The 57671-nt window shown below is 38.3% G+C and carries 53 protein-coding genes (2 of these 53 running past the window's edge); 37 read left to right on the plus strand and 16 right to left on the minus strand.

All coding sequences use genetic code 11. The features are described 5' to 3' along the window. A protein-coding gene (locus AC27E9_RS05465) for a sodium ion-translocating decarboxylase subunit beta (RefSeq protein ID WP_487127997.1) crosses the window boundary here: on the plus strand, positions 1-700 show its 3' portion. 428 nt of this gene lie to the left of the window's left edge; the window shows 700 of its 1128 coding nt (coding positions 429-1128); the start codon falls outside the window, past its left edge; it ends in the stop codon at positions 698-700. A 68-nt stretch (positions 701-768) separates the two neighbouring features. Here AC27E9_RS05465 and pdxH read toward each other — a convergent pair whose 3' ends face one another. Continuing rightward, positions 769-1422, minus strand: coding sequence for a pyridoxamine 5'-phosphate oxidase (gene pdxH / locus AC27E9_RS05470; protein WP_487127999.1), 654 nt, complete (start codon positions 1420-1422; stop codon positions 769-771). A 144-nt stretch (positions 1423-1566) separates the two neighbouring features. Continuing rightward, the gene (locus AC27E9_RS05475) at positions 1567-1746 is read right to left on the minus strand and encodes a PA3496 family putative envelope integrity protein (RefSeq protein WP_487128001.1); all 180 of its coding nucleotides are present in this window, start codon (positions 1744-1746) and stop codon (positions 1567-1569) included. A gap of 323 nt (positions 1747-2069) precedes the next feature. On the opposite strand from AC27E9_RS05475, the gene AC27E9_RS05480 reads away from it, so the two are divergent. Further along, positions 2070-4232 (plus strand): tRNA(Met) cytidine acetyltransferase TmcA, encoded by a 2163-nt coding sequence (locus tag AC27E9_RS05480; protein WP_487128003.1) that lies wholly within the window; start codon positions 2070-2072, stop codon positions 4230-4232. Positions 4233-4256: 24 nt separating this feature from the next. Here AC27E9_RS05480 and AC27E9_RS05485 read toward each other — a convergent pair whose 3' ends face one another. Continuing rightward, positions 4257-4478: a hypothetical protein gene (locus AC27E9_RS05485; protein WP_487128005.1), complete on the minus strand. Its 222-nt coding sequence runs from the start codon at positions 4476-4478 to the stop codon at positions 4257-4259. A 5-nt stretch (positions 4479-4483) separates the two neighbouring features. After that, on the minus strand, positions 4484-4675 hold the full coding sequence (locus tag AC27E9_RS05490; RefSeq protein ID WP_487128007.1) for a hypothetical protein: 192 nt from the start codon (positions 4673-4675) through the stop codon (positions 4484-4486). Positions 4676-4830: 155 nt separating this feature from the next. Here AC27E9_RS05490 and AC27E9_RS05495 point away from each other — a divergent pair, with 155 nt between their 5' ends. Both AC27E9_RS05495 and AC27E9_RS05500 read left to right on the plus strand, forming a co-directional pair. Continuing rightward, a complete protein-coding gene (locus AC27E9_RS05495; RefSeq protein WP_487128009.1) occupies positions 4831-5712 on the plus strand; it encodes an ABC transporter ATP-binding protein in 882 nt (293 codons plus the stop codon). A 1-nt stretch (position 5713) separates the two neighbouring features. Continuing rightward, complete coding sequence (locus AC27E9_RS05500) at positions 5714-6721, plus strand: ABC transporter permease (RefSeq protein WP_487128011.1); 1008 nt, start codon at positions 5714-5716, stop codon at positions 6719-6721. Here AC27E9_RS05500 and AC27E9_RS05505 read toward each other — a convergent pair. After that, positions 6718-8826, minus strand: a complete 2109-nt coding sequence (locus AC27E9_RS05505; RefSeq protein WP_487128013.1) for a winged helix-turn-helix domain-containing protein — start codon at positions 8824-8826, stop codon at positions 6718-6720. The two genes, AC27E9_RS05500 and AC27E9_RS05505, sit on opposite strands and share 4 nt — an antisense overlap. Before the next feature lie 417 nt (positions 8827-9243). Between AC27E9_RS05505 and AC27E9_RS05510 the strand changes: the two genes are divergently transcribed. From AC27E9_RS05510 to AC27E9_RS05520, 3 genes are all read left to right on the plus strand, one after another. Then, on the plus strand, positions 9244-12300 hold the full coding sequence (locus tag AC27E9_RS05510) for a TonB-dependent receptor plug domain-containing protein (protein WP_487128015.1): 3057 nt from the start codon (positions 9244-9246) through the stop codon (positions 12298-12300). 70 nt (positions 12301-12370) lie between these two features. Continuing rightward, positions 12371-13492: a metallophosphoesterase gene (locus AC27E9_RS05515; RefSeq protein WP_487128017.1), complete on the plus strand. Its 1122-nt coding sequence runs from the start codon at positions 12371-12373 to the stop codon at positions 13490-13492. Positions 13493-13566: 74 nt separating this feature from the next. Beyond that, a complete protein-coding gene (locus AC27E9_RS05520; RefSeq protein WP_487128019.1) occupies positions 13567-13974 on the plus strand; it encodes a YbaN family protein in 408 nt (135 codons plus the stop codon). Here the strand turns inward: AC27E9_RS05520 and AC27E9_RS05525 are convergent. Beyond that, positions 13971-14549, minus strand: coding sequence for a DUF4202 domain-containing protein (locus tag AC27E9_RS05525; RefSeq protein ID WP_487128021.1), 579 nt, complete (start codon positions 14547-14549; stop codon positions 13971-13973). The genes AC27E9_RS05520 and AC27E9_RS05525 overlap by 4 nt on opposite strands. 243 nt (positions 14550-14792) lie before the next feature. Between AC27E9_RS05525 and pyrG the strand changes: the two genes are divergently transcribed. Next, a complete protein-coding gene (gene pyrG / locus AC27E9_RS05530; RefSeq protein WP_487128023.1) occupies positions 14793-16430 on the plus strand; it encodes a CTP synthase in 1638 nt (545 codons plus the stop codon). 146 nt (positions 16431-16576) lie between these two features. Then, positions 16577-17875 (plus strand): phosphopyruvate hydratase, encoded by a 1299-nt coding sequence (eno, locus tag AC27E9_RS05535; RefSeq protein ID WP_487128025.1) that lies wholly within the window; start codon positions 16577-16579, stop codon positions 17873-17875. 196 nt (positions 17876-18071) lie between these two features. Here eno and AC27E9_RS05540 read toward each other — a convergent pair whose 3' ends face one another. Beyond that, entirely contained in the window at positions 18072-18851 is a 780-nt protein-coding gene (locus AC27E9_RS05540; protein ID WP_487128027.1) for a PEP-CTERM sorting domain-containing protein, read from the minus strand. 342 nt (positions 18852-19193) lie between these two features. On the opposite strand from AC27E9_RS05540, the gene AC27E9_RS05545 reads away from it, so the two are divergent. Next, on the plus strand, positions 19194-19544 hold the full coding sequence (locus AC27E9_RS05545; RefSeq protein WP_487128029.1) for a DUF5329 family protein: 351 nt from the start codon (positions 19194-19196) through the stop codon (positions 19542-19544). 41 nt (positions 19545-19585) lie between these two features. After that, complete coding sequence (locus AC27E9_RS05550) at positions 19586-19987, plus strand: hypothetical protein (RefSeq protein WP_487128030.1); 402 nt, start codon at positions 19586-19588, stop codon at positions 19985-19987. 75 nt (positions 19988-20062) lie between these two features. On the opposite strand, the gene hmpA is transcribed toward AC27E9_RS05550, so the two are convergent. From hmpA to AC27E9_RS05565, 3 genes are all read right to left on the minus strand, one after another. After that, positions 20063-21244: an NO-inducible flavohemoprotein gene (gene hmpA, locus AC27E9_RS05555; RefSeq protein ID WP_487128032.1), complete on the minus strand. Its 1182-nt coding sequence runs from the start codon at positions 21242-21244 to the stop codon at positions 20063-20065. Positions 21245-21330: 86 nt separating this feature from the next. Beyond that, complete coding sequence (locus AC27E9_RS05560; protein WP_487128034.1) at positions 21331-22608, minus strand: NnrS family protein; 1278 nt, start codon at positions 22606-22608, stop codon at positions 21331-21333. Between the two features lies 1 nt (position 22609). Then, complete coding sequence (locus tag AC27E9_RS05565; RefSeq protein ID WP_487128036.1) at positions 22610-22882, minus strand: hypothetical protein; 273 nt, start codon at positions 22880-22882, stop codon at positions 22610-22612. A 232-nt stretch (positions 22883-23114) separates the two neighbouring features. Here AC27E9_RS05565 and norR point away from each other — a divergent pair, with 232 nt between their 5' ends. Beyond that, positions 23115-24716 carry a nitric oxide reductase transcriptional regulator NorR gene (gene norR, locus AC27E9_RS05570; RefSeq protein ID WP_487128038.1) on the plus strand — a complete coding sequence of 534 codons (1602 nt, stop codon included), beginning with the start codon at positions 23115-23117 and terminating at the stop codon, positions 24714-24716. A 120-nt stretch (positions 24717-24836) separates the two neighbouring features. On the opposite strand, the gene AC27E9_RS05575 is transcribed toward norR, so the two are convergent. Both AC27E9_RS05575 and upp read right to left on the minus strand, forming a co-directional pair. Then, a complete protein-coding gene (locus tag AC27E9_RS05575; protein ID WP_487128039.1) occupies positions 24837-26099 on the minus strand; it encodes a uracil-xanthine permease family protein in 1263 nt (420 codons plus the stop codon). Positions 26100-26188: 89 nt separating this feature from the next. Beyond that, positions 26189-26815, minus strand: a complete 627-nt coding sequence (gene upp, locus AC27E9_RS05580; protein ID WP_487128041.1) for a uracil phosphoribosyltransferase — start codon at positions 26813-26815, stop codon at positions 26189-26191. A 294-nt stretch (positions 26816-27109) separates the two neighbouring features. On the opposite strand from upp, the gene AC27E9_RS05585 reads away from it, so the two are divergent. The 10 genes from AC27E9_RS05585 (at position 27110) to rpoS (ending at position 34340) form a co-directional block, all read left to right on the plus strand. Next, on the plus strand, positions 27110-27742 hold the full coding sequence (locus tag AC27E9_RS05585) for a hypothetical protein (protein ID WP_487128043.1): 633 nt from the start codon (positions 27110-27112) through the stop codon (positions 27740-27742). A gap of 86 nt (positions 27743-27828) precedes the next feature. After that, a complete protein-coding gene (ftsB, locus tag AC27E9_RS05590; RefSeq protein WP_487128045.1) occupies positions 27829-28134 on the plus strand; it encodes a cell division protein FtsB in 306 nt (101 codons plus the stop codon). Beyond that, the gene (ispD, locus tag AC27E9_RS05595; RefSeq protein ID WP_487128047.1) at positions 28134-28847 is read left to right on the plus strand and encodes a 2-C-methyl-D-erythritol 4-phosphate cytidylyltransferase; all 714 of its coding nucleotides are present in this window, start codon (positions 28134-28136) and stop codon (positions 28845-28847) included. The genes ftsB and ispD overlap by 1 nt, the downstream gene beginning before the upstream one ends. Next, positions 28844-29332 (plus strand): 2-C-methyl-D-erythritol 2,4-cyclodiphosphate synthase, encoded by a 489-nt coding sequence (gene ispF, locus AC27E9_RS05600; protein WP_487128049.1) that lies wholly within the window; start codon positions 28844-28846, stop codon positions 29330-29332. Before ispD ends, ispF begins: the two co-directional genes overlap by 4 nt. Then, positions 29332-30447 carry a tRNA pseudouridine(13) synthase TruD gene (gene truD, locus AC27E9_RS05605; RefSeq protein WP_487128051.1) on the plus strand — a complete coding sequence of 372 codons (1116 nt, stop codon included), beginning with the start codon at positions 29332-29334 and terminating at the stop codon, positions 30445-30447. The genes ispF and truD overlap by 1 nt, the downstream gene beginning before the upstream one ends. A gap of 2 nt (positions 30448-30449) precedes the next feature. Further along, positions 30450-31202 (plus strand): 5'/3'-nucleotidase SurE, encoded by a 753-nt coding sequence (surE, locus tag AC27E9_RS05610; protein ID WP_487128053.1) that lies wholly within the window; start codon positions 30450-30452, stop codon positions 31200-31202. Next, the gene (locus AC27E9_RS05615) at positions 31199-31876 is read left to right on the plus strand and encodes a protein-L-isoaspartate(D-aspartate) O-methyltransferase (protein WP_487128054.1); all 678 of its coding nucleotides are present in this window, start codon (positions 31199-31201) and stop codon (positions 31874-31876) included. Before surE ends, AC27E9_RS05615 begins: the two co-directional genes overlap by 4 nt. Before the next feature lie 3 nt (positions 31877-31879). Then, the gene (locus tag AC27E9_RS05620; RefSeq protein ID WP_487128056.1) at positions 31880-32458 is read left to right on the plus strand and encodes a YqaA family protein; all 579 of its coding nucleotides are present in this window, start codon (positions 31880-31882) and stop codon (positions 32456-32458) included. Positions 32459-32475: 17 nt separating this feature from the next. Continuing rightward, positions 32476-33324, plus strand: coding sequence for a peptidoglycan DD-metalloendopeptidase family protein (locus AC27E9_RS05625; protein ID WP_487128057.1), 849 nt, complete (start codon positions 32476-32478; stop codon positions 33322-33324). A gap of 86 nt (positions 33325-33410) precedes the next feature. Next, positions 33411-34340: an RNA polymerase sigma factor RpoS gene (gene rpoS, locus AC27E9_RS05630; protein WP_487128059.1), complete on the plus strand. Its 930-nt coding sequence runs from the start codon at positions 33411-33413 to the stop codon at positions 34338-34340. A gap of 106 nt (positions 34341-34446) precedes the next feature. Here rpoS and mutS read toward each other — a convergent pair whose 3' ends face one another. Continuing rightward, positions 34447-37014 (minus strand): DNA mismatch repair protein MutS, encoded by a 2568-nt coding sequence (gene mutS, locus AC27E9_RS05635; protein ID WP_487128060.1) that lies wholly within the window; start codon positions 37012-37014, stop codon positions 34447-34449. A gap of 342 nt (positions 37015-37356) precedes the next feature. Here mutS and recA point away from each other — a divergent pair, with 342 nt between their 5' ends. The 3 genes from recA to AC27E9_RS05650 all read left to right on the plus strand — a co-directional run bounded on the left by recA (position 37357) and on the right by AC27E9_RS05650 (position 40503). Then, positions 37357-38382, plus strand: a complete 1026-nt coding sequence (gene recA / locus AC27E9_RS05640; RefSeq protein WP_487128062.1) for a recombinase RecA — start codon at positions 37357-37359, stop codon at positions 38380-38382. Positions 38383-38563: 181 nt separating this feature from the next. Continuing rightward, positions 38564-39682 carry an XdhC family protein gene (locus tag AC27E9_RS05645; protein WP_487128064.1) on the plus strand — a complete coding sequence of 373 codons (1119 nt, stop codon included), beginning with the start codon at positions 38564-38566 and terminating at the stop codon, positions 39680-39682. Between the two features lie 170 nt (positions 39683-39852). Next, entirely contained in the window at positions 39853-40503 is a 651-nt protein-coding gene (locus AC27E9_RS05650; RefSeq protein WP_487128066.1) for a response regulator transcription factor, read from the plus strand. 13 nt (positions 40504-40516) lie between these two features. On the opposite strand, the gene AC27E9_RS05655 is transcribed toward AC27E9_RS05650, so the two are convergent. Continuing rightward, positions 40517-44062 (minus strand): hybrid sensor histidine kinase/response regulator, encoded by a 3546-nt coding sequence (locus AC27E9_RS05655; protein ID WP_487128068.1) that lies wholly within the window; start codon positions 44060-44062, stop codon positions 40517-40519. A gap of 190 nt (positions 44063-44252) precedes the next feature. Here AC27E9_RS05655 and AC27E9_RS05660 point away from each other — a divergent pair, with 190 nt between their 5' ends. The 10 genes from AC27E9_RS05660 (at position 44253) to AC27E9_RS05705 (ending at position 55117) form a co-directional block, all read left to right on the plus strand. Next, complete coding sequence (locus AC27E9_RS05660) at positions 44253-45293, plus strand: DcaP family trimeric outer membrane transporter (RefSeq protein ID WP_487128070.1); 1041 nt, start codon at positions 44253-44255, stop codon at positions 45291-45293. Positions 45294-45461: 168 nt separating this feature from the next. Beyond that, on the plus strand, positions 45462-46283 hold the full coding sequence (locus AC27E9_RS05665; protein WP_487128072.1) for an ABC transporter ATP-binding protein: 822 nt from the start codon (positions 45462-45464) through the stop codon (positions 46281-46283). Continuing rightward, on the plus strand, positions 46283-48262 hold the full coding sequence (locus AC27E9_RS05670; RefSeq protein WP_487128074.1) for an AMP-binding protein: 1980 nt from the start codon (positions 46283-46285) through the stop codon (positions 48260-48262). Before AC27E9_RS05665 ends, AC27E9_RS05670 begins: the two co-directional genes overlap by 1 nt. Next, positions 48259-49152, plus strand: coding sequence for a branched-chain amino acid ABC transporter permease (locus AC27E9_RS05675; RefSeq protein ID WP_487116241.1), 894 nt, complete (start codon positions 48259-48261; stop codon positions 49150-49152). Before AC27E9_RS05670 ends, AC27E9_RS05675 begins: the two co-directional genes overlap by 4 nt. Positions 49153-49242: 90 nt before the next feature. After that, positions 49243-50316 carry a branched-chain amino acid ABC transporter permease gene (locus AC27E9_RS05680; RefSeq protein WP_487116243.1) on the plus strand — a complete coding sequence of 358 codons (1074 nt, stop codon included), beginning with the start codon at positions 49243-49245 and terminating at the stop codon, positions 50314-50316. A gap of 100 nt (positions 50317-50416) precedes the next feature. Further along, a complete protein-coding gene (locus tag AC27E9_RS05685; protein ID WP_487128076.1) occupies positions 50417-51664 on the plus strand; it encodes an ABC transporter substrate-binding protein in 1248 nt (415 codons plus the stop codon). A gap of 104 nt (positions 51665-51768) precedes the next feature. Then, positions 51769-52590 carry an ABC transporter ATP-binding protein gene (locus AC27E9_RS05690; protein WP_487128078.1) on the plus strand — a complete coding sequence of 274 codons (822 nt, stop codon included), beginning with the start codon at positions 51769-51771 and terminating at the stop codon, positions 52588-52590. A 66-nt stretch (positions 52591-52656) separates the two neighbouring features. Then, positions 52657-53904 carry a phenylacetate--CoA ligase family protein gene (locus AC27E9_RS05695; protein WP_487128080.1) on the plus strand — a complete coding sequence of 416 codons (1248 nt, stop codon included), beginning with the start codon at positions 52657-52659 and terminating at the stop codon, positions 53902-53904. Positions 53905-53990: 86 nt separating this feature from the next. Next, positions 53991-54491, plus strand: a complete 501-nt coding sequence (locus tag AC27E9_RS05700; RefSeq protein ID WP_487128082.1) for a PaaI family thioesterase — start codon at positions 53991-53993, stop codon at positions 54489-54491. Positions 54492-54742: 251 nt separating this feature from the next. Then, positions 54743-55117, plus strand: coding sequence for a hypothetical protein (locus AC27E9_RS05705; RefSeq protein WP_487128084.1), 375 nt, complete (start codon positions 54743-54745; stop codon positions 55115-55117). 85 nt (positions 55118-55202) lie between these two features. Here the strand turns inward: AC27E9_RS05705 and AC27E9_RS05710 are convergent, their stop codons facing one another. Both AC27E9_RS05710 and AC27E9_RS05715 read right to left on the minus strand, forming a co-directional pair. Then, entirely contained in the window at positions 55203-55733 is a 531-nt protein-coding gene (locus AC27E9_RS05710; protein ID WP_487128086.1) for a hypothetical protein, read from the minus strand. Positions 55734-55795: 62 nt separating this feature from the next. Beyond that, complete coding sequence (locus AC27E9_RS05715; RefSeq protein WP_487128088.1) at positions 55796-56320, minus strand: hypothetical protein; 525 nt, start codon at positions 56318-56320, stop codon at positions 55796-55798. Between the two features lie 184 nt (positions 56321-56504). On the opposite strand from AC27E9_RS05715, the gene AC27E9_RS05720 reads away from it, so the two are divergent. Next, on the plus strand, positions 56505-57254 hold the full coding sequence (locus AC27E9_RS05720) for a DUF3667 domain-containing protein (RefSeq protein ID WP_487128090.1): 750 nt from the start codon (positions 56505-56507) through the stop codon (positions 57252-57254). A 145-nt stretch (positions 57255-57399) separates the two neighbouring features. Further along, positions 57400-57671, plus strand: partial view of an OsmC domain/YcaO domain-containing protein gene (locus AC27E9_RS05725; protein ID WP_487128092.1) — the start only. It continues 1912 nt past the right edge of the window; 272 of the gene's 2184 nt are visible here — the first part of the coding sequence; its start codon is at positions 57400-57402; its stop codon lies off the right edge, out of view.

A 57671-nucleotide genomic window follows, 5' to 3' on the forward strand; every position in this document is an offset into this window, starting at 1 on the left:
TGGTGGTGCAGACGGCCCAACAGCGATTTTCTTAGCCTCTAAACTTGCACCTGACTTACTCGGCGCGATTGCGGTTGCCGCTTATTCTTATATGGCTTTAGTACCGATTATTCAGCCGCCTATCATGCGAGCGTTAACGACTGAAGATGAACGTAAAATTGAAATGGCGCAGCTACGACACGTTACTAAAGTGGAGAAAATAATTTTCCCACTGGGTGTGTTATTAATGACAATATTCTTTTTGCCTGCTGCAACGCCTCTAGTTGGTATGTTTTGTTTAGGTAACTTGATGCGTGAATGTGGTGTGGTTGATCGCTTAAGCTCTACGGCGCAAAACGAGCTAATTAATATCGTTACTATTTTCCTTGGTTTAGGCGTTGGTTCTAAATTGAGTGCCGAACAATTCTTAAATGCGAAAACCTTAGGCATTCTAGCGCTAGGAGCGGTTGCATTTTCGATTGGTACAGCAACAGGGGTATTAATGGCTAAGTTGATGAATAAACTTTCTAAGGAGAAGGTTAACCCATTAATTGGCGCAGCTGGTGTTTCGGCGGTGCCTATGGCTGCACGTGTTGCCAATAAAGTTGGCTTGGAAGCAAACCCACATAATTTCTTATTAATGCACGCCATGGGGCCAAATGTTGCAGGTGTTTTAGGCTCAGCAGTAGCGGCAGGTATTCTACTGGCACTTGTTGGGTAGGTTAATATATTAAAATCAAAAAAGGGAAGCGCTTGCTTCCCTTTTTTATGTACTTATTTTACCGTTTACTATGGCTGTAATTTAAAGTTATCCCAACCGTTAGTGGTTTTCTCAAAGCAAACTCTGTCATGTAAGCGGCTAGCTCTACCTTGCCAAAACTCTAAATAGTGTGGTTTTACTCGCCAACCACCCCAAAATTCTGGCAGTGGTACATCTTGGCCAGCGAATTTTTTGGTGTAATAAGCAACGTTTTCCGCTAACTCGGTTTCTGTTTGGGTTTTACTACTTTGCCGTGAAGCCCAAGCGCCAATTTGGCTGCCGCGATCTCTACTATGAAAATACTTGGCTGATTGCTCAGCACTAACTTTCTCGACACAACCTTCGATACGAATTTGACGTTGCAAAACGTTCCAATGAAACAACAAAGCCACTTTATCGTTGTTATTAAGCTCGCCACTTTTACGGCTGGCATAGTTGGTATAAAAAACAAACCCTTCGGAGTCGAATTCTTTTAATAGCACCATACGAGAACTTGGCTGGCCGTTATCGCCGACACTACTTACCGAAACCGCTTCTGGTAGTAAAATGCCTGATTTATTAGCATCATCAAACCAAAGTTTAAATAGGCTATGGGGATCAGCATTTGGGTCAATGTTGGGTAAGGGCAATGCAACCCCTTGTCCGAAAGTAAAGAGGCAGCGTAGTTTTTCAAATAGAGTCATATTTTGGTTAAATGAGCTTAATTGATTGTTTTGCCAATGATATCAGTTTTACGACAAAAACAAATCGTTGAGCGTAAAATCTCTAGATATATTAGCTATATCGAATATCTGTATCGTGTAGTTGTACAGCAAACTTTTAGGGGGTTAAATATCCCAATCGTCAGAGTCATCTAATAACTCTTTAAGGCGCTTTTTCTCTAAAAGGTCATCTATTCGTTTTCGAACTTCAGTATTATGTACTGCCTTTTCTCCTTTTGGCAGGTCTTTGTCATAATTCTCTTGTTCAACGGGTGGGGTTATATCATTTACTAATTCGTCGTTCATTTTTAATACCTACGGCGTTTACAGCATGTGCTGCAATTACAATAAATAGTGGCGTACGCTGCCAATAATGCATCAACTTTTTTATTTGCGATATCTTAAATAGCATTAACTCATAATCATATTGAATAATGCTAATCATCATAATTTGAACATAGGCAACTCGCGCAGAATTTTCAACTAAATATTTTTTCAATTCAATAAAATTTTATCTTGAGCGTACTGGATGATTATTTCCTAAGCTGATTTTCATCTATTCGCGTATTTAGCTTTCACTAACCCTCTGATAGACTTATTAACGAATTCATAAAAGGTTGTTTAGGTTAATGTCAAACGAAGGTTTTTCCCATTGGTATAGTCAGTTACAACAATACGCTGTGCGTTCTCGATTACGCAGTCTTATTGTTTTAGTGGGTGAAGATGATTGGTTAAATCAAAGGCTGGCATTAATACAAGAGTCAATGCTCGCACGGGAAAAATCCTTAAAAACGGCAATAAAGGGCCTTAATTTTCAAACGCAATTTACAACATTAAAACGTGAATATATTACTTCGGTGGATAGTAAAAATTACTTGCAATATTTAGGAACTGAGCAAGCGTTAGTTGTTTTTCCTTTGGTGCTAAATACAACCGACGACTACAGCTTTGATGTTGATGCTTTTGCCGCACTTTCTGGCAGTGTTGTTGCCGGTGGCGTTATGGTGATTACGGTGTTAAAAAGTGGCGAGAATGATCCGAAAGTATCACCATCAGATTTATTTTTACAACGATTCTGGCAGTTATTGCAGGAGCGTCATGCTTATATTGTTCAGCAACAAGAGCCTAAATTGCCGCTATTACCTGAATCAATAGCTACACAAAATTCATCTTTAAATATGCCAGAAAACTTGCCTTATGGCTGCGTTAGCAATGAACAAGCATCAGCTGTTGACGCTATGCTAAAAGTGATGGTTGGGCGTCGAAATCGACCTTTAGTGCTGACAGCCGACCGAGGGCGTGGAAAGTCATCAGCGATGGCGCTTGCCGCTTGTCAATTGTTAATCAATGCTAAGCAAAAGCTGAAAGTAATTATTACAGCGGCTAGTCGCCAAGCCGTTAATATTTTCTTTTTTCACGTTAAACAAACTTTACCTAGTGCAAATGTAACAGCTAATCATGTTAAGCATGAAAATGGCGAAATTATCTTTTTACCTATTGATTTAATATTGAAAGAACAGCCATCAGCAAATTTAGTGATGGTAGATGAAGCGGCTGCATTGCCGGTTTACTTGTTAGAACAATTATTAGGTCATTATCATCGGCTGATTTTTGCCTCTACGGTTCATGGCTATGAGGGTGCCGGGCGTGGTTTTAGTCTTAAATTTCGCGCTACTTTGGCTAAAGTTATGCCGCAATGGCGTAAGTTACATATCAATGAGCCTATTCGCTGGGCGTCAAATGATCCTCTTGAAGCCTTTGTATTTTCAAGCTGTTTACTTAATGCCGAATTGCCTTCGTATCTTGAAAATGCTAGTAGACTGTTAGCCGCTACTGATGTGGTGAAAGTTTCTGCGCGTGAGTTACTGTTAAACGAAACGCTCCTTCAGCAGGTATTTGCGGTGTTAGTTACTGCGCATTATCAAACGTCACCAAGTGATGTACAGTTGCTGCTGAATAACCCTGCTGTTTCATTATTTGTTCTAAAACATGAAGATGATATTTTAGCGGTTGCTTTGCTGTTGAAAGAAGGTCAGGTTGATAATACGCTTGTTGACTTAGTACGAAATGGTAAGCGCAGGTTGCGTGATCAGTTTCTTCCACAGTCATTACTTACCCATTGTGGGGTTAACGATAGCTTCACTTATAGCTATCAGCGAGTAATGCGTATTGCTGTGCACCCAGAATTTCAAAACAATGGTTTAGGACAGCATTTCCTAAACCATATTGAACAAAAGCTTAGTCATGAAAATGTTGATTTTATCGGTTCAAGTTTTGCGGGTAATGCTAGCTTAATCAGTTTTTGGCAGCAATCTGGTTTTTCGTTAGCCCGTATTGGTTTTAGTAAAGACAAAGCAAGTGGTGAGCATTCATGCTTGTTACTCAAACCATTAACGAAAAGAGCTAAACAAAAACAACATCAAATTATTCGAAGTTTTTATCAACAGTTTGATTATTGGCTAACTGATGAGTTCAAACAGCTTCCCGCGCAAATGATTTGGCAAGTTTTACACAATAATATTTGTACTAAAAATATAATATTAGCGGCAGAGCACAAACAGGCTGTGGATGATTTTATTTCTGGGCGACGACAATACAGCAGCTGTGTTTATGGTTTACATCAGTGGCTGATAATGCATTGCCTTGAAGAGTATAGTACGGATATTTTGCCACTTATTGCTCGTATTTTGCAAAAGCATAGTATTGAAGATGTTTGTCAAAACTTTTCATTTTCAGGTAAAAAAGCACTTAACCAGCATCTTATTAATACCATTGCTAAATACCAAAATTAAAATTTTTACTAATTGCTGAAAACGCTAAGCAATTTGGTAACGCCATAGCCAATAATTTTTCATTTTATAGTAACTGCAATGTTGATCTGCTAGCTGGTCAAAATCATCATGCTGTATTATTGCGTTCACACCGAGACATATTTTCGCTAATAGTTGCTTATCGGATGAATGACTATAGTTACTAATAAAGTTTTCAAGCCACGCTTCTAAATAGCTAATCTCGGCTACTGGTAATTCCGTTGTCATAGTGTTTATTCCTCGAAGGGTAAGTTAGTACTGACATTTAATAAAGACTGCCATAGCGTTTTACGGGCGTTATTATCTAGGCAGCGACAGTCGTTGCCAGCAAGTGCACCAGAAGTGATTAGCTGCGCTAATAAGGCGGTCGGAATTTCAACACGTGATGTGCTATTACAACCTTCATTTACTTGTCTAATACCCATTATTATCTCCTCGTATCGCTCAACTATTTTTACGATAGATGAATTTCTTAATTAATGCAAATGATAATTATTATCATTTATAAAATATTGTCAATACAGTATTAATCTTGTTTCTTAGTCGCTAAAATGAAATTTAGCAGTTTACGAGGTGCGCAATGCAAGAAGTTATTCGAGTAGAAAATCTCACCAAAAGTTATAAAGATGTTATTGCCGTTGATAACATTAACTTTTCAATTAACAAGGGCGTTTGCTTTGGTTTACTTGGACCTAATGGCGCTGGCAAAACTACTACCATTGAAATCATGGAAGGTATTATTAAGGCAACTCAAGGGCAAGTTTTTTATAACGATAAGCCCGTTGACGAGTCAATGTCTCAGCAAATTGGCATTCAGTTTCAACATACCGCCTTACAAGATTTTTTAACGGTTAAAGAAACCTTAGATCTATTTACCTCGTTCTACGAAAATACTGTGCCGCATCAAGAATTAATTGAACTATGTGATTTAAGTGAGTTTTTAGACCGTGATAATCGTTTGCTTTCAGGTGGTCAGCGGCAACGATTATTGTTGGCACTAGCCTTGATTAATGACCCTGATATTGTTTTTCTTGATGAACCCACAACAGGCCTAGATCCACAAGCGCGACGAAACTTCTGGCAACTTATCAAGAACATTAAAGCGCGTAATAAAACGGTAGTGCTAACTACACATTATATGGATGAAGCGCAGCAGTTGTGCGACGACGTGCTAATAATGGATCATGGTAACGTTATTGAGCGTGGTACCCCAAGGCAGTTATTAGCCAAACACTTTAAAGAAGTATTTATTTACTTACCTGCTGAACAAGTGCCAGAAGAACTTTGTCAGCAATCAAATTGGCAAGTACATGAGCAACAGGTAGAAATTACTACCACTGATGTTGAGGCAACAATTGCGCTGTTATTGGCAAAAAATGTTTCACTAGCAGGTTTGCACGTTAAGTCGCCTAACTTAGATGATTTATTTTTAAAACTTACTGGCCATTCTTTGAGGGAATAAAATGATAAATATCTCACGTTTCTTTGCGGTTGTTAAAGCGCGTAATATTGAATTTTTTCGTGATCGCTCATCACTTGGCTGGAATTTATTTTTTCCTGTCTTGTTGTTGGTAGGCTTATCATTTGTGTTTTCAGGAGAAGGACGAGCCGTTTACAAAGTTGGAGTGATTAATTTAGCACAAAGTCAATCAAGCTTTTTAGATACTAAATTTATAGGTTTTATTGATTATCAGGATAACGCAAAAGCGAAAGTGAAGTTAGAGCAACACAGTATTGATCTATTGGTTGATTTTAATGCCCAGCAATACTGGGTTAATCAAGGTGCTCCTAATAGCTATTTAGTTGAAAAGATATTTTTAAATGATCACAATAATTTTCAACGCATTGAAACACAAGGCCGAAAAATACGCTATGTAGATTGGGTTTTACCCGGAATTCTTGGCATGAATATGATGTTTAGCTGCTTATTTGGTGTTGGCTACGTTATTGTACGTTATCGTAAAAATGCCGTTTTGAAACGTTTGAAAGCAACACCATTGTCAGCCTTAGAGTTTGTTTCTGCTCAGTTAGTATCACGTTTGTTTATTGTGATGTTTATGTCATTTGTGGTTTATGTCGGCTGTAATTTATTTTTTGATTTTTACATGCTTGGTAGTTATTTTGATTTGTTAATTATTGCTATATTAGGAGCGTTTAGTTTAATTACGCTAGGTTTATTGGTGGCTAGTCGTAGCAAAAGTGAAGAACTCATTGGCGGGTTATTAAATTTAAGCTCATGGCCTATGATGCTGTTATCTGGAGTTTGGTTCAGCTTAGAAGGTGCGCCTAATGCTGTAAAAGTATTTGCCGATTTTTTACCATTAACACATCTAGTTGCTGGCGCTCGCAAAATTATAACCGAAGGTGCAACCTTGGCTGATATCAGTTACCACGTGACTATATTGGCAATTATGAGTGCATTATTTTTAATGTTGGGTGCGTACTTGTTTAGTTGGAACACCGAGCGTTAGTGCAGTAATGGGTGTTCAATTGACTTTATATCTGCTTGAGGCGAATCTGCCATAGTAAAAATTAATTCGTTATTTGAATGAATTTTACTCATGGTTGTATTTGAATCAAGCAAGTTTTTTGGAATCTTTAGTAGCGGAATTGACTGCTGTTGAATGACGTCAAAAAATGTAATTATATGGTGCTTATTGTCTCTTTGTCTGTAGTAAACACCTTGCTCGGTATACTCCCATGAATAGGTGACTTTAAACTGTTTACCACTGATTTTTAGTAATGGTTGATTACTACTGTAGGGGCCAGCTAGTTCTTTTTGCCAAAGACCTTTCTCTTCTTGAGTATAAAGGAGTGTTGTCGGAGAGATCATAACCCCATATCTACTGCCGCTATTTGTGATGCGTGTGCTCTTACCTGTCTTAATATCAATTTTGTGTAGATCAACGTATTCACTTTCATAAACAGCAGATATTATTGCGTCGTCATGCCAACTCCACGTAGGTCTATTATGAATCTGATGCTGGCTTGGCACAATCGATAAGGTACTGTTAGAAAGATCATAAATATAGATTTTGTCGGCTTTGTCATTTTTTACTGGAGCTAGAAAAGCAATCTTCTCGCCATTATTTGACCAACGAGGGTAACGAATAGTTTGCTTTAAAAAGGTCAGCTGTTTTCTATTTTGTCCATCAACATCACTAAGCCAGAGTTCATAAAATCCAGATTCATTTGAAACATAGGCAATTTTATTGCGCTTTGAAGAGTATTGAGGATAATGATGACTAAATTTTGATTGTAATATTGGGTAAGGCGTTGTAGCTATATCGTTATTTAATGATAGGCTAGCTAAATGATAATTTTCTGTTCGTTGCTGGTAAAATAACTCGCCACTTTGCTTTGCAAATGCTGGGTAACTAAATCCATCTAACTGTAAATTAAGTATTTCTTTTGACATTAGCTCTATCATGTAGCCACGTCGAATATCTGCTCTTTGGGCGCCATAAACTAATTTTTTGCCATTTGGGTGCCAGGTTAAACCAACTATATCTTCTTCATCAAATGTTAATTGTTCTGCTTCTAGAGTTTCGAGGTTAACTAGAAAAATATTTTCATTGAAACGATTCACACGACGGGTAACGGCGATATTTTTTCCGTCGGGGGCGAAGCTAAAATCTCTGTCTTTATACCCACAGTTTGTACTGCAAGAAAATCGCACAGGTTGACTACTGTCATCCGTTAAATCGATAAAGTATATGCCACTGTGGTCCGCAGGTGCTTGATAACCATGAAATGCTAAAGTTCTATCGTCGGGGGAAATATCTAAATAATAATAACCGCCATTTGAAGGACAGTTAGTAATTATTTTTTCTTGATGAGTTTCAACTTTTAATTGTACAAATTGACATATTTTATTTCGGCGATCTTTACGAGAAAAGTAAAGAAACTCACCATCATTGCTCCAAACTGAGTGGCCGACATAGGCTGACCCATACGTTAGTTGTTGAGGCGGTAATTGTGGATTATTTCGATCCTTTAAAAACAAATTCCCATTAGTTTGTTCGTTTAACCATTTAAATACCACTTTTTTGCCATCAGGAGAAGGAGCCGTAAACAATTCGACGCCCGGGTACTTGGTAATTTGCTTAATCGTACTTGCTTTAATAGACGTTTGTTCAGTTTCCATAGTAAAAAATGCTATTAAAATTACGCCCATAAGTGCTATTAAAATATAGTATTTAAATTTTTGCTGCGGTTTACTTATTAACACTTGTTCTTCATACGGATTGGTATAAGTGGGTGTTATCAATAACCTATAACCTACCTTTCTAATTGTTTCAATAACCTCACTCTCACCATTAGCCCCTTTTAAGTTTTGGCGCAAATGCCAAATAGCATTGGTTAGTGCTTTTTCTCCGACATACTCATTACCTTGCCAAATATCATTGATCAATTCCTCACGGGAAATAACTCGTGGAGCGTGTTTTGCAAGGTAGCAAAGTACTTCAATGAATTTAGTTTGAATCGATTGCTTTTCTTCGCCGTCAAACTGAATTGAATGTTCAAAAGGGTACACTTGGCAATTGCCAATTTTAAATGGAGTATTTACCTTCATTTATATTTTCATTTTTCCATAGTTAAATAGTTGCAAAAGAAGGAGTAAACAGTTTAACAATTAATTTAGCTCGAACAATAATTAATTTAAATAAACAAAAAATACTCAGATATTAGGGAAAAGTTAGTGCATGAAAAATACCTATTCCTTATTTTTGGTATTAAATTTTTTAAATATATAGGTAAACGTTAGGTTAAATTAAATCTGTTATTTATTGTTAATTAAAGAAAAAAATCAAATAGATGTTTAATAGATGTATAAACGACAAACAGCCGATTGTAGTTTTCATAAGATGTTTTATAAAAAAGAGAAAACAAAAAATAATAATTATGCGAATTAAAATCGTGATAAGGAAATCGTAGTTTTACATTCGTCCTATTTCTATAAAACACTAAGAAACACACCTCGGGAGATGTGATGAAAAAAAATAATATCACCACAGCTATTCAAGCTGCAATTATAGGCTCTGCTACATTAATTTCGTCATCTACATTGGCGCAAGAAGCAGATATTGAAAGGAGTGTCGGTCAGAATTCTCAATCAGCAACTGAAAATGCAAAAAACTCCAAAGAGGCAGATGAAAAGATTACCGTCACTGGTTCTCGATTGCGCAGAGATAGCTTCAGTGTCGCAACCCCATTAGCAACTATGGACAGGGAGGCAATTGAAGATACAGGTATTGGCTCGCTGTCAGATATTCTGATTGATGAGTTACCGCAAATTTCTGAAGGTAGTAGTAATAGTAATTCACAGTCAAGTGTACAAAATACCGGCCTTTCAACCATAGATTTACGAGAGTTAGGTACTAATCGCACACTGACATTGATTGATGGCCGTCGTGTGGTGTCAAACTCGTATTCTGGAAATTATGTCAGTTTATCTACTATACCTTCGGGCATGGTTGATAGAGTTGAGGTGATTACCGGTGGAGCTTCAGCCGCTTATGGCTCGGATGCGATTGCCGGTGTTGTGAATATTATTACAAAACAATCTTCAGAAGGTTTTACCTTTAAAGCCCGTGGCGGCGAATCAGATGAAGGTGGCGCTAAAGAACTTGGTTTAGATGTAGATTACGGTACTGAATTTTCGGGCGGTGATGGCTTTGTATATTTCGCATCTAGTTATGATAAAGAGTATGGCTTAAAGTTTTCAGACCGAAAACGTGCTCAACAGCAAGACTCTTGGGATTATGATGATGATCTTATGTGTAATCGAATGTTAACCGAAGATGGCAGGCAATGCATTCGCGATATCACTCAAGCTGACTGGCGCAGTTTGAGTGACTCCATTCCTGGCGGCGTTTTCGATGAGTCTTCTAGCACCAAACCTGATTCAGGGTTTTGGTATGATCAAAATGGCCTACGCAATGATTGGCATGAAGAAAGGTATGGTATTAATACGAATCAATTTGTGATGCTTCGTGTCCCTGATGAAAAGGCTTCGGCAGCCATTAAAATTGATTATGAATTAAATGATGATTTGATGCTATATGGGCAATTACAATATAGCTACAACCGCTCGATTAATGATAAAGCACCAGAAAGCGAGGATGAGTGTGATTTAATTGTAACGCATGATACTGCCACAGGTGAATTCGGCGAAGATTGTATTGGCAGAATTCCGACAAATAATCCATTTATGCCCGAAGAAATTAGTGGTGATGCGAGTTCAAAAGGCGTGAAGTGGGATCGGAATTTCGCCGAAGTTGGCAATATTGTCACTGATAATACTCGAAGAACTATTCGATCATGGGCTGGTTTAAAAGGCACTATGTTTGATGGTGACTGGGATTGGGATTTATCAATCGGTTTTGGTAAGTTTAAACAGCAGCAAAGGCGTTTTAATGAGCTATATGTTGCTAATGTTCGCAATGCTTTAAATGTGGAAGATGACGGTAATGGAAGTTATCAGTGTATAGATGCTGATGCTAGAGCCAATGGTTGTGTTCCTATAAATCTTTTTGGAGAAGGAAGTATTTCATCTGAAGCTGCTGATTATATTCGTGCTAATCCCGGAATTAATACAAAAATAGAACAAGTGAATGTACTTGGCTATATAGCAGGTGACCTATTTGAAATGCCAGCAGGCTCAGTGGCAAGTGTTTTTGGCTTTGAGTATCGGAAAGATTCTCAAGAAGTAAGCACAAATGTACCTGAAGGCGGTGTTACCTTTAATTATGTACCTGACTTTGAAGGTGATATAAGCGTAGCAGAAGTTTTTGCAGAAGCGGCTTTCCCATTATTAAAAGATGTTGCTGGTGCAAAGAGCTTAACCGCTGAAGTTTCTATTCGCATAGCAGAATACGACTTAGATAACATTGATTTAGTTCAGAGTTATAAAACAGGTGTTGTCTGGGAACCTATTGAAGGTTATGCACTTCGTGCAAATTGGGCTAAAGCACAGCGTGCACCTACGGTTACAGAAGCTATGTCACCGCCACGTGGTGACTATGATTCATTCGATGATATTTGTGATGGTGTTACCGCTACATCTATTGGGCGTGCAGACGATAATTGTCGTAAAGATGCTGGTATTGCCTCAACCATTGCTGTCGATGGCATATTTGAAGATGATAACAATGGTTATTCGCCAAATGTTGGTAATAAAGAATTATTTGAAGAAACTGCTGAAACGGTGACTTTAGGTATTACAATGGCGCCATCATTTCTTGAGGGATTTAGAGCCGCAGTAGATTATTACGACATTTCAATCGAAGATGCCATTACCTCTTTTGGTAACGAAGATATTTTAGAGTTTTGTTACGATTCTTCATTGGAATTTGGTGAGTCAAATTCATTTTGTGGCGATGTAAGTCGTGACCCTGATGGTCAAATAACTGGCGTAATGCAAAGATTGTATAATCAAGATGAGATCTCTACCAGTGGCTATGATGTGGCAGTTGAGTACCGTCTAGATTTACGTGACTATGGAACTTTAAAGTTTAAAGCTGACTGGACGCACGTGTTGAAGTATGAAGAAACCAAAACTTCACCTGATGGTAAATATACTACGGACTTTAATGGTTCATTGTCTGCAGATGTTTTTGAAGATAAGGCGAGTGCATCGGCAACTTGGTACAAAGATAACTGGCGTATTCGTTGGAGTATGAAATATAAAAGTGGTGTTGTATCAAGTAAATCTCGCTATGACGAATTTTATGCTCCACTTGACGAAAATGGTGAAGGCGGCATTATTCCTGAATATGAAGCAGCGTGTGCTACTGATACCAGTTCATGTGTAGATGCTCCGGAAACGCCTTATAAGTTATTTTTACCCTCATATGTACGTAACGATGTTTCCGTTTCTTATGACATGGAATTAGAACAAGGTAACGAGCTGCGTCTTTTTGGTGGCGTCAACAACATCTTTGATAATAATGGGTCATTTATTCTAGGTGGTAAAGGTAACTACGATAGTAACTATGGTGGAGGTAAAGGCCGTTTCTTTTATGCAGGGGCTGAAATTAGCTTTTAACTAGCAACTCTGATTTTTGTGACACATGGATGTGTCATTGGCATTTCTTTAGTTTTAGTTTAGGTGTTTTATGATGTTGGTTAAACAAAAGGTTTGGCTAGTTAGTTTGTGCTTATTATTCTGTATGGTAAGCGGATTTTTTTTAATCAATAATTCTAAAGGAATTCAACCTTTATCAAACCAAGACATAAGTGATGGCCCTTATATCAAATTATTAGAAGGTGACATCTCAGCTTCTTGGTTTTGTGACAATAAAAAATTTGAAAAATTGTTTGCTAGTATTTCATTGCCATTCGCTTTGCCTAACTGTAATTATGAAGTCTTGCTCGATCGTTTAAATTTTGAAGAACAAAAATTACTTGAATATTCTGGTGAGTTTGATGTTGTTGCTAGCAGCGATTTTCATGGCCAATATGATGTATTGATTGAACTACTGACAAATAATGGCGTAATTGATGAAAATGGACATTGGCAATTTAAAAATGGACATTTTGTTATTACTGGCGATGTTTTTGATCGAGGTGATAAAGTTACTGAGATTCTTTGGTTTTTATATCGACTTGAACAAGAAGCTGTTAATGCCGGAGGGCAAGTACACTTATTGTTAGGTAATCATGAGGTGATGATACTTAATGGTGATTTACGTTATTTGCACCCTAAATATGTCACGGTTGCAGATATAGCAGACGTACCTTTTGAGCAGTTTTATGCCAAAGGGACATTATTAGGTGACTGGTTGAGGACCAAGCCAGTGTTGGTAAAAGTTAACAATATGCTTTTCACGCACGGTGGCTTTCACCCCGATCTTGCCAGAGAGAAGCGCAGTTTAAATGACATCAATCGGGTTTTTAAAAATAGTTTAGTAAAAGCAGAGCTCGCGCTTCCACGTGCAGGTTTGGCTAAGTACTTACATAAGCGCAATGGGCCTATATGGTATCGCGGTTATTTCAAAGATAATGGCGCTAGCAGTGAAGAGATTGACTTATTGCTTCGCCATTTTGATGTTGAACATATAGTTGTAGGGCACACTTCTCAAGCGCAAATAGAAATGCGACACAATGGACGAGTGATAGCTATTGATTCAAGTATAAAGCGTGGAGAATCTGGAGAGTTACTTTTTGTCTCTGATACCGAAAAATGGCGAGGGACTCAGCTAGGCCGCAAGAAGCCTTTAATCATAAATGAACTATAATAGAAGCTGTCTTCGGTTAGCCACTTTGTTAGAATAGCCGTCTAAAAACATTTTAGATATTCAATAGAGGGGCTATGCTATTAAAAATCGCTGGAATTTTTTTTGTTGGCTTAGCGGCACTAGGTGCTCTTTTGCCATTACTTCCAACAACGCCATTCTTATTGGTGGCGGCAGCATGTTTTGCTAAGTCTTCACCGCGAATGCATAAAATGTTATTGGCGAATAAGGTGTTTGGCCCGATGATTTATCATTGGGAGCAATCTCGAAGTATTCCAAAACGAGCCAAAGTCATCGCATTAACCTCAATTGTTATTGCGACACTTTGGTCTTGTTATATTTTGCCATCACTTTGGTTAAAAGTGCTTGTTGTGGTGTTGGTTACATGGCCATTTATATTTCTTTGGCGTTTGCCATTATCTGATGGCAATGCAGAAATAGCATCAATTACCTCAACAGAAGAAAATAAATCAAATAGAGATTAAGCTAAGGCTTTACCTACTAGTTGTGCTAAATGAGGTGGTAATGTTAATGATAATGCGATCTCTTGACCTTTTACTGACATTTTTCGCCAAGTTAATTGCACAATGCGGATAATTTTTTCTTCGGTATGCTTAGCTGCAAATTCGTCAAAGTAGTATTGTAAAAATACTAAACAAGCAACGTCTTCTAGGGTTTGACTGTCACTATTCGACTTTAATTTTTCTTTGCGAATAATTGCGGCCGTTGTTTCTGCTGTATCCTCATCATAACCTTGTTCTAGCATTATGTTTTTTGCAGTTGCCGCATGGAAAATACCTAGCTCTTTACGCCAAGTTAAATAACCTTGTTTACCTAAAGGAAAATCAGCACGTTTAAAGTGCCAACGTTTTACATGTTGTGCTCGTACGGCAATTTGTAGATTCTCGTTAGCATCAGGCCAGTATTGTTCGAGGCAAGTTGACATATATTGACCATATAGCAATTCTTTCGGATGGTTGATTCCGTCAACAACCGTAATATTAATATCGTCTTTATTGATGTTATCGATAGCGTCTAAAACATTTTGCAATTGCGTCATAGTGTCTATTTTTATTGTTCAAGAAAAGTAAAACAGCAGTTTACCCCGTTTTCAAATAGATAAAAACTTGTAGTTGATGAAAAACTACAGCTAAGAAAAATTGTGCAACTAGATGCATTGATCATATTGTCGTGAACACGCCTTTTCGGTATAATGCTTTCCCGTCCTACTAAATTCATTTGTTTGCCAATAATCAAATCAATTTAGTGCAAAATTTCTGTTTTTCCTGACTCTGGATATCGCATGACAACTAGATATATTTTTGTTACTGGCGGCGTTGTATCGTCTCTTGGTAAAGGTATTGCTGCAGCTTCATTAGCGGCAATTCTCGAAGCACGTGGTTTAAAAGTTACCATGTTAAAGCTTGACCCTTATATTAACGTTGATCCAGGGACTATGAGCCCAATTCAACACGGTGAAGTTTTTGTAACTGAAGACGGTGCAGAAACAGATCTTGATTTAGGTCATTACGAACGTTTCATTCGTACCAAAATGACTAAGCGTAATAACTTTACTACCGGTCGTATCTATCAAGATATTTTGGCACGTGAGCGTAAAGGTGAATTTCTAGGTGCAACAATTCAGGTTATTCCTCATATTACCAACGACATTAAACGTCGGGTAATTGAAGGTGCTGAAGGTTACGATATTGCGATGGTTGAAATTGGCGGTACGGTAGGTGATATTGAATCGCAACCTTTCCTAGAAGCTATTCGTCAATTAGGTGTTGAACTTGGTCGTGAACGTGCGATGTTTATGCACTTAACATTAGTGCCTTATATTGCGGCGGCAGGTGAAATTAAAACTAAACCTACTCAGCATTCAGTAAAAGAATTACGCTCTATTGGTATTTTTCCTGATATTTTAGTTTGTCGTAGTGAACAAGCTATTCCTGCCAATGAACGCGCTAAAATTTCATTGTTTACCAATGTAGAAGAAAAAGCCGTTGTTTCAATGCGTGATGTAGACTCTATCTACAAAGTACCTGCTTTACTTAAATCTCAAGGTACCGATGAATTGGTTGTTAAACGCTTTGGTTTAGATGTACCAGAAGCCGACTTAACAGAATGGGAAAAAGTACTTTATCAAGAAGCAAACCCAGCGGGCGAAGTTGTTATTGGTATGGTAGGTAAATACACAGAATTGCCAGATGCCTATAAGTCTGTCAATGAAGCATTAAAACATGCTGGTATTAAAAACCAAGTAAAAGTTAAAATTCAATATGTTGATTCACAAGACGTTGAAGCCAAAGGTGTTGAAGTATTAAAAGACTTAGACGCAATATTAGTACCTGGTGGCTTCGGTGAGCGCGGCGTTGAAGGTAAAATTTTAACTGCACAATATGCCCGTGAAAACAAAGTGCCATACCTAGGTATTTGTTTAGGTATGCAAGTAGCATTGATCGACTATGCACGAAATGTTGCAGGTCTTGCTGATGCACACAGTACTGAGTTCAATCCGGAAACTCCACACCCTGTGGTTGGTTTAATCAATGAATGGTTAGACGAAGAAGGTAAAGTAGAATACCGTAGTGCTGATTCTGATTTAGGCGGCACCATGCGTTTAGGTTCACAATTGTGTCACATTGTGAAAGGTACCAAAGCACATGACGTATACGGCAGTGAAACAATTTATGAAAGACACCGCCATCGTTTTGAGGTAAATAATAACTACCGTGAACAATTAAGCAAAGCTGGTTTAGTGTTCTCGGGATTATCTACGGATAAAACCTTAGTTGAGGTGATAGAAAATCCAAATCATCCATGGTTTATTGCTGGGCAGTTCCATCCTGAGTTTAATTCAACTCCACGTGATGGCCACCCATTATTTGAAGGCTTTATTGCTGCGTCGTTTGAGCATCAAAAACAGCAATCAAGTTAAATCAAACTAATTAAAACCGTAGCTATTTGCTGCGGTTTTGTTTTTAGTCTACAAACTTTTTGTATTTGCTAAAACAATCTATTATTTAAAATTTAATTTATCGTTAATAACCTGCCATGCGCAGTTAGTAAGGAATAGGGAACATAATGTCGAATATTAGTAAAATTATCGCTCGCGAAATCATGGATTCTCGTGGTAACCCAACAGTTGAAGCTGACGTATATTTAGAATCAGGTGCTTGGGGTCGAGCTGCTGCTCCTTCTGGTGCATCAACTGGTTCTCGTGAAGCATTAGAATTACGTGATGGTGACAAGGCACGTTACTTAGGTAAAGGTGTATTAAAAGCTGTTGCTGCTGTAAATAACGATATTGCTGCTGCACTGAAAGGTAAAAATGCTATTGATCAAGCTAACATTGATAAAGTAATGATTGATCTTGATGGCACTGAAAATAAAGAAAACTTTGGTGCTAATGCTATTCTTGCGGTTTCTTTAGCAAATGCTAAAGCGGCAGCAATGGAAAAGAAAGTACAATTATTTGAACACATTGCTGATCTTAACGGTACGTCGGGCCAGTACTCTTTACCATTACCTATGATGAACATCATCAATGGTGGTGAGCACGCTGATAACAATGTTGATATTCAAGAATTTATGGTTCAACCTGTTGGCGCAAAAAGCTTTAAAGAAGCATTACGCATGGGCGCTGAAATTTTCCACGCATTGAAAAAAGTCCTTTCATCAAAGGGTATGAACACAGCCGTTGGTGACGAAGGTGGTTTTGCTCCAAACCTTGAGTCAAATGCTGATGCTTTAGCGGTAATTAAAGAAGCAACTGCTGCTGCAGGTTACGAGCTTGGTAAAGATGTAACGCTAGCTTTAGATTGTGCAGCATCTGAATTCTACAATGCTGAAAAAGGTATTTATGACCTTACTGGTGAAGGCAAACAATTTACAGCTAATGAATTTTCAGATTTTCTTGCTAGCCTTTGTGATCAATACCCAATTGTTTCAATTGAAGATGGCTTAGATGAGTCAGACTGGGATGGTTTTGCTTATCAAACAAAGTTAATCGGCGACAAAGTTCAAATCGTTGGTGATGACTTATTCGTAACAAACACGAAAATTTTAGCTCGTGGTATTGAGCAAGGTATTGGTAACTCTATCTTGATCAAATTCAACCAAATTGGTTCATTAACTGAAACATTGGCAGCGATTAAAATGGCGAAAGATGCAGGCTTTACTGCTGTTATCTCTCATCGTTCAGGTGAAACTGAAGACGCAACCATTGCTGATTTAGCGGTTGGTACAGCTGCAGGTCAAATTAAAACAGGTTCACTATGCCGTAGTGACCGTGTTTCTAAGTACAACCAATTATTACGTATTGAAGAGTTCTTAGGTGATAAAGCTGTGTTTAATGGCTTGTCTGAAGTTAAAGGCCAGTAATCAGAACCTTTTTGCTAATTAAATTCTGCGTATGTTACGACAGCGCTTTGGTTATACTCACTGACACTTGTCAGCTCCGTGTAATCGCATTGTTCTTGAACTAATTAGCGACAAGTTTACTGATTACTTAGCAATAATATTCTTTTAAAAGCCACTCAAATGAGTGGCTTTTTGATTTTAAAATTTTAGAGATTGTTTATTTTGCTTTTCTTTTTGCGGCAAAACCAAATAAAGATAAAAGTAATATAGCCCAAGTTGCTGGTTCAGGAACTGATGTTGATGGAAGTGGGTTCGCTAAACGCTGAGCAGACACTAAGTTATTCGTGTCAGAGAAAGTCATTCCTAGCGTATTCCATGCATCTGAAACTCCACCGTCACGTGCTCGCACGGTTAATTGAGTCACTACATAAAAATACTGGTTCATATCAAGTGAAATGCTTAAGGTGTCCTGTATATTTACATCTTGCTCTTCGTTAATGTAGAGGCTTGTATTATCTACCCCAAAACCTTCAGCTGGCTCATAGAAAATAGTTCCAAAGTCATAGTTAAAGTAATAATCATCATAACCGGTTAAAGAGTTACCGGCATCAATAATGCCGACATCAGCTCGAATACCGTTATGAAATCCTGTTCCACTCGAACTGCCGTGTAGATTAATAGATAGATCTAAATTAAACGGTGACATCCCAGTATATTGAAACGCTTGAATAGAAACTAAACGACCATATCCGTTAGTTGAAATTGCTTTTAGTGTTGGTAGAAGACTATCTGTTTGTAATTGCCCTAAAAGATTTACTGAGTCGTTTGAAAAGGCGGCTGATGAATTTCCTGAACCGCCATTATAAGTGCCATTACTGAATGTGGTTACGCCGTATTTATTACTTAGATCAGATATATCAGTTTCCATTAAGCCTGCTTGTGCATTAAATGTTACTGTTGAGCATGCAAAAGCAATGGCTGCTATTCTTTTTATCATTAATTCAATCCTTTATATGTAATACTAAAATTAGCAACCGCGAACAGCATAATTTATGCCTAATATATAAAATTCTTTACTATCATGTGGTTACAGTTCTTCTTGGAGATGTGTTTATCTGTTATGTAAAGTATTTCGACAAAAGTCTTTTAAATCATGAGGTTACTTGTTTATATTGGATTTCTTTAAGTGTAGTTAGTGGGGGCGTTCTAATTGTTACATTTTATGCTATTTAAACTAGTGAAACTTTAGGGCTTAATCTCTAAAATATTGATATTCATACTGTGTTCAGCTGGCAGACTGTATACTTAGTATTTTCTTGAAACTAAATGAGGTGTTTAATTGAAGTTAACTTGGCCCACCTTGATAATTATGTGTTTTTATTCCTTTAATGTTCTTGCTTCATCTCAAGATGAAATTACACATTTACTAAGTTACGTTAAAAGCACCGACTGCCAATATGAACGTAATGGCACTATGCATAACGGTGAGGAAGCTGCTAAACATATCAATAAGAAGTATCAATATTATATTGATGAAATAAAGTCTACCGAAGATTTTATTCGATATTCTGCAACCAAAAGTACAATGTCAGGTAAATTCTATAGAATTCATTGTCCGAATAAAGCGGTGGTGAGAAGCCAGCAGTGGCTTTTAACAGAGTTACAGACATTTAGGCTGAAACAAGAATAGTTATTTTATTGTGTAATCATCAAGAAATAGTGGAGTATCCTTTGTTTAAATTATTTTTAATCTTGTTCGCTTTTTTGCCCTTTTCTAATTTCGCAAATGAAACTGGTACTTTAACGGTTGACCGCGTTATTACTGATAAACTCGCCTTAGCATTTCCAAATGACCAAAATATTAAAGCTAAAAGTAGTGATTTTATGTTGCTAAATTATGTCACTATGAGTAACGAATTAGGCGAGCGCTGGGCAGTAGTTACCATAATCAATAATGCCAATGGCGGGAGAATGTTAGAGCATGAACATTTAATGGCGTTATTTGCTGACGGTACAAGAACTACACCTAGTACATTCAAAGTGAGTTTTGAAGGGCAGGAAACACAATCAATGACGATCTCATTTGGTGAGAATAAGTTTCCTATTTTATCGATAACTACTGAATCGAAATAATTAGCTTATATTAATTTGCATTAATAAAGCCGAGCATAACGTTCGACTTTATTTTATTCACTTGCGAGCTAGCAATTAAAGCGCAGCGTGTGGGCCGAAAACTTCATAGTGAATATGACTTTCACCAACCCCAAGTTTTAATAGCTGCGTCTTAACAAATTGCATAAAGGCAATAGGGCCACACAAGTAGAAGTTACCGTTATTAGTTGGTAGATCAATGGCGGTTAAATCCATCATCCCATTACTAATATGATCTTGTTCTGAACTTTCGTTTCTATACCAAATGTTTTGCTGCCACTTATTTTTGTTTATTAATTCGCTCGTTCGTAGTGAAAATGAATGTTGTTCACTACCTTCACAGGCGTGCAGAAAATGCACTGGCTGACCATATTCATTTGCGGCCAATGTTTCTAACATGCCTTGCATTGGTGTAATCCCAACGCCCGCTGAAATTAAAACCGTTGGACTTTTTCGATCGATAAAGAAAAAATCACCGGCCGGCGCATATAAATTAACTTCATCACCAATATTTACGGCATCATGCAAAAAGTTTGAAACTTTACCTGGTACGCCTTGCTGTTCGCGTTTTACAGAAATTCTGTAGCTACTGCCATTAGGTTTATCTGATAGTGAATATTGTCTAATTTCTTTGTAGTCATTACCTGTTGGGTGTACTTCTAAACCTAAATACTGGCCCGGTGTAAAACCAATAACATCTTGCTGATCAACAGGCTCAAAGATAAAGCTTTTCACAAGCTCTGACTCGGTAATTTTATTGACGACTTTGAAGGCTCTTGCACCTTGCCAACCACCAATCTCAGCTTTGCGCTGTTGGTATAAATCAGATTCTCGGTTAATAAAAATGCTCGCTAAAAAATGATAGGCATTAAGCCATGCATCTTCTACATCTGCTGTGAAGGCTTCAGGGGCAAGCTCTCGTAGTGTTTCAATTAAGTGATGACCGACAATAGCGTAATGCTCAGCCTGAATGTTAAAGCTAGTGTGCTTTTGAGCAATTCGCTCTACAGCTGTTGTTAGTACAGCTAAGTTTTCTATATTTTTAGCATACGCAGCAATAGCTTCAAATAATGCTACTTGCTGGCGGCCAGTATGCTGATTAGACATATTAAAAATATCCTGCAGCTCAGGGTTATGATTGAACATACGTTGATAGAAGTGAGAGGTCATTGCTGGCCCAGCGTTTTCTAAAAGTGGAATGGTACTTTTAATAATATTGATATGTTTATCAGTTAGCATTGTTACTCCTAAATAACTGAATTGTGTGGTTTACCAAGAGCTAGTTATTGGTAGCTTGTTGGCGCTGTGAATTTGAAATAAGTGCTCTAACTGGCATTTTTAGTTATAAGCACTGGCATATAAACGAAGAAAAATAGCAATGACGCGGTTAGCCATAATGCAATACTTAAGTTCCAAGCTAGCATTGGAAGATGTAGCACAGGTAGAAATACACGGGCAATTGCACTGAGAAAAATTATGATAAAGAGCCACTTAACTGAATTATGAGGTTGCAGCTTTCTGCCTGTGTGGCCGAGTGAAACTCGTGACATCATGGAGAAAATCATTAAGGCCATCGCAGCTATGGTAATAATATGGAGTGCATCTGAAAAGCTGATATAGAAAACACTATTGGCCGCAGTTACGTAACTTAATCCAAGAAAGGTCAAACCTAAACCGAGTGAAAAGTATGATAAATGCAAAGACCATAGTAAAGGAGTGCGTAGTGTGGCATGAGATTGCCAAAAACAGAGACGTACAGTATGAGCAATACCTGCACTGAACATCAACATTGCGGGAGAAAAAGCTAATTGCAGAAAATAGCTGCTGAAAAATATTACGATTCCTAATAAAGATAAGGTAACAATTGTTAAGTTTAACTTCTTTGTTTGGGGGATGGTCGTTACTTTAGATCCTGATATCGTAAAAAAAGGAATAACGCGACCCGCTAAAATGCCGATAAGTAAACAAAATAGTAATACTGTCGTTTTGGCAATATGTGAACTTAACATGTAGGCTCCGAAAAGCTCAGATAACAGCAAACCTATGTTTGCAGTCATTAGGGTGCTAAGTAGTGGAATGAATAAATAGTTTCGATGATTTTTACTTATGAATACTTGTTTTGAAAACGCTAAAATTGCGCCAAGCCACCAAAAAAACTGCGCGATAACGGCTATATACAGAAATATTTGCTGATATGAATTTTTATCGGCAGTAATACTAATAAACAAGCACACTCTGACAGCAAACCAAATTACGATAAGAGCTAGTACAGTAAGGCCTTTGATACTTGGCTGCTTGGTCCATGTTTGTGATGCTGTTAAAATAAAGCCAACAGCAACGGTTGCAGCGAAACCAAATAGCATTTCATGACTGTGCCAGCCTTTTAGCGATAACGTATTAGAATTTGTGTTTATCGTGCCATTTAAAAATAAACCCCAATAAATTAACGAGATAAAAGAGCAAGCAACAGCTAACAGAAAGAAACTCCTAAACGGTAAGTCAAAAATTGGCAATCGATTAAGTTTAGTCAACACCTTAAATTGGCGTTGATGAGCTGCTTGATGTTGAAGTTGTAATAACTCTGTATCGTGAGGATTAAGCATTTTAAAAATCACTCTTTCCGAAACCATGTAATGCAACGCAGCGCAAAACATAACCAAGCTTTAATGCACCAGCAAAGACAATAGTAAAAATATGAGCAGAAATTTGTGTTGTCATCGTGAAGTGATGATCAAAAGCGAATGTGATAGCGATACAGCTACTAATTATGATAAATGACACTAACATCATGTAATTACCAAGAATTAAACATTTTTGGAAGTTGAGTGCATTTTCAACCGCTGGTAGTTGTTGTGAAATAAAAAACTGTGAATACATGTTGCCTCCAACTTCATATGCTTGGTACGTATATCGAGCATCCATGTGGATTTTTTAATACCGTACGGTTCATGATAGATATAGCAAAGCTGGTGCCATGTTTTTAATCTATTAGTTATCAATATGTTATGGTTTTTGTTTCTTTCCTGTAGTCAAAGTGACTCTATTTTTGTGTAGTCATAAAGACACATGTGTGTTATTTTTATGTGAGGTTTGTATTTATAGGATTGAGATGAGTCAGATATCATCAACTGCCATTATTGAATTAGCCGTCGATTTAACGAGCAGTTTAAATCGAAAAGATAGGTTTGATCGCCTGCTTGATACTGTGCGAAAAACTATTAGCTGTGATGCTGTTGCATTGCTGTCATTTAAAGGTGATGTATTAACACCATTGGCACTGCAAGGGCTTAGCCGTGATACGTTAGGACGACGTTTTTTAGTAAATGAACACCCTAGATTTGAGCAACTTTGTCGCTCTAAATTACCAATTCGATTTGCTGCGGACTCTCCATTGCCAGATCCATATGATGGATTATTAGTGGATAGGGAAGGCGATTTACCTGTGCATTCATGTATGGGCTTACCACTGTATTATGATGATAAATTGCTAGGGTTATTAACCATTGATAGCCTAACGCCCCATGAATTTGAAGATATTGCTGAGCGAACACTTGAGGTTATTTCAGCTATTGCTGCAGCAACACTTAATACTGCTCTTTTGATTGAGCAATTAGAGCTACAAGCTGATCATTCACAGCGTGTGGTAGCAGAGCTTACCGAGGAAGCTTGGAAGCGTGACGGTGGTGAACTTATTGGCGAAAGCCCAATAATGCAGCAATTAAAGCAAGAGCTGGATATTGTCGCAAGTTCAGATTTTAATATTCTAATTTACGGAGAAACTGGGGTCGGTAAGGAGCTTGTCGCTCGTACATTACATCAAAAGTCTTTACGACAAAACGGTCCTATGGTTTACGTTAACTGCGCGGCACTGCCAGAGAACTTGATCGAAAGTGAATTATTTGGCCATGTTAGAGGCGCATTTACTGGTGCAGATAAAAATCGAGCTGGTAAGTTTTCCCTTGCCAGCGGCGGCACATTATTTTTAGATGAAATTGGTGAATTACCTTTAGCCGCACAAAGCAAGATTTTACGAGCCATTCAAAATAATGAAATACAACCGGTTGGGCAAGATAATGTCGAGCAAGTTGATGTTCGCATTGTTGCGGCAACTAATCGAGATCTGCGTGAAGAAGCTGAAGGTGGTCGTTTTCGCGCTGACTTGTATCACAGGTTAAGTGTTTATCCGATTAGAGTGCCTAAGTTGTATGAGCGCATTGGTGATGTACAAGTATTAAGTGGTTATTTTGTTGAGCAAACGCGTCGAAAGCTCGGTATTCAGCAACTGAAACTTTCAATTGAAGCAATTGAGCACCTTGAACAATATAAATGGCCTGGAAATGTTCGTGAGCTTGAACATGTGATCAGTCGTGCAGCATTAAAAGCAAGGGCACGTCAAAAAGGTAAGGCAATTATTGCTATTAACCAAACCGACTGTGGTTCACTTATAAATATTCAGGTTGATGACGAGACTGAGCTGTTACCTGCAAATATAGCGCTTTCATCAGAGCCGTTATCAAAAAGCAAAGATTTGTTTGAAGGTTGTAGTTTACGAGAAGCAACTGAGCAATTTCAGCGAGGTATTATAATTGATGCGCTTGAACAAAACCAAGGAAGTTGGGCAGCGGCGGCTCGTACGTTATCTACAGATAGAGCTAATTTAAATCGCATTGCAAAAAGATTGGACATTAAAGTTATTAAGAAAATTCAGTAGCTTTGAATTCATTGAATTATTTGTTGATGAATTGTTTGTTGATGAAATATAGAGATGAAAAAGCCTGAGTAGGTATGCTCAGGCTTTAGCAAAAACTAGTGTGTTAGTTTCATTTAAAGGTTAAGCACCTTTAACTTCTTCTTTCGGTAAAAGTAAGTTTAGGCCAATCGCTACTAAGGCACATAAACTGATACCCTGAATGCTGTAACCACCTATATTTAGCGCCATACCACCGATACCAAAAACTAGTACAACGGCGAAAATAATGAAGTTTCTTGGTTGGTCAAAATCAACTTTTGCTTTCACTAAACTGCCTAAACCAACGCTGGCGATTAAACCAAACAATAGCATCATAATACCGCCCATTACTGCACCTGGTATGGTTTGTAAAAGCGCACCTAATTTGCCAACAAATGCCATTATTATGGCTGCACAAGCTGCCCATGTCATAATTCTTGGGTTGAAAGCTTTAGTTAACATAACCGCGCCAGTCACTTCAGAGTAAGTAGTATTTGGTGGTCCACCTAACATTGAAGCGGCAGTCGTTGCAACGCCATCACCGAGTAATGTGCGATGTAAGCCTGGCTTTTTAATGTAGTCTTTACCTGTTGCTGAACTTATAGCTAATACATCTCCAATGTGTTCGATGGCTGGGGCGATGGCAATCGGTAACATGTAAACAATAGCTTGCCAATTAAATTCAGGAGTAGTGAACTTTGGTACTGCAAACCAAGCTGCATTTTCAACAGGAGTAAAGTCGATAATACCATGATAGAGCGATAGTAAATAACCAACAATAATGCCTGCTAAAATTGGCATTAAACGCATAAAACCTTTACTAAAGGCAGAAACTAACAGCGTTGTTAATAATGCAGGCAAAGAAATGCTTAATGCGAGTGATTGATCAATAAGTTGCGCTGAACCATCTCCTGTTCGCCCAAGTGCCATATGAACAGCAACCGGTGCGAGTGATAAGCCAATCACCATAATGATTGGGCCGGTAACAATAGGGGGCAAGTATTTGCTAATAAATCCAGTCCCTCGCATGCGAATGATGCCACTAAAGCAAGCGTAAACAACGCCGACAACGGCTAGAGCACCCATGGTTGCCGGAATGCCCCATGTTTGTGTGCCATACATGATAGGAGCAATAAAAACAAAAGAAGAAGCTAAGAAAACCGGCACTTGCCGTTTAGTAACCAATTGAAATAATAACGTGCCTATACCTGCCGTACACAGGGCAACATTTGGATCTAAGCCTGTAAGAAGCGGCATTAATACTAACGCGCCAAAGGCAACAAATAGCATTTGTGTGCCAGTAAGTACTTCTTTAAATAGTGATTGGTTATTGAAATTGTCGGTTGAGTTATTTTCTGAAGTCATATTTTACTCAATAAAACTGCCAGCAAGCTGGCAGTTAAGTGGTTTAAACGCATATGATGAAATGTTGGTTATTTACCAAGCCAACAAACTTATTTAGTGCCGAATATTTTATCACCAGCATCACCTAAGCCCGGCAATATGTAACCCGCATCATTTAAGCAATCATCAACAGAGGCAGTGTAAAGCTCAACATCAGGATGTGCTTTTTCTAATGCAGCGATACCTTCTGGCGCAGCAACTAACACTAAGGCTTTAATATTTTTACAGCCACGTTCTTTCAAAAGATTAATGGTTTCAACCATAGAGCCACCAGTAGCTAGCATAGGATCAATAACCAATGCTAAGCGCTCATCAATTTGACCTGCTAATTTTTCAAAGTAGAAAACTGGCTCTAATGTTTCTTCATTACGGTACATGCCAACAACCGAAATACGAGCGCTAGGAATAAGCTCTAATACACCATCCATCATACCTAAACCAGCACGTAGAATAGGTACAACAGTAACTTTTTTACCTTTAATTTGCTCAACTTGAATTTCACCATTCCAGCTATTGATGGTCTTGGTTTCAAGTTGAAAATCTTTTGAAGCTTCGTACGTTAATAAGCTACCAACTTCAGCTGCTAACTCACGAAAACGTTTAGTACTGATATCACCTTCGCGCATTAGGCCAAGTTTGTGTTGAATAAGGGGATGGTTTACTTCGATTACGCTCATCGTTTGCTCCAGAAATTGATGGAAATATTTGTCATATTATATGCCATCTGTGGTGTAATGTACTTAAAAGTAAGATGAAAATAACAATTTTATACACTTAATAGACTCAATTTTTGAGTCACATAGGATTAGTGCAGAACATTTTATAATTTATTTTTTAATAGGGCTTTGTCGGTGATCAATTAAATGTTTTAGCGTTAATTAATATACAAATGCCTTTTAGCTATTTTATCTTTACACAACAATCAAGTATGCTTAAATTATCATCAGAAAATTATAACAGCAGTTAATTTCATGGTAACTCAATCTCTATTATGGCAACCAGAGCAAGTGTCAGCAGACTTTGCTGAACTTTGTAATGCCTTATATGAGCGAGAGTTACGAATTTTAGCAAGTGGTGATTTTGCAAGTCCAGCAGGTTTACAAGGGCGCATTAAAAGTCTGCCTTATTATGTGAAGCGCAGTGCACACGCTCTATTAAATGCTGAAAGCCCATTAGATTTAGATATTCAAAATGCCAGTTGGTCAGCTAAACAAACGGCGACGCATCCATCCACTAGTCAGCTGAAAAATTATCAAGATAATGTTTTAAAATGGTATCAAGAGCAAAAATTAGCACATGGCTTAGTAGTACCAATAGCGACCGAAAGTGGGGTTATTCTTGATTGCATTGACCGAGTTGATTTAACAAAGCAAAGGTTTCGTACCAACGTTTACGGTTGGTTTAATTTAATTGAGCAGCAAGCGCGAGATAAACGTTATTACTTGCTAAAACCAAATAAGCGAGTGATGACTGCTGCATGTGCAGGACATTGTTGGCAAAATGCCCGAAAAGTACAGCCCGTTATTCCTTCATTACGTGAACTTTTGCTGTCTTGCTCAATTAATTGGCGTAATTTTAAGCAGCCAAATAAGGTAAACAATTAATATTAAATGCCTTGGGGTGTTTACAGCAGGTGGTACACACTTATAATAGCTATCATTAGTATTTAAACCTTGAATATAGATAGTTTATGCGGCTGATCACAGCAATTTTGATTATTTTTTTTGCCTTACTGCAATACCGACTTTGGTTTGGTAAAAATAGCATACCTGACTATCTGGCGTTAGAAGAAGAAGTGACACGCCAACAAGTTAATAATAATAAGTTAAAACAACGCAATAAATTGCTCTATGCCGATACCGATGATTTAAAGTCTGGTACAGAGGCAATTGAAGAGCGTGCTCGCCATGAATTAGGCATGATAAAACAGGGCGAAACGTTTTTCCGTGTTATTCCTAATGATTCCGATACCAATAAAAAGGAACGATTGCGATAATGAACCACTCTTTAGGGCCGTATGTTGTAGTAGTGCCCGCTGCTGGTGTCGGTAGACGTATGCGTTCATCTTGCCCAAAGCAATATTTAACCATTGATGGCAGAACCATTTTAGAACATACCGTTTTACGTCTATTGAGTCATCCGGCTATTTCGCACGTTGTAATTGCCTTAGGCGCAAATGACGAATATTTCCCTACTACGACTCTTGCAAGTAATAGCAATGTCACTCAGGTCATTGGTGGTAACGAGCGTGTTGATTCGGTATTAGCAGGTTTGCTAAGCCTAAATGTCATACAGCAACCTTGGGTTTTAGTCCACGACGCTGCACGACCGTGTGTTCAACATCAAGACTTAACTCGTTTGATGGAATATTGTGTCGGTAATGATCATGGTGGAATTTTAGCAACGCCAGTACGAGATACCATGAAACTTGCTAGTTCAACAGGCGTAGTAGATAAAACATTAGACCGCAGCCATATGTGGCATGCCTTAACTCCTCAAATGTATAAAACTGAAGAGTTAACTACAGCAATTACTAGGGCATTAGCACAAAACATTGAAATAACTGATGAGTCATCTGCGATGGAAGCTTTTGATTACCCTAGCGGCTTAGTCAGTGCTAGCAGTGATAATATTAAAATTACCCAGCCAGAAGATTTATCATTGGCTGAGTTTATTTTGCAACAACAAAATGAAGTAGAGGCAATATGAGAATAGGTCATGGTTTTGATGTCCATAAATTTGGTGGCGAAGGCCCGTTAGTTTTAGCTGGCGTTGAAATTCCTTATGATTATGGCTTTGTTGCTCACTCGGATGGTGATGTTGCTATTCACGCCTTATGCGATGCTATTTTAGGTGCACTCTGTTTAGCTGATATTGGCAATCATTTTCCTGATACTGATGGCCAATATGAAAATATTTCTAGTCGTATTTTATTGCGCCATGTTGTTGGTTTAATGAAAGAAAGGGGTTACCGCCTAGGTAATGCTGATATTACCATTTGTGCACAAGCACCAAAAATAGCACCGCATTTACTGTCTATGCGCACGATTTTAGCTGAAGGCATGCTGTCAGATATTGAACAAGTTAATGTAAAAGCGACTACCACTGAAAAGCTTGGTTATGTTGGCCGTAAAGAAGGTGTATCGGTGCATGCCGTGGTTTTATTGATGAAAGCTGATACTACGAGTTGCTAATGTCCGAACATTCAATTGAAAAGGTTGCAAAGCCAGTTATTAATTCATTACCAAGTTTTGCCTATTTATATGGAAAGCCTACAGCAACAGGCTTATTGCGTAGTCAGAAATCTGATTTTAAAGTGTTTGAAAAGTTACCATTTTTACCTTGCGGTGAAGGTGAACATTTATTTATTCATATTCGTAAAACTGGTGCTAATACTGCATTTGTAGCTAAACAACTTGCGCAATATTTTTCGATAAAAGAGTCCCTTGTATCCTATGCGGGTTTAAAAGACCGTTTTGCAGTAACTGAGCAATGGTTCGGTGTACATGTGCCCGGAAAACAAGTATTTGATTTAAGTGATTTGAATATCGAAGGTGTTGAGGTTTTGGCTTATAAGCGTCATAACAAAAAACTTCGTATTGGTGGATTAGAAGGTAATCGTTTTGAAATTACTCTACGAAATGTTACCGATGTTGACGAGTTAGTTCGACGCTGGCACGTGGTAAGTAAGTTTGGGGTTCCTAACTACTTTGGCGAGCAGCGTTTTGGTATTGATGGCGGGAATATTGAAAAAGCATTAAGTTTGTTTTCTGGCCGAAAAGTTAAAGATAAGAAAAAGCGCGGTATGTATTTATCTGCCGCACGCTCATTAATATTTAATCAAATTATTAGTGAGCGTATAAAGAAGAACAACTTCGACACACTACTTAATGGTGATGTTTTAATGCTTTCAGGTACTCAATCAGTATTTCTAGCGCAAGAAACTGACGAAAGCTTAAAGGCAAGACTTCTGAATCATGATATAGATATCACTGCACCTATGTGGGGAGCTGGAGAGTTAATGACCACTTCTGACGCGTTAACACTTGAGCAGAGCGTTGCAAAACATCAGCAAGAATTTTGTGAAGGTTTGCCGCGCTTTGGTTTAAAGCAAGAGCGACGTCGAACACGTATTGTTGTAAAAGAGCCTGAAATCAAGATCAAAGATGATGTTGTTACCTTGTCTTTTTTCTTACCAGCAGGTGCTTATGCTACAACTATTATGCGCGAGTTGGTTAATTATACCGATATGACAGAGCGTGTTGTAAATGATTCATCAAATAGAAGTTCAGACCACGGTGAAGGATAACTATGCGGATATTATTAAGTAATGATGATGGCGTTCATGCTGAAGGCATAAAAGTCCTTTACGAAGAGCTGGTAAAGTATTTCCAAGTTAAGGTTGTAGCACCAGACAGAAATTGCAGTGGTGCTAGTCACTCTTTAACTTTGCTAAACCCGCTGCGAGCACAAGCCATGGATAATGGCTTCACGGCCGTAAATGGTACTCCTACCGACTCAGTGCATCTGGGGGCGACGCAGTTAATGCAGCCAGCTCCAGACTTAGTGGTTGCTGGAATTAATCACGGTGCTAACTTAGGTGATGATACCATATACTCTGGAACGGTAGCAGCAGCGACGGAAGGACGACACTTAGGTATGCCAGCAATAGCCGTATCTTTGGTATCTAAGAATCCACAACATTTTCAAACCGCTGCAGTAGTAACTGCTAGGTTTATAGAACGTTTGCAAGCGCACCCGTTGCCTAGCGACCAAATTATTAATATTAATGTGCCAGATATGCCATTAAGCGAGCTTAAAGGAATACAAGTGACGCGTTTAGGACATCGGCATAAAGCTGAAACCATGAAAAAGATGCAAGATCCTTGGCAACGTGATATCTATTGGTATGGGCCACTTGGCCAAGAGTTAGATGCAGGAGTTGGAACTGACTTTCATGCAGTTGCCAATGGTTTTGCGTCAATAACACCGTTAACTATTGATATGACTGCTTATAAAAGCATGACACAAATGACAGAATGGATTAATGAACTCTCAATATGAAACAAAGTAATATCAATGCCAGAGTAGGCAGTAGTATCGGCGGTAAATCAAGTCGAAGTGGTGAGTTGCTGGCACAAAAATTACTGGGTGAAGGCATTCAAAACCAACAAGTATTGCAAGCCATTGCTCGTTCTCCGCGCCATATATTTGTTCCTGAAATACTTGCTCATAAAGCGTATGACAATACAGCTCTTCCGATTGGCCAAGGGCAAACTATTTCTCAACCTTATATTGTCGCTAAAATGTCAGAGTTGTTACTTGCTGACGGTATTCCTGAGAGTATCTTAGAAATAGGTACTGGCTCTGGTTATCAAACCTCAATTTTGGCACAACTAACGCCGAAAGTATTTTCAGTTGAACGAATTAAATCGTTACAGTGGCAAGCAAAAAGAAGATTGCGTTCGATGGATTTACATAATGTTTCAATGAAGCACGGTGACGGCTGGCAGGGTTGGCATAGTAAAGCGCCATTTCAGGCTATTATAGTGACTGCTGCCCCGACAGAAGTGCCGGTAGCATTATTAGAGCAGCTTGCTGATGGTGGGCGCTTGATCATTCCCGTTGGCGAGCAAAGCCAAATTTTAAAACTTATTACTCGCCACGGCGATGAATTTAAAGAACAACAAGTAGAAGCGGTACGCTTTGTTCCTTTAGTACCGGGCGCATTAGGATAGTTTGTGAAAATATTTTCAGCATTATATGAATGGACACTTAAATGGGCAGAGCATAAATTTGCCCCTAGAATTTTAGCAATATTAACTTTTGCAGAATCAGTTTTTTTCCCAATACCACCGGATGTATTACTTGCGCCTATGGTATTAGCACAACGTGAGCGAGCATGGCGTTTAGCTGCGCTAACCACAGCAGCATCAGTTATTGGGGGAGTTGTTGGTTATGGTTTAGGTTACTTAATGTTTGAACCTTGGATACAACCATTAATAACAGAGTTTGGCTATCAAGCTCGCTTTGATAAAGCGATGTCTTGGTTTAGCGAGTGGGGTGTATGGGTAGTATTTTTAGCGGGCTTTTCTCCGATCCCTTATAAACTATTTACAGTCAGTGCCGGTTTTCTACAAATGGCTTTTTTACCATTTTTAATAGCATCAGCAGTTGGTCGAGGAATGCGATTTTTCTTAGTTGCTGGTGTTATTCGTTGGGGCGGAGCGCCAATGGAACAAAAAATTAGACAATGGGTTGACGTATTGGGTTGGTTGCTTGTAGGCGCAATTATTATTGCGTATATAGCAACTCGATAAAGGATCTTTACGTAACTATGGCTAAAAGGATGAAGTTCGAGTTATTGCAAGTGAACAGTTTGTTATTAGTAGTCGTATTGCTACTACTGAATGGTTGTTCTAGCCGCAGTAAACCAGCGCCAGTTGTTGATGTTCAAGGTTCACTACCTTTAAGCCAACGCATAAAGAATAGCGTTACTGGAAGTGAATATATAGTCAAAAAAGGTGAAACTTTATATTCAATTGCCTGGCGTGCAGATGTCGATGTTCGCACTTTAGCAAGTATAAATAATATAAAAGCACCTTATAATATTTTTCCAAATCAAAAATTATTTTTAGTCAAAAATTCCAGCAACGCAAGTAAAAATAAAGCTAAGAGTAAAAGCTTTAACTCATCAAAACAAAAAGTTATAAAAAAACCTATTGCGCAGAAGAAAAAGCAGGAGTATGGTGGAAATGTAACTGAGCAAAAAACAAGCAAAAAGTCTCAGCAACCAAAAGCTGCATTTTCGCAGAAAATTAGAAAATGGCAGTGGCCTGCGAAAGGAAAAGTTATTCAGAAATTTTCCACCGCAAAACAAGGGAATAAAGGAATCGACATTGCGGGGCGACGCGGTGATTCGGTGAAAGCAACTGCAGACGGCAAGGTGGTTTATGCCGGTGATGCGTTACAAGGATACGGCCAGTTAGTCATAGTTAAACATAATGATGATTATCTTAGTGCTTATGCCCATAACGATCGCATTCTAGTTAAAGAGCAGCAAGTTGTGAAAGCCGGTCAAGTGATTGCCAAAATGGGTGATACAGACGCTGAAAGAGTCATGCTTCATTTTGAAGTTCGCTTTCGCGGTAAATCAGTTAATCCTATGAAGTATTTGCCGAAATAATAATAAAAATTTATCAGAAATAGATTGGAGCCAACGTGAATATTTAGTCAGTAAATTTAGCTATAGCTAATAGTGGGAGATATAACATGGGCATAAAAAAACAAATAGAATGTTCTGATGTTGCAGAAAAGGAAAAGCCAGAAAATAGTAAGGCTACAATGCCTGAAGAAGCGCCTTCCAATTTAGACGCAACGCAAATATATTTAAGTGAAATCGGTTTTTCTCCGTTATTAACTGCTGAAGAAGAAGTTTACTACTCGCGCCTTTCCCTTAAAGGCGATGAACCATCCCGCAAACGTATGATTGAAAGCAACCTGCGTTTGGTCGTTAAAATTGCTCGTCGTTATAATAATCGCGGACTTCCACTATTAGATCTTATTGAAGAAGGAAACTTAGGCTTAATTAGAGCTGTTGAAAAGTTTGATCCTGAACGTGGTTTTAGATTCTCAACCTACGCAACATGGTGGATTCGTCAAACCATTGAACGCGCTATTATGAATCAGACGCGTACTATTCGTTTACCTATTCATGTGGTTAAAGAGCTTAATATATATTTACGTACAGCACGTGAATTAGTCCAAAAACTTGATCATGAGCCAACCGCTGAAGATATTGCCACTGAGCTAGACGTACCTGTTGAAGGTGTTAGTAAAATGCTACGCCTGAATGAGCGTATAGCCTCTGTCGACTCGCCATTTGGTGGCGAAGGTGAGAAAGTTCTATTAGATGTTATTCCTGATGAAAAGTCGGGTGGGCCAGAAACAAAGCTACAAACCAATGATATTAAACATAGTATTGTCGACTGGTTAGGTGAGCTTAACTCTAAACAACGTGAAGTTTTAGCAAGACGTTTTGGTTTGCTTGGCTATGAAGCGGCAACATTAGAAGATGTAGGTGTTGAAATTGGCTTGACACGTGAACGTGTTCGCCAAATTCAAGTGGAAGCGTTAAAACGCTTACGTGATATTTTAAGCCAACAGGACTTATCTATCGAGGCGTTATTCCAAGCGCAATAGAGAGTTTTAATAGACAACGGCTACTAATAAAAAACCAGCAATTGCTGGTTTTTTTGTTTTATTTAGTTATGTAATGAGTCAATAAGTTGAACTGCACAATAGACACTTAAACTAATTCTTTAAGCTTATACAATAAGTCTAATGCCATTTTAGGACTTAAATCATTCACATCTGTTGCACTTAAAGTATCAACAATTGGGTGACTGGTGTCCATCAATGATAATTGCTCAAACGCTTGTGGTTCATTATTCATTATTGAGGGAGCTTGCATATTTTCAAGTTCAGATAGTCTTTGTTTTGCTCGTTGAATAACAGGCTTAGGTACACCAGCAAGTTGAGCAACCTGTAAGCCAAAACTTTTACTCGCTGCACCTTCTTGTACCGCATGCATAAAGACAATACTATCTCCATGTTCAACGGCATCTAAATGCACATTGGCAAGGCTATCAATTTGCTCAGCTAGTAAGGTTAATTCAAAATAATGGCTTGCAAACAAAGTAAATGCTTGTGTTTTTAGTGCCAGCATTTCGGCACACGCCCATGCAAGCGAAAGACCATCATAGGTGCTGGTTCCTCTACCTATCTCATCTAAAAGCACTAAACTTTTATTTGTGGCATTATGTAAAATGTTGGCGGTTTCTGTCATTTCAACCATAAAGGTTGAACGTCCACTGGCTAAATCGTCTGAAGCACCAATACGGGTGAATATTCTATCGACCATGCCAATATTAGCTGCTCCAGCAGGTACATAACAACCAATATGAGCAAGCAATACAATAAGTGCAGTCTGTCTCATATAAGTTGATTTACCACCCATGTTTGGGCCAGTAATTATGAGCATTTTACGGCTATCGGTTAGTACTACTGGATTGGCGATAAATGGCTCTGTAGTCATTTGCTCGACAACCGCATGACGACCAGCTTCAATGTTAATGCCACTCTCTTCTTGTAATACTGGTTTGACGTAATTTAATGTTTCTGCACGCTCGGCAAAAGTATTCAATACATCAATTTCAGATAATGATTGTGCTAAAAATTGTAAGCTTTCTAATTCAGGTAAAATTTTATCAAACAATTCCTCATACAAACGTTTTTCAAGTGCAAGAAATTTACTCTGTGCTGATAATACTTTTTCTTCATGTTGTTTTAATTCATTCGTAATAAAGCGCTCATTGTTTTTAAGTGTTTGTCGACGTATGTAATCGTCAGGCACCTCATTAGCAGCACTGCGACTAATTTCAATGTAAAAGCCATGCACTTTGTTGTAACCAACTTTTAATGTTTGAATACCTGTACGGGCTTTTTCTCGCTCTTCAAGTTGTGCTAAAAATTCAGTTGCACCATCACTTAAGTCGCGTAGCACGTCTAATTCTTGATTATATCCGGGCGCAATAACACCACCATCACGAATCAATACAGGTGGGTTTTCAACAATGGCACTTGATAATAAGTTTTGAATACTAGGCAAAGGCTGGCATTGAGAGCTTAATGCTGACAAATGTGTTTGCTGACATGTTTGTAATATGTTTTGTAATTCAGGTAATAGAATTAAAGCATTACGTAAGCGAGCAAAATCTCGTGGTCGGGCAGAGCGCAGAGCAATTCGCGCGACAATACGTTCTATATCGCCAAATTGCTTTAGATTACTATGCAATTCAAAACTCAAATCTTGCTGTAATAACTCTTCAATTGCATTTTGTCGGTTATTTAACGTGTTGAGATCTCGTAATGGAAAATGCAACCAACGTTTTAATAGTCGCGAACCCATCGGCGTGGCAGCTTTATCTAGAATGGCAGCTAAGGTATTTTCAAAGCCACCTTGAAGATTTTGAGTTAATTCTAAGTTGCGCCTCGTTGCAGCATCAAGAATAACAGCACTTGATGCATTCTCTGCAATAATCGAGCGAATATGGGGTAATGCCGTACGTTGGCTATCTTTCACATATTGAAATAAACAACCTGCAGCAGAAATGCCCAATGGTTTATTGTCGACACCAAAACCTGAAAGTGATTTAGTACCAAACTGCTTATTAAGTAAGGTTTTACTCGTTTCTAGGTCGAATTCCCAGTCAGGACGTCTGCGTAAACCTTTACGGCCTGTAATAATATTATTGGCTGATAATGATTCAGGATATAATAACTCTGCTGGCGATAATCGCTGTAGTTCAGCTAATACTTGTTCTTCGGTGCTTGGCTCAATCAACACAAAGCGACCACTAGTCATATCTAAGTATGCTAAGCCAAAGCCTTGTTGTGTTTGATGAACGGCAACAATTAAATTGTCTTGGCGATCGGTAAGTAACGCTTCATCACTAACCGTACCAGGTGTCACTACGCGAACAACTTTACGTTCAACGGGCCCTTTACTGGTGGCAGGGTCGCCAACCTGTTCACAAATTGCAACAGATTCACCAAGTTGCACTAACTTTGCTAGATACCCTTCTACAGCATGATATGGAACACCCGCCATTGGTATAGCATTACCACCTGTTTTTCCGCGAGCAGTTAATGAAATATCTAAAAGATCAGATGCTTTTTTGGCATCATCAAAAAATAATTCATAAAAATCACCCATACGGTAAAAAATCAATATATTAGGAAATTCTGCTTTGATGGTGAGGTATTGACGCATCATTGGTGTATGCGCAGAAAGATCTGGTGTTATTGTTGTCATTGAAATGTGCTAACTCGTAAATTCATCAATGTATTGAGTGAAGAGATTATGCCATAAGGCAAGCATTTAGATCTTATTATTTTAATAAAATTTAGCCTGCACTTAGCAAAATGAAACACCTGTATAAGCACTGTTAATTGTAATAGTAACTTTTTTATAAAAAAATATAAAAAGTTACTATTGTTTGAAAACTCTTTATTTTTCAATTGTTAAAAAGTCTCCTTTGTTTTTATTTTAGATGGTAAAAAAATAATTTGATAAAAAACTTGATACTGTACGACTATACAGTATACTTTGCGTCATCGAAACGAATTAACCACCTAAATCATTGTGGAGCACAAAATGAACGATAACAAAGAAAAAGCATTATCCGCTGCCTTAAGTCAAATTGAACGTCAATTTGGTAAAGGTTCAATCATGAAGTTAGGTGATAACCGCAGCATGGATGTTGAAACTATTTCAACAGGATCGCTAGGTTTAGATATTGCATTGGGTGCTGGTGGTTTACCTTTAGGTCGTGTAGTTGAAATTTACGGTCCTGAATCAAGTGGTAAAACAACACTAACGCTTGAAGTTATTGCTGAAGCACAACGTAACGGTAAAGTTTGTGCATTCGTTGATGCTGAACACGCACTTGATCCTATTTATGCAGAGAAACTAGGTGTAAACATTAATGACTTACTCGTTTCACAACCAGATACGGGTGAGCAAGCGCTTGAGATTTGTGACATGTTAACGCGCTCAGGTGCTATTGACGTTATTGTTGTTGACTCGGTTGCGGCATTAACACCAAAAGCTGAAATTGAAGGTGATATGGGTGACTCTCATATGGGCTTACAAGCACGTATGCTTTCACAAGCTATGCGTAAGCTAACCGGTAACCTAAAACAATCAAATACTATGATGATTTTCATCAACCAAATTCGTATGAAAATAGGTGTTATGTTTGGTAACCCAGAAACCACTACAGGTGGTAATGCTTTAAAATTCTACGCTTCTGTTCGTTTAGATATTCGTCGTATTGGTGCAGTTAAAAACGGTGATGAAATTGTTGGTAATGAAACTCGCGTTAAAGTCGTTAAAAACAAAATTGCTCCTCCATTTAAACAAGTTGAGTTCCAAATTTTATACGGTGAAGGTATTAACAACTTAGGTGAATTAATCGACTTAGGTGTTAAAAACGAAATGGTTGAAAAGGCTGGTGCTTGGTATAGCTATAAAGGCGATAAGATTGGCCAAGGTAAAGCAAATGCCGCTAAGTTTTTAAAAGAAAACCCTGAAATAGCACAAGAAATTGATACCCGCTTACGTGAAGTGTTTTTATCAAAAAATAAACCTGCTGAAGCAATTGAAGAACCAGCTAAATAGTTTTAACTTGCTTTTGAGATAATGAAAAGTCACTGAAAAGTGGCTTTTTTGCTTTATGATTTCATAAATTACATAAGCTAAAGTATCGATTACAGAATTTATTGCGCTGTGAAATAGTTTTGAACTTGTTATGATGATTCAACGGTCTATATTGTTGAATGTTAAAAAAGAGAGTAATTATTTGTTAAAAAATCATGGCCATTTTGCACTTTTAGAGCATTACTTGAATCAAAGTGATGCGTTTGAATGGGTGTTAGCAACTATTGTTAATAAGGAAGGCTCTAGTTACCGTTCTCCCGGTGCAGTCATGCTGGTGAACAGTTTAGGGCAATCTTATGGCTTGGTTAGTGGTGGCTGTTTAGAAGCAAATATTGTTTTACATGCGAAGAAAGTACTCGATAGTAAACAAGCGCAGTATGTCGAATATGATATGCGTGAAGAAGATGGTTATGCTGCTGAGCTTGGTGTTGGATGCAAAGGTAAAATAGGGGTTCTTTTGCAGTATTTGACATTGCAACATAGAGAGCTTTTTACTCAGTTATTTCAACGTATGAAAAGTGGTGTTGCTAGTTATATGCAACAAGCATTTATAGCATCAGATGAGAAGCAAGAACAACTCAATCATATTGCGTTACTTGATAGTAAAGGTCAGTGGCTAATGAGCACAGCTCAAGAGGCAGTTGAACTTGAGATTGAATCCCTATCACGAACAATAACGTTAAATCATTCTCATAGAAATATTACTGTTGAACAAACTGAATGTTCACTGACAAAAATATCGGCACCATTCAACTTATGGGTCTTTGGTGGAGGCTCTGATGCTGTGCCTATGGTTTCTATGGCGGCTAAATTAGGTTGGCGACTTACCGTTGTTGATCATCGTTCAAGTTATGCTAGGAATAATGTCTTCAAAGATGCTGATAATATTTTCAGAATTCGCCCGGAAGATCTATTCAACCCAGAGAATATAGAACTTTTAAAGCAATTCCATCAACTTGATGGAGCAGTTTTGATGACGCATAATTTAACGTTAGATGCTGCTTGGCTGAAATTATTACATCAAACGAATCAGGCAAAGTATATTGGTTTGCTGGGACCGCTTGAGCGAAGAAGTAATGTAGAAGAATTAAGCCTTATTGACGACAGAGCTTGGTTATCTAGAGTCGTTAATGGCCCTATAGGCTTTGATATCGGTGGTGACTTGCCCGAATCAATTGCTTTATCAATACTCGCACAATGTCACAGTGTTCTGCATAATCGCAGTGGTTTGGCACTATCCGGTAAGTTTATTAATAGTTAAGCCTTAGATTAAATTCCTTAAATTTAATATCAATGCTTAGTCCTTTAGTCTAGTTTATGATTTTCTTCGTTGACGTACTCTATAATATTGATACGTTATTGGGTTAAAGCTAACTTATGCCAAGTGTAAAGTTGGTTAAAATGAAAAGATCATTATTAGGTTAAAATAAAATGACATCAAATACTAAGATCATCATTGCAGATGACCATCCTCTTTTTAGGCAAGCATTGTCGTTGATGCTGAAATCTAGTTTCGTTTGCTCACATTTACTTGAAGCGGAAACCATTCCTGAGCTAGAGCAGAAGTTATCTGAAAGTGCTGATATCGACCTTATTTTACTTGATCTTGATATCCCTGGCGCACATGGTTTTAACACGTTGAGCAATATAAGGCGGCAATACCCCGATATTGGTGTTGTTGTTATTTCTGGTTTTGAAGAGCCTGAAACTATTAACAAAGCTATGAGTTTCGGTGCTGCTGGTTTTATTCCTAAATCAACGCCAGTACCGGCAATGATTAAAGCAATTAATGATGTTATTCAAGGTAAATTATGGACACCTGAAGGTGTTTATAGCTCTGAAGAAGAAATTGTGGAGCAGGAAGATAAGCTAGCGTCACTAACTCCACAGCAACATAAAATACTTTTTATGTTTGCTGATGGCTTGCTAAATAAGCAAATTGCTTATGAGCTTGGCTTATCTGAGTCAACAATTAAAAGCCATGCCAGCACTATCTTCTTAAAACTAGGCGTAAAAAGTCGTACGCAAGCGGTCATTTTTCTGAACGAGCGACAAATGGCCAATGCATCTTTTACTTCTTAATGAATGCTAAACGCTAGTGAAAATTGTCTGAAATATAATTTTGCTCAAGCTTTTTAGTTAATAGCGAGCTCATTAGTGCACGTAACGCCAATGGTTTAATTATTTTCCGTAAGTAACCTATATCAGCTTGTTGAGCGTGTTTTTGTATCAATTCATCTGTTGTCGCTGTGATCAAAATTGCCGGTAACGGAGAGTAACTTTTTTCGCGCAAGTAACGAATAAGCTCTATGCCATTGAAATCTTTTGTCGATTTTTGCTTAAGAGGCTGACTCATTAACTTAGAATTAATGTGTGAATCTGGTTTATTATTTACTATTACTTCTTCATCAGTTAATTGGTAATCAACTAATAAAATATCGATATCTTCTTCATGTTGCAGGTAAAGCTCAATAGCTTTTTCTGCACTTGTGGCGGTAAAAGTACGACACTTCCATGCTGAGAGTAAATCCTTCATTCCAGAGATAACCTCAACCTCATTATCAATACATAATACGCCAACTCCTTGTAAGGTTGAACTTGCACTGTTTTTACTCATTTGCCTTTGTTTCGGAGGGCTAACAACTGGCACCTCTACACTGAATAAACAGCCTTGTCCTGACTTGGATACTAAGCCAAGTTTATGCTGAAGAATATTAGCTAAGCTTTGTGCGATATTTAATCCTAACCCTAAGCCTTTAGGGCCAACAATTTTTGTTGATAATTGTGTGAATTGTTCGAATACCTGTTGCTGCATATCAACAGGAATACCAGGACCATTGTCTAAAACTTGAATACATAAATGTTGACCTTTACGTCGGCACCCCAGTAATACCTTGCCGTTATTGGCGTAGCGAAAGGCGTTACTGAGGAAGTTTTGTACAATTCGAGCCAGTAATGTTAAGTCGCTTTTAATAAACAACTTGCTCGACTGGCAGTGAAAATCAATCTTAAAATCGTTAGTGAGTGCGGAAAATTCGGTTTGTAACATAGTGAATAAGCGCTCTACTGAAATTACTGAAATATCAGGGCTTATATTACCGCTTTCAATACGTGCAATTTCATTTAAGTCGAGCAACAAGTTATTGGCAATATCTAAGGAATTGTCTATCTGTTTGATTTGCTCCTTTTCCTGCTCTGAAACTTTCGAGCTCAGTCTTATTGCAGATGAAAATAACCGAGCCGCAGATAAAGGCTGTAATAAGTCGTGACTACAGGCACGTAAGTATTGGCTTTTCTTTAGGTGTGCTTGCTCAGCTTTAAGTTGTGCATTAGCGAGGTTTTGGTTAGCTTTTTCTAATTCTAGATTGGCTAGTTCTAACTCTTTTGTACGTGCTAGCACACGGCTTTCTAAATCGGTATTTTCTTCTTTCAAATAATTTTCTGCACGCCGAAACTCCGTAATGTCTGAAAAAATCATCACAAACCCGCCACCAGGAATTGGGTTACCTTCAATAGAAATTATTTTGCCGTTGGATAAAGTTCGTTCAGATTTGTGCTTACTGCCAACCCTGATAAATTGTAATCGTTTGGCAACTTGCTCCTCAATATCGTGTACATAACGTTTTTGATGGCTGAGATTATAACGAATAAGCTGGCTAATTGGGCAGCCAATATAAATAAAATCATTTGGGTAATTAAAAATATCTAAATATTGTTTATTCCATGCCACTAAATTTAGGTTGCCATCGATAACAGAAATGCCTTCACTGGTATTTTCAATGGCACCTTGCAATACTGAGCGACTGAATTCTAATTGTTGAGTGGAGTTATCTTCAACAATTTTAGCTACTTGATCAAAAGCGATATCTCGTCCACCTAAGGCAAAGGAAATCACTAATTTAGCAGAAGCAGAACCCATAACACTCGCTAATGTATTTTCTGCATGAAGTAATAGAGCTTCGTTATACGACTTATGTTTTCTATTTTTGTTCTTCTGATTAAATTCATTGAAGCAATCTTTTGCTTTGTCTTGACCAATAAAGCGCGCAACTAAATATTCAAGTTCTCGAATATCAACTTTCGGTTGTTTAGGTAAGTGAGAAAGTTGTTTTTGGTCTTTTTTGTAGAAGAACTTACTTTGCATTTCTTCACGAATACCTTGTCGCGTTAGCAAAGATACTATAGTCATTACAATAATATTAATGAGTAACCCAAGCAAAGTGATGATGGTTGTTGCTGGCAAATTTGAGCTAGCTAATGGGTGCTGATAGAAACCAAGTTGAGGTAATAAATTAAATAATACCCAAATAGAAAAACCACTTGAAATACCCCAAAGTACCCCTTTTTGTGTCGCTCGTTGCCAGAAAAATGCCGCTAGTAGTGCAGGGCCAATTTGTGCTATAGCGCCAAATGCTACTTCACCTAAAGAAGCCAGTGTGTCGGGGGGAGATAGCAATAACATGCCATAGCTTAAGGTAATTACTGTAATAACGAGTGCTTTGCGAATACGCAAAAGTCTTGACTGAAAATGTAAAAAATCGTGTTGTTTGCGTGGAGATAACTTAAACATTAGTGGGAAAACAATTTCGTTACTGAGCATGGTACTCAAAGCAATAGTTGACACTATAACCATAGAGCTTGCGGCCGAAACTGCGCCGAGAAAGGCGAATAATGACAACCATACTTGACCGTTATAAGCAGGCAAAAATAATACATAAGCATCGGCTTCTAAAGATTGACCGTAATTTAAAGTGCCAGCAAGGCCTATGGGACCCGCAAAAAACGCGAATACTAGAATATAGAGGGGTAAAAGCCAGCGCGCAATATTACTGTTTTTTTGTTCTTTTATTTCAACAAACATCACTTGAAACTGTCGTGGTAAACAAAGAAATGCCGACATCACAATTATCAGTAAGCCGACCATGCCAATAAGGTTGTTGCTCTGAAATTGCTGGCTTAGTGAAACGTGATCTTGCGAGAGTTGCCAAATATCGATTGGCGAGTCATAAATGAAGAAAGAAACAAAAACACCGACCATTAAAAAGGCAATCAGTTTTACTACGGATTCAAAGGCAATCGCTATCATAACGCCAGGGTGACGCTCAGTAACATCGATAGTTCGAATGCCAAATATAATGGTAAAGCCAGCAAGAATAATACTAACAATAAGGCCTAGCTGCCAAATGGGGAAATCTTGGTTTTGTTGCAGTATTTTATATGAATATACAATGGCTTTAAGCTGTAATGCTATGTAAGGCAGAGTGCCAATTAAGGCAACTAAGGTAACAATGAGTGCTAAACTTTGCGATTTTCCAAAACGTGCTGAAAGCAAGTCGGCAATGGAGGTTATTTTTAATTGTAAACTGGTTTTAATAATACGTTGGATAAATGGCCAAGCAAAAACAAATAACAATATTGGTGCTAAATACACTGAAATGTAGGTAAAAGAACTATTCGCTGCTTGCGCGGAAGTACCCAAAAAACCCCACGAGGTACAATAAACTCCTAGTGACAGCGCATAAATTATCGCATGTTGTTTCTCAACGAGTTTGTGACGATATTTCCCACCTAAATATGCAATAAGGAATAACAAACTTATGTAGCCAATACTGACACTTACTAATAACCAATTCGAAAACATAGTGTCCTTTTGTTGATGCTTTAAACGGTAATTTTTCTCTATATTAGCGGTTGCTAATTTTCCTCACAAGCCATTGCACTTAAGTTAAGACTAAAGGACTAAGCGCATGGTGCTAAGTCTTATTGCCAATTGTCGATTTTTTCGACTTCCCTAGTATTAATCAAACAAAATACACAGGGGAAATAGCTAGATGTTTAATTCAAATTATAAAAAAGTACTTTTTGCATCTTCGTTAATGGCAGCGACAACTTCGGCGTTTGCAGGTTACGAAATCGACTTAACAGATAACGATAAATTAACCTTCGGTGGTTATATTAAAATTGATGCTCGCTACGTAGATGGCGATGTTGCTTATCGTGATTTTTGGATTGGCGATGGCGCTCCTCTGGCAGAAGATGCATCACAATTTAAAATATTTGCTAATGAAACCCGCTTTAATACCAAGTATGTACATGGTGACGTAATGGGCTTTATTGAGATGGATTTTTGGGGTGGTGGCGGTAACGAAATTGTTTCCAACTCAGCGCATCCTCGTATTCGACATGCCTTTGTTAAATATAAAGATCTAACGGTTGGGCAAACATGGTCAACTTTTATGAATACCAGTGCCATTCCTGAGTCTGCTGACTTTGCTGGTGCCACAACTGGCTTGGTATTTATTCGTCAAGGTCAAGTGCGTTACAACATGGGCAATTTCCAAGTTTCACTTGAAAACCCTGAAAGCTGGGGTGGTGATACCGCTAACGATAGTGTTCCTGATGTTGTCGCTCGCTATAACTTTAAAGGTGATTGGGGCAGTGTTTCAGTGTCTGGTTTAGCACGTCAATTAAATACTACATTAGGTAATAGCGAGTCGGCATTTGGCGCTTCAATAGCAGGCCGTATTAAAACCGGCGGTAAAAATGATATTCGCTTTCAAGTACATAAAGGTGAGCTTGGGCGCTACGTTGGTGTAGCTGCAGTGAAGGATCTTTATGGTGAAGAAGTGGAAGATCTAACCTCTGTACTTGTTGCTTATCGTCATTTTTGGAATGACACCCTTCGTTCAACTGTTTTGTACGGCAAGGTAGAAGGCGATGTATCCGATCGTGAACGTACGCAATGGGGCGTTAACTTGTTTCAAAACCTAACCAAAGAATTAGCCGTTGGTGTTGAAGTAGGTAATTTCTCAATCGATGAATTAGACAAAGACTCTAATTATGTACAAGCAACTTTGAGATACATGCTTTAAATCCTTGATAGTCATTATTGTTTGAAACTTTCGTAACTTTCCCAATCGTTGTTACGTTTTTGGGAGGGGGCTTGCCCCCTCTATTTTTTAACGATGAGTTTCAAACTGTCAGCTGCAAAAAGTGAGTTTTCAGAATTTTCATTTTCACTCGAATTTAGGAGGTTGAGTATGACAAAGTCAATACTCAATATAGAGCAAATATCATTGGCTTTCGGTGGCGTTAAAGCGCTGACCGACGTTAGTTTCTCAGTCAAACAGGGCTCAGTTTTTTCCATTATCGGCCCAAATGGCGCCGGTAAAACCTCAATGCTCAACTGCATTTCTGGTCGTTATCGTCCTAATAGCGGCAAAATTTCTTTTGACGGTAAGGACGTAACAAGTTTACGACCGAATGACCGTGCAGACCTTGGTATGGGCCGTACTTTTCAAAATTTAGCATTATTCGGCCACATGTCGGTGTTAGATAACATTATGGTTGGCCGCCACCATCTATTAAAAAATAACTGGCTTACCGGACCATTATATTGGGCATCTGGCGCACAAAAAGAAGAACTTGCCCACCGCCGTAAAGTTGAAGAAGTTATCGACTTTCTTGAAATTTCCCATATTAGAAAATCAGTTGCTGGCACCTTGTCATACGGTTTGCGTAAGCGCGTTGAATTAGCTCGAGCCATGGCGCTAAACCCAAAACTCATTTTACTTGACGAGCCCATGGCTGGAATGAACTTGGAAGAAAAAGAGGATATGGCTAGATACATTCTCGATTTAAATGAAGAGTTTGGCATTACCGTGGTGATGATTGAGCACGACATGGGTGTTGTCATGGATATTTCTCACGAGGTTATGGTGCTTGATTTTGGTAAGAAGCTTATTTCAGGTCTACCTGATGAAGTGATGGCCGATCCTTATGTTAAACGTGCTTACTTAGGACTTGAAGAAGAGGCTGATGAAGCTGAAACATCTCAAGTGAAATTAGAGGGGGTGAACTAATGACTCAACATATTCAACACGCTAACCAACCCCAGAACGATTTTGAAATGGGCGAGTTAAATACCTTTCCAAAAATACTGCAGCACAATGCTCAAAGCTGGCCTGATGCGGTTGCCATGCGTGAAAAGGAGTTTGGTATTTGGAATGAGTTCACTTGGAATGATTACAACAACCGCGTTAAATGGTTGTCACTTGCCTTATTAGATATGGGCGTAACCAAAGGTGATGCTATCGCCTTACTTGGTGATAACCGACCAGAATGGGTTTGGGGCGAAGTTGCCGCTCATGCTATGCGTTGTTATTCGTTAGGCATTTACCAAGATTCAATGCATGAAGAAGTGGTTTATCTACTTGATAGTAGTGGTGCTACTGTGGTTATTGCCGAAAACGAAGAGCAATGCGATAAGTTGCTTGAACTTGGTGATGACATTCCAAAAGTAAAATTTATTGTCTATTGCGACCCTAGAGGTATGCGTAAATATAACGACTCGCGCTTGGTTGATGTTAACGTACTTTATAAGCTAGGCCAGGAAATTGACAAGACCAATCCAAAGCACTACCAAGAATTGCTTGACGCGACAACGCCAGATGATATCTCCATTTACTGTACTACCTCAGGCACTACTTCTAAACCAAAAATTGCGCTACTTAATGGCGGCAATTTTGTTAAACACTGTAGCTCATACTTACGTGCAGACCCTCGTATGCCCGGTGATAACTATGTTTCTGTATTACCGCTACCTTGGATCATGGAACAAGTTTATGCGGTTGGCCAAGCTTTAATTGCTCGTCAAATCGTTAACTTTGTTGAAGAGCAAGAAACTTTGATGTCAGACCTTCGCGAGATTGGGCCAAGCTTTGTGCTATTAGCGCCAAGAGTTTGGGAAGGTATTTTAGCGGATGTTCAAGCGCGGATGATGGACTCAACACCCTTAAAAAGAAAGCTCTTTAATTATGCTATGAAGCTGGCCGAAGCGAGCCAGGTAGAAGGGAAAAAATCATGGCTAGCTGAAGTATTGCTGATGAAAGCACTACGTGACCGCTTAGGTTTTTCATTTCTAAAGTCTGCTGCAACCGGTGGTGCGGCAATGGGGCCAGATACTTTTAGGTTTTTCCAAACCATTGGTGTGCCTTTACGTCAGCTATATGGTCAAACTGAAATGTGTGGCGCTTATACCATTCACCAAGAAGATGATGTTGATTATGACAGTGTTGGTGTTGCCTTTGATAATGCACAAGTGAAAGTTATTAACACTGACGACGCTGGTGTTGGTGAAATCATCTCGAAAACTGTCGGTATGTTTACCGGCTATTTAAACAACCAAAAAGCCTACGACGAAGATGTGGTTGATGGTTGGATGCAAACCGGTGATGCTGGTTACTTTAAACCATCAGGTCATTTAGTGGTTATTGACCGAATAAAAGATCTCGCTTGTACCAGTAATGGCGCGCAGTATTCACCGCAGTACATTGAAAATAAATTGAAGTTTTCTTCGTTTATTGGTGAAGCGGTTATTTTAGGAAAAGACAAACCTTACCTTTCCGCCATTATTTGTATCCGATTTAGCATAGTGGCTAAGTGGGCTGAGCAAAATGGCTACGCATTTACCAACTACACCAATTTATCTACCTTGCCAGAAGTTTATCAAAAGCTAAGTGAAGAAATATCACGCGTGAATGAGTCACTACCGGAAGCCCAGAAAATTCATAAATTCTTATTACTTTATAAAGAACTTGATGCTGATGACGGCGAATTAACCCGCACGCGTAAGGTTCGTCGTGGTGTTATTGCCGATAAGTATGGCGATATTATTTCATCAATTTATGACGACAAAGACCTTGTTGATATTGACACCGTTGTAGTTTTCCAAGATGGCACTAAAACCCGTATTCAAACGCAAATTCAGGTGAAATCACTATTGCCTAGTCAACCATCAAATGCTTTTAAGCAAACAAATATTGAACGGAGAGCATCATGAATTTCGAATTATTAATCCAGCTGATTGTTAATGGCTTAATTGTTGGTTTGCTTTATGGCGTGGTCGGAATGTGTTTTGTTTTGGTTTATAAATCAACACAAATAGTTAACTTTGCTCAAGGTGAATTCTTACTAGTAGGTGCTTGGATTTGTTGGGCTGTGCTGGTGTATTTAGAGTTACCTTTTGTCGTAGGTTTTCTGCTCACCATGGTGTTTATGGCGGTTTTTGGCATTTTGATACAAATGATTGTGCTTAGGCCGATGATAGGTGAACCGATTATTTCGGTGATCATGGTCACTATCGGCTTGTCGATATTCTTCCAAGCATTGATGAAGTGGATATTTGGTGTTTCAGCACAAAGTTACCCGAAAGTATTTGAAACCGAAAGTATTCAAATAATGGGCTTAAATATTGAAGCCGCTTACTTAATGAGTACCGTTATCGCCTTAATTATTATGGTGGCGTTCTACTTATTTTTTAAACACTCCAAATATGGTTTAGCCATGCGGGCCACAGCGTTCGACCAACAAATTGCGCAAAGTTTAGGTATTTCAGTAAAACAAGTATTCGCCATGAGTTGGGGCATAGCAGCAACTGTTTCGGCAACCGCAGGTGTGGTTATCGCTATGGTCAGCGGTGTATCAAACTCGCTTTCAATGATGGGCATTAAAGTATTTCCAGCGGTTATTTTAGGCGGTTTAGACTCCATTGTTGGCGCCATTGTCGGTGGTTTGATCATCGGTGTTTTAGAGAATGTTGCCGAGTTTTTTGATAGCCAATATCTGCAAATTGGCAACATGTATGACATCGCACCATTTTATGTATTGCTGATTATTCTTTGGTTTAAGCCTTACGGTTTATTCGGCACTAAAGATATCGAACGAATTTAAAGGTTCGCCATTTTACGAACTTATAAGGCGCTACTTCAGTCAAGGTAGCGCCAATTTACAGCGAACAATATTGAATTTTAGGAGTTTATTATGTCGAGTTTAACGATGCGACCGTGCGGTGATTTTCGCACTAGCTATAAACAAGATAATACTATTTTTGAAACAAAAACCATTAAGCATTTTGCCATTATCGCGATCGCATTATTGTGTGCAGCACCGTACTTGGTTGACGCATATTATTTAACTTTATTTATTCAAATATCTTACTTAGGTATTGCGGCATTAGGATTAAATATCCTTGTCGGCTATACCGGGCAAATTTCATTAGGTCATGGTGCATTTTTTGGCTTTGGTGCGTTTGCCTCTGCATGGTTGAATATTTCATTTGGTATTCCGGTATTTCTTTGTATCCCACTTGCCGGCTTTTTAACCATGGCCGTTGGTATGATGTTTGGCTTGCCAGCGTCCAGAATCAAAGGATTGTATTTAGCCATAGCAACGTTGGCAGCACAGTTTATTTTAGAAGACTTTTTTGCTCGTGCCGAGTGGTTCTCAGGCGGCTCAGCAGGTTCTTCTGCTGACCCTATTAGCTTATTTGGTTTTGCATTTGATACCGACGAAAGCTTCTTTTATATCGCGCTATTTGCCTTAGTGTTTATGTACATCTGGGGTTGTAATTTAATGCGAAGCCGTGAAGGCCGAGCCTTTATTGCTGTTCGTGACCATTACCTTTCCGCTGAAATTATGGGCATTAAGCTCAACAAATATCGCTTGTTGTCGTTTGGTGTTTCGTCATTTTACGCCGGTATTGGCGGAGCGTTATACGCGCATTACTTAGGTTACGTATCGGCTGAAGGTTTCACGCTGTTCATGTCAATTCAGTTTCTCGCCATGATCATCATCGGTGGTCTAGGTTCAATTAAAGGCACCTTAATGGGCGTGGTGTTTATGGTGTTTCTACCTGAAGCGCTGGAAGGTGGCGTTGGCCTAATGAAAATGACCGAGTGGGGCAATATTCCTATGGTGGTTGATGGCTTAGCTTACATCAAAGAGATGGCAATAGGGTTAGTGATTATTTTATTCCTTATTTTTGAGCCAGAAGGTATGGCTCACCGTTGGGGCCAAATTAAAAACTATTGGAAGTTCTACCCGTTTTCTTATTAGAAGGCTCTAAAAGCTAAAAATTAAAATAACAAAATCAATACAAACATTATTACAACAAGTCATTGGCAATATAGCCATTTAAAAGAAGAAGGAAATAGTCATGCAACATAAAGCAAAATTAAGTTCTCTATTCGTATGCTGTGCTTTGGGGATGAGCAGCCAAGTTTTCGCAGAAGACTCAGTGTTTGTTGGCCACTTAGCCGATATGTCGGGTCCAACTGCCTTTGTCGGTAAAAATTATGCCGATGGCGTTCGAGATTCACTTGCCTATATTAATGCCAATGGTGGCATTAAAGGCACAAAATTAGAGTATGAAACAATTGACTATGCCTACAAAGTACCACAAGCCATAGCCTCATATAAAAAATGGCATTCACGTAAGAAAATGGTAGCAATGCAAGGATGGGGAACCGCTGATACCGAAGCACTAATTTCGTTTGTCGCGAGAGATAAAACGCCGGTTTTTTCAGCGTCATACTCAGGCCATTTAACCGATCCAACAGGGAAAAACCCACACACTAAAAAGCCTGCACCTTATAACTTTTTCTATGGTGCTTCGTACTCTGACTCTTGTCGTGGCTTAGTGCAATGGGCGGCAAAAGACTGGCAAGAAAAAGGCAGTAAAGGTAAGCCTAAGTTCACCCATATTGGTGCGAATCACCCTTTCCCTAACGCGCCCAAAGCTGCCTGTGCTGAATATGCGACAGAGCTTGGTTTTGATGTGCAACCATCAGTGGTTATTTCCATGAAACCCGGTGATTTCAAAGCGCAATGTTTAAGTTTAAAAAGCTCAGGATCAAATTACGGCTACATCGGCAACTTAGGTGGTTCAGTGCTTTCACTGGTGAAATCTTGTAATACCGTAGGTACCGATATCCAGTTTATGTCAAACATTTGGGGCGGGGATAAGAAAATATTTAGTGCTGCAGGTGAGGGTATTAAAGATTATGTATTCCCGACTATGACACCATTTTGGACTGACCAAGTACCTGGCATGAAGCTGGTAAGAGAAATTTCTAAACAGTCAGATAAGTCAGGCCAAGAGCAGCGCGTGCATCATTACATTCGTGGTGTTTGTTCAACATTCTTTATGAAAGAAGCAATGGAATGGGCAAAGGACAATGGTGGCATTACCGGTGAAAACATTAAAAAAGGTATGTATGCCCGTGATAACTGGGTACCAGCAGGGCTTGAAGGTGTTTGTTTAGCGGCTAATTGGAGTAATGATGACCATCGCGGCGTTAACCAAGTGAACATATATAAAGGCAACTATAACGGTGGTGATATTGCGGTAGAAAAAGTATCACAAGTAACGTTAGAGCGCCGTGATGACTGGTTAGGTTACTAATTTATACCTTGTCATAAAGACTATTTAGCTGAACAAAGTAATGGCTTTGTTCAGCTATTAATTAACAAAGTTTATCAGTAAAACATTATTTATACGGAGTATGTATGTCACAAGCGGCTGCAAAACTACAACCGGCATCACCAATATTAACGGTGAACAATATTGAAGTTGTTTACGATGAGGTTATTCAAGTACTTCGAGGAGTGAGCTTAGATGTACCCGATGGTGAAGTTGTTACGTTATTAGGGCCCAATGGCGCGGGTAAGTCGACTACGCTAAAAGCAATATCAGGCCTATTGAAAACTGAAAATGGTGAAGTAACCAAAGGTGATATCACCTTTATGGGCGAAAGAATTGATAGTAAAAATGCAGAAGACGTGGTTCGTAGCGGGCTATTTCAAGTCATGGAAGGACGTCGCATTGTCGAAGATATGACCTCGCTAGAAAATCTTAAATTAGGGGCGTTTACTCGTAAAGATTCACAAATAAACCAAGATATTGAAATGGTTTATCACTACTTTCCAAGGCTGAAAGAGCGCACTGGGTTAGCGGGCTATTTATCGGGTGGTGAGCAGCAAATGTTGGCGATTGGGCGCGCGTTAATGGCACGACCGAAAATGATTTGTCTTGATGAACCCTCGATGGGTTTATCACCACTTTTGGTAAAAGAAGTCTTTGGCATTATTCAAAAAATTAATGTTGACCAAGGTATTACTATGTTGCTTGTTGAACAGAATGCTAATTATGCTTTAAGAGCGGCAAATTATGGCTACATTATGGAGTCAGGAAAAATTGTTCTCGATGGCACACAAGAGCAGTTGATGAGTAATGAAGATGTAAAAGAGTTCTACTTAGGTGGCGGTAATGAAGAACGCAAAAGCTTTAAGGGGTTGAAGTCTTACAAACGTCGTAAACGTTGGTTGTAGTTGGCTTTACCTTCGAACTTTATAAAACACTTTTATCGTTATTGTTAGTAAATTTATTGAGCCATTATGACTACGTTTTATCAACAAAAAGAAAATATTTCCGCAACTATTCGAGAGCAAAGTTTATTTTCCCAGCTACCTGAGTTTATTGATTTTGCTAAACAGCATTCAAGTTACTATCAAGGGCTACTGGCAAGTTTCGATGCCAATGCGGTTGATTCTAGAGCGCAACTTGCAAAACTGCCTATTACGCGAAAATCAGATTTGCTGCGCTTACAAAAACAGCGACTACCGCTGGCGGGGTTAAATACTGAAAATGGCACAATTAGTCGAATTTTCCAATCGCCAGGGCCAATTTACGACCCCGAAAATTGTCAGCAAGATTGGTGGCGTATGGGACAAGCATTTAATGCTGCTGGTTTTGTTAGTGGTGACTTAGTGCAAAATTGTTTGTCGTATCACTTAACGCCGGGTGGCTTCATTCTTGATTCTGGTGCACGAGCTTGTGGCTGTACGGTTATTCCGGCAGGGCCAGGGCAAACCGTACAGCAACTAGACATTATAGAGGATTTAAAGCCACAAGGTTATTGCGGAACACCTTCATTTCTAAATATTTTACTGACAAAAGCACAACAGCAAGAACGTGATATTAGTAGCCTTAAAAAGGCTTTAGTAACGGGTGAAGCATTGCCAGCAGCGCTGCGTGAAGAGTTTAGTGATGTTGGCATTAATGTTTTGCAAGCTTATGCGACGGCTGACATTGGCTTGATTGCATATGAAAGTATTGCCGATGATGGTTTAATTATCGCCGAAGACTTAATTGTTGAAATTGTTCGCCCAGGCAGTTTGGAGCAAGTTGCAGACGGTGAAGTTGGCGAAGTGGTTGTTACCAGTTTTAATAAAGACTACCCATTAATTCGCTTTGCTACTGGCGATTTATCGGCAATTAAACTCGGTGAAAGCGCTTGTGGCAGAACCAATATGCGTATTAAAGGTTGGCTAGGCAGGGCGGATCAAACCACTAAAGTTAAAGGTATGTTTGTTCATCCTGAACAAATAGAGCGGGTACGATTAAGTGTCGAAAGGGTTAATAAAGTACGACTAACGGTTACCCAAGATAATCATCAAGATAAAATGCATTTGCAGTGTGAGTTTGATAAGGAAAACAATTCAGGACAAGCTGTTCAAGAGTTATTGTTTCAACTAGAAAACAATCTTAAAAAATTCACCAAACTTAATGGTAGTGTTGAGCTTGTTAATCTTGGTGCTTTGTTAAATGACGGGAAAGTTATTGATGATAAAAGAATTATTTAATGAGGTCTTGAAAAAACAATATACATAACATAAGTTTAATATTTGATTTATTTTACATATATACAATTTTTATAAAGGAAGTTTTAATGTCGAATGACGCCTTTCAAGACTGTTACCCTGATGATCTTAGCCACTGTTATGGCTGCGGTAAGAACAATATAGACGGCCATCAATTGAAAAGTTTTTGGCATACTGAAGGTGGCCTTATTAGTAATGAAGGAGCGGAAAAAACCATTGCTCACTTTATACCAGAACAATGCCACACCGCTATTCCGGGCTTTGTTTATGGTGGTTTAATTGCATCACTCATTGATTGTCATGGCACAGGCAGTGCTGCAGCTATGGCTTTTCGTCAGGCTAATCGTCCAATGGGTACTGAACCAGCACTACGCTTTGTTACCGCCGCGTTAAATGTTAGTTATTTGGCGCCTACACCTATGGGGACTGAGCTTGAACTAATTGGCACGTTTAGCGAAGTTAAAGAAAGAAAAGTTGTTGTTGAAATAACGGTATCTGCTGGCGATGTGATTTGTGCGAAAGGTACAGTAGTGGCGGTAAAAATGCCTGAATCTATGCAGCTTAATTAATATTGAACTGCATAAGGAGATGTTCTCATTCTAAGTGATTAATTTTACATTATTCTAATGATGTAAACTAACTAGAACTAAATACTTCTTGGATTTAATGCTGTAACTAGCTTTTTAGCTAGCCATATTATGATAGCTATAATTAGCTCTCTTGTTATTATGTCTGTGATTTTAAAAAATTTTATAGCTATTTTTTAACAATAGTCACATAGTTAGCTATTGAAACTACCTCTAATGACAAAGGAATTGACATGAAAGTTTTATTAACTGTCTTTATATTTATTTTATGTGGCTGTTCTTCAATTAAATTTAATAGTAACGGTGGCGAATACGTTATAAATAAAATTGAAAACAACATTCGAAAGAGTGGTGTTAAAAGGTACACAAATTATGAAGTGTGGGAGCTAGGGGCTTCACAAATCGGTCATGTAGAGTCTGAGTACTGCCAAGTAGATTTAAGGGATAATAAACCTAATCAGCATGCGTTAATCAGTTCATTAGAAGTTAAAACTCAGCTAATTGGTGGTAATGCATTGGTTTTTGATTCGTGCTTTGTTAATACCACAACGGCTAGTTGTCACAACTACACTAAGTGTCAAGGCATGGCATATCTAGTTAAATATTAAATTTTATCGCTTTTCTAAAATAAGTTACTAGCTTGCTGTCAAAATGGCAGGCTAATAAACAGTGAAAAAACTTTAAGAGTTATCGCTATTTTTCTACGCTCAGGGTCTGCTTGAGTTCATTGTAAACTTTAAATAACTCTTGAAGCTCTGGATCTTCAAGTAATTTTTTTTTCATATCATCAAGCTGAGCACGACGTTTAGGGGCAACCATTGCAATGTTGTTTTTTCTTGTTTTTAACTTCAATTTATGTTGATTATTTGAATTTGAACTTTGGCTTAGAAAAGCCATTTGTGTCATTTCTCTTATTTGGTCTTTATAGAATACCGGTTCACAAACCTTTTTCTTTATGTGACTGCCAGTAGCAGAACGCATCTCACATAACACTTTGTACTCATCTTTCTCGGCAATTTGATTGTAAATATCAAAAAATTGCCCCTGTAAGCTGAGCATTTTCTTCGCAGTAATATGCTTTGATGGCAGTGAGGTGCCATAAACCTCGATAACTTCTGTAGGTTGTTTTGCTGTTGATTGATTAGCACTGCTATAGGTTGTAGCTGAAGCAGAAATTGAGAGTAAAAACACCAGTGAGCTAACTGTTTTGTATATTAGTTTCATTTTAAGTCCTTTTAGATTCTGTTGTTAATTTCACCATTGCTAATAGATAGTTACCATTAATATTATTCTTGGTTATCTAAGGTTTGTTTGAGCTCATTGTAAACTTTAAATAACTCTTGAAGCTCTGGATCTTCAAGTAATTTTTTTTTCATATCATCAAGCTGAGCACGACGCTTAGGGGCAACCATTGCAATGTTGTATTTTTTTGTTTTGAGTCTAATAACACCCTTACGCATTACGTTCGGATCTGACCATGCCAATTGTGTCATTTCTCTTATTTGGTCTTTATAGAATACCGGTTCACAAACTCTTTTCTTTATGTGGCTACCCGTTGCAGCACGAGCCTCACATAGCACTTTGTACTCATCTTTCTCTGCTAATTGATTATAAATATCAAAAAACTGCCCCTGTAAGCTGAGCATTTTTTTCGCAGTAATATGCTTTGACGGCAGTGCGGTACCATAAACATCAATAACTTCTATTGGTTGTTTTGACGCTGATTGGCTAGTATTGCTATAGGTTGTAGCTGAAGCAGGAATTGATATTAAAAATATTAGAAAGCTAGCTGTTTTGTATATTTGTCGCATTTTAAAGTCCTTTTATGAAAATGTTATAGATTAATATTTAATCTATATGGTAATTGTTGATAAAGCAATAAAGTGCTTATTTATTAATTTTTTATAACGCTATTTTATTAATAATGTCATCTTAGCTTTTGACAGCCACAGTGATAGGTATTATTGTTTTGAAAAAAATAACGATAAGAAAGAAATGGACTTTATTAATCAACCTGACTGCTTGAATTGTGGCTCGCCTTTAAATACTGAGTATTGTGGTCAATGTGGACAAAAAAAAGCACAACGTATTACTTTTAAACATTTAATCGCTCTAGTGCAGCGTGGCACCTTAGAGCTTCGCTCGCCATTTTTACAAACAATCATAGGGCTAACAGTAAGACCTGCAGATACTTGCCGTGAGTATTTAGACGGCAAAAGAGCTAAGTATTTTAACCCAGCTAAATATGCTTTTTGGTTAACCACTTTTGCGATATTACTTGCGTCATACTTAAATATCAGTTTAGTTGAATCTAGCTTACAAGGCTTTACTTCAGAAAATCTTGCTTCTGAACGCTTCGATACATTTAAAGCCATTCTCGAAAATGGTTTAATTTATTTTTTCTTTATTAGTGCTTTTCTAATGGCAATGGCTTCTAGATTAGTCTTTAGGAAAGAAAAATATAACTTATTTGAGCTCTACGTCGTTTACTTGCTACTAAATGGTCACTTAACACTTTTATCTTATGGGTTGTTAATTTCTGGCCATTATAATGACTTATTTACTCAAATTGGATTGATGCTATTAGCAATTATTTACCCTGCTATTGTTATTGCTCGTATTTACATGAAAGATGGTTTTTTTATCTATATAAAGTCATTTATTGCGGCCATTATTGGTTTCATTTTCGCAAGTATAACCTTTGGCTTCGTAGGTGGTTTAACCGCAGGTGTGTTAGGCATGTAAGTAAGTCTTGGTTCTTGATAATCGAAATAATACGTCGAATAACGCAATTTATTGAATTAACCCAAGACTATTGCCGAGAAAAAAACGATAATTAGCGCCATTAAGAATATTTTGCTGTTTTAGCAGTTTTGCGTGGATACCGTTAATGGAAATCAAAGTTAATTTTCTCGACAATTTGAAAGTTGAAGCTAAATTTGACGACTTTACAGTCGTCGCCGACCAACCTATTCGTTATAAAGGGGATGGCTCAGCGCCTGGCCCGTTTGATTATTTCCTTGCATCTTCTGCCATGTGTGCAGCGTATTTTGTTAAGGTATATTGTAATTCTAGAGATATTCCTACCGAGAATATTCGTTTATCACAAAATAATATTGTTGATCCTGAAAATCGTTATAACCAAATTTTCCAAATTCAGGT

The sequence above is a fragment of the Colwellia meonggei genome, from assembly GCF_057537295.1.

Bases quoted from the DNA above. Each gene is read 5' to 3' on its own strand.
- pdxH (WP_487127999.1), bottom strand. From the start codon at position 1,422: ATGACTCTATTTGAAAAACTACGCTGCCTCTTTACTTTCGGACAAGGG.
- AC27E9_RS05475 (WP_487128001.1), bottom strand. From the start codon at position 1,746: ATGAACGACGAATTAGTAAATGATATAACCCCACCCGTTGAACAAGAG.
- AC27E9_RS05480 (WP_487128003.1), top strand. From the start codon at position 2,070: ATGTCAAACGAAGGTTTTTCCCATTGGTATAGTCAGTTACAACAATAC.
- AC27E9_RS05485 (WP_487128005.1), bottom strand. From the start codon at position 4,478: ATGACAACGGAATTACCAGTAGCCGAGATTAGCTATTTAGAAGCGTGG.
- AC27E9_RS05490 (WP_487128007.1), bottom strand. From the start codon at position 4,675: ATGGGTATTAGACAAGTAAATGAAGGTTGTAATAGCACATCACGTGTT.
- AC27E9_RS05495 (WP_487128009.1), top strand. From the start codon at position 4,831: ATGCAAGAAGTTATTCGAGTAGAAAATCTCACCAAAAGTTATAAAGAT.
- AC27E9_RS05500 (WP_487128011.1), top strand. From the start codon at position 5,714: ATGATAAATATCTCACGTTTCTTTGCGGTTGTTAAAGCGCGTAATATT.
- AC27E9_RS05505 (WP_487128013.1), bottom strand. From the start codon at position 8,826: ATGAAGGTAAATACTCCATTTAAAATTGGCAATTGCCAAGTGTACCCT.
- AC27E9_RS05510 (WP_487128015.1), top strand. From the start codon at position 9,244: ATGAAAAAAAATAATATCACCACAGCTATTCAAGCTGCAATTATAGGC.
- AC27E9_RS05515 (WP_487128017.1), top strand. From the start codon at position 12,371: ATGATGTTGGTTAAACAAAAGGTTTGGCTAGTTAGTTTGTGCTTATTA.
- AC27E9_RS05520 (WP_487128019.1), top strand. From the start codon at position 13,567: ATGCTATTAAAAATCGCTGGAATTTTTTTTGTTGGCTTAGCGGCACTA.
- AC27E9_RS05525 (WP_487128021.1), bottom strand. From the start codon at position 14,549: ATGACGCAATTGCAAAATGTTTTAGACGCTATCGATAACATCAATAAA.
- pyrG (WP_487128023.1), top strand. From the start codon at position 14,793: ATGACAACTAGATATATTTTTGTTACTGGCGGCGTTGTATCGTCTCTT.
- eno (WP_487128025.1), top strand. From the start codon at position 16,577: ATGTCGAATATTAGTAAAATTATCGCTCGCGAAATCATGGATTCTCGT.
- AC27E9_RS05540 (WP_487128027.1), bottom strand. From the start codon at position 18,851: ATGATAAAAAGAATAGCAGCCATTGCTTTTGCATGCTCAACAGTAACA.
- hmpA (WP_487128032.1), bottom strand. From the start codon at position 21,244: ATGCTAACTGATAAACATATCAATATTATTAAAAGTACCATTCCACTT.
- AC27E9_RS05560 (WP_487128034.1), bottom strand. From the start codon at position 22,608: ATGCTTAATCCTCACGATACAGAGTTATTACAACTTCAACATCAAGCA.
- AC27E9_RS05565 (WP_487128036.1), bottom strand. From the start codon at position 22,882: ATGTATTCACAGTTTTTTATTTCACAACAACTACCAGCGGTTGAAAAT.
- norR (WP_487128038.1), top strand. From the start codon at position 23,115: ATGAGTCAGATATCATCAACTGCCATTATTGAATTAGCCGTCGATTTA.
- AC27E9_RS05575 (WP_487128039.1), bottom strand. From the start codon at position 26,099: ATGACTTCAGAAAATAACTCAACCGACAATTTCAATAACCAATCACTA.
- upp (WP_487128041.1), bottom strand. From the start codon at position 26,815: ATGAGCGTAATCGAAGTAAACCATCCCCTTATTCAACACAAACTTGGC.
- AC27E9_RS05585 (WP_487128043.1), top strand. From the start codon at position 27,110: ATGGTAACTCAATCTCTATTATGGCAACCAGAGCAAGTGTCAGCAGAC.
- ftsB (WP_487128045.1), top strand. From the start codon at position 27,829: ATGCGGCTGATCACAGCAATTTTGATTATTTTTTTTGCCTTACTGCAA.
- ispD (WP_487128047.1), top strand. From the start codon at position 28,134: ATGAACCACTCTTTAGGGCCGTATGTTGTAGTAGTGCCCGCTGCTGGT.
- ispF (WP_487128049.1), top strand. From the start codon at position 28,844: ATGAGAATAGGTCATGGTTTTGATGTCCATAAATTTGGTGGCGAAGGC.
- truD (WP_487128051.1), top strand. From the start codon at position 29,332: ATGTCCGAACATTCAATTGAAAAGGTTGCAAAGCCAGTTATTAATTCA.
- surE (WP_487128053.1), top strand. From the start codon at position 30,450: ATGCGGATATTATTAAGTAATGATGATGGCGTTCATGCTGAAGGCATA.
- AC27E9_RS05615 (WP_487128054.1), top strand. From the start codon at position 31,199: ATGAAACAAAGTAATATCAATGCCAGAGTAGGCAGTAGTATCGGCGGT.
- AC27E9_RS05625 (WP_487128057.1), top strand. From the start codon at position 32,476: ATGGCTAAAAGGATGAAGTTCGAGTTATTGCAAGTGAACAGTTTGTTA.
- rpoS (WP_487128059.1), top strand. From the start codon at position 33,411: ATGGGCATAAAAAAACAAATAGAATGTTCTGATGTTGCAGAAAAGGAA.
- mutS (WP_487128060.1), bottom strand. From the start codon at position 37,014: ATGACAACAATAACACCAGATCTTTCTGCGCATACACCAATGATGCGT.
- recA (WP_487128062.1), top strand. From the start codon at position 37,357: ATGAACGATAACAAAGAAAAAGCATTATCCGCTGCCTTAAGTCAAATT.
- AC27E9_RS05650 (WP_487128066.1), top strand. From the start codon at position 39,853: ATGACATCAAATACTAAGATCATCATTGCAGATGACCATCCTCTTTTT.
- AC27E9_RS05655 (WP_487128068.1), bottom strand. From the start codon at position 44,062: ATGTTTTCGAATTGGTTATTAGTAAGTGTCAGTATTGGCTACATAAGT.
- AC27E9_RS05660 (WP_487128070.1), top strand. From the start codon at position 44,253: ATGTTTAATTCAAATTATAAAAAAGTACTTTTTGCATCTTCGTTAATG.
- AC27E9_RS05665 (WP_487128072.1), top strand. From the start codon at position 45,462: ATGACAAAGTCAATACTCAATATAGAGCAAATATCATTGGCTTTCGGT.
- AC27E9_RS05670 (WP_487128074.1), top strand. From the start codon at position 46,283: ATGACTCAACATATTCAACACGCTAACCAACCCCAGAACGATTTTGAA.
- AC27E9_RS05675 (WP_487116241.1), top strand. From the start codon at position 48,259: ATGAATTTCGAATTATTAATCCAGCTGATTGTTAATGGCTTAATTGTT.
- AC27E9_RS05680 (WP_487116243.1), top strand. From the start codon at position 49,243: ATGTCGAGTTTAACGATGCGACCGTGCGGTGATTTTCGCACTAGCTAT.
- AC27E9_RS05685 (WP_487128076.1), top strand. From the start codon at position 50,417: ATGCAACATAAAGCAAAATTAAGTTCTCTATTCGTATGCTGTGCTTTG.
- AC27E9_RS05690 (WP_487128078.1), top strand. From the start codon at position 51,769: ATGTCACAAGCGGCTGCAAAACTACAACCGGCATCACCAATATTAACG.
- AC27E9_RS05695 (WP_487128080.1), top strand. From the start codon at position 52,657: ATGACTACGTTTTATCAACAAAAAGAAAATATTTCCGCAACTATTCGA.
- AC27E9_RS05700 (WP_487128082.1), top strand. From the start codon at position 53,991: ATGTCGAATGACGCCTTTCAAGACTGTTACCCTGATGATCTTAGCCAC.
- AC27E9_RS05705 (WP_487128084.1), top strand. From the start codon at position 54,743: ATGAAAGTTTTATTAACTGTCTTTATATTTATTTTATGTGGCTGTTCT.
- AC27E9_RS05710 (WP_487128086.1), bottom strand. From the start codon at position 55,733: ATGAAACTAATATACAAAACAGTTAGCTCACTGGTGTTTTTACTCTCA.
- AC27E9_RS05715 (WP_487128088.1), bottom strand. From the start codon at position 56,320: ATGCGACAAATATACAAAACAGCTAGCTTTCTAATATTTTTAATATCA.
- AC27E9_RS05720 (WP_487128090.1), top strand. From the start codon at position 56,505: ATGGACTTTATTAATCAACCTGACTGCTTGAATTGTGGCTCGCCTTTA.